Consider the following 55,133-nt stretch of genomic DNA (forward strand, 5'->3'; position numbering starts at 1 on the left):
CAGGGCCAGCATCTGGGCGTTTTCTTCCGCACTGAACTGTACGCACATGCTGTTGAGCTTCTCGATCCCCACGCCGTGCTCGCCGGTCACGGTGCCGCCCATGGCCACGCTGGTTTCCAGGATGTCGGCGCCGAAGAGTTCGCAGCGGTGCAGCTGGTCGGGGTCGTTGGCATCGAACAGGATCAGCGGGTGCAGGTTGCCGTCCCCGGCGTGGAACACGTTGGCGCAGCGCAGTTGGTATTTCCTTTCCATCTCCTGGATCGCCAGCAGGATGTCGGCCAGGCGCTTGCGCGGAATGGTCGAGTCCATACACATGTAGTCGGGGCTGATGCGCCCGCTGGCCGGGAAGGCATTCTTGCGCCCGCTCCAGAACCTGAGGCGCTCGGCTTCGTCACGGCTGACGGCAATGGCGGTGGCGCCAAAGCTGCGCAGCACCTCGCTCATGCGGCCTATCTCTTCCTCCACCTCTTCGGGGGTGCCGTCGCTTTCGCACAGCAGGATGGCCTCGGCATTCAGGTCGTAACCGGCATGCACGAAGTCCTCGACCGCCGCGGTCATGGGCTTGTCCATCATCTCCAGTCCCGCCGGAATGATGCCGGCCGCAATGATCCCGGCCACCGCGTCGCCCGCCTTGCGCATGTCGTCAAAGCTGGCCATGATGCAGCGCGCAAGCTTGGGCTTGGGCACCAGCTTCACGGTCACCTCGGTAATCACTGCCAGCATGCCTTCGCTGCCCACCACCACGCTGAGCAGGTCCAGCCCGGGAGCGTCGAGCGCATCGCCGCCGAAGGTCACCGGGTCACCTTCGGCCGTGAAGCCGCGTACCTTGGTGACGTTGTGCAGCGTGAGGCCATATTTGAGGCAGTGCACGCCGCCCGAGTTTTCCGCCACATTGCCGCCGATGGTGCAGGCGATCTGGCTGGAGGGGTCGGGGGCGTAGTACAGACCCAGCGGAGCCGCCGCCTCGCTGATGGCGAGGTTGCGCACGCCACACTGCACCACGGCGGTGCGGCTGCGGGCATCCATGGCAATGATGCGATTGAAACGGGCCAGCGATAGCGTTACGCCCATGGCGTGGGGCATGGCTCCCCCGGAAAGCCCTGTGCCGGCCCCGCGCGCCACCACCGGAACGCCCAGCGCGTGGCAGGTTTTCAGTACCGCTTGTACCTGGTCCTCGGTCTCCGGCAGTGCCACCAGCAGCGGGCGCTGGCGGTAGGCGGTCAGTCCGTCGCACTCGTAGGGGGTGACGTCTTCCTGGCTGTAGAGCAGCGAATGGGAGGCTATTTTCCCTTCCAGTCCGCACAGGATCTTTGCAAGTAGCACCTTTTTCGATAGCGTCTTGTCCATGGAGTGGGTCCGGTTTCGTGATTTGCCCTGTCGTGGTGAAAGGCGGCGACAGGAAGAATGGATTGACTCTACGGCATCTCGCGGAACGTCCGCATGAAACTTGTTGCACGACTGCGTGAAAAACCTTGGATGCCAGTGCTACAGTGGCGTTAGCCCTAAGAAAAATGGGGTTTTGGCAAGGCCGCACCTTGGTGCGGTGGATTCGAACTGAAAGGAAACGACATGACAAAGCTTTTGGCCACTCTGGTTGCTGGTTTGATTTCTGTGGGCGCCATGGCCCAGACCGCTGCGCCTGCAGCACCGGCTGCTCCCGCAGCGCCTGCCGCGGCACCCGCAGCAGCACCTGCACCTGCCAAGGCTGAGAAGAAGGCCGCCCACAAGGCCAAGAAGAAGGCCCACAAGGCCAAGAAGAAGGCTGCCCAGTAATCTCCCGGTCGCATCCCCTGCAGAAAGCCCGCCTTGGCGGGCTTTCTGCTTTTCAGGCCACAGCCTTCTTCAGCCACTCCGCGAACGCGGACACCTCCCAACGGTCCATGGCGCCAGTTCGCCAGCACAGGTAGTGGGCGTGGGGACTCGGTACGGCCTTGGCGAAGGGCGTGCTGGTGCCGAGTCGGACCAGGGCGCCGCTTTCCAGCCAAGGCGCACCGAGCTTGAGGCGCACCAGGCCGACGCCCATGCCGGCGGCAGCGGCGTCGCACATCAGCCCAATGTCGTTGAACTGGGAGCCTTCCACGGGCTCCGGCCAGTCCAAGCCTTGGGCAGCCAGCCAGGTGCGCCAAGGCTCCAGCGGACTGCGCAGCAGCGGCAAGCCCTCCAGGTCGGCAGCCACATCGAACGGGCCGTGCTCGCGCACGAACGCGGGGGAGGCCAGCGGGATGACCTCGTCCTTCACCAGGCACACATGCTCCATGTCGGCGTAGCGGCCCGGACCGAAGCGCACCATCAGGTCGGCATCCTCGGCCACCACATCGAGCAGGGGGATGGACACCTGTAAGGTCAGGTCGATCTCAGGGTAAGCCTCGGTGAACTGGCGCAGGCGCGGGATCAGGATCGAGCGCGAGAACGTGGGGGTGACAGCCAGGCGCAGTTTGCGCTTGCCCGGGGCGGCTGCAGAGGTCGGGAACTTCTGCAGACTCGTCAGCCCATCGCGAACGTGGGCGAGGTATTCGCTGCCTTCGGTGGTCAGGGAAAAATCGGCCCGGCCGAAGAGCTTGGTGCCGATGATCTGCTCCAGCTGGCGCACCCGGTGGCTCACGGCACTCGGGGTGACGCAGAGTTCTTCCGAGGCCAGGGTGACGCTGCGCAGGCGCGCCAGTGCCTCGAAGGTCAGCAGGCACTGGATCGGGGGAATGCGGGCAGAACTCATGCCCACAACTATAATTCGCCGCCCCGCGCACCGGTACCGGTGGCAGCGGACTCTTTCGAAGGACCCCTGCGCCATGTCTGACACTCTCGCGGTCCTGCCGCAATACCTCCTGCCCAAGAAAGCCCTGACCGCGATGGCGGGCAAACTGGCGTCCAAGCCTTTGGGCGGGGCTACCACCGCGTTCATCCGCTGGTTTGCCAAGCGCTATGGCATCAACATGGCCGAAGCGGCCAATCCGGACCTGGCCAGTTACGCCACATTCAACGAGTTCTTCACCCGAGAGTTGAAGTCTGGCGTGCGTCCGCTGGCTGACGCTCCTTACGTGTGCCCCGTGGACGGTGCGATCAGCCAGCTAGGGGCGATCGAGAAAGACCAGATCTTCCAGGCCAAGGGCCACAGCTACAGCACCACGGCCCTGGTGGGCGGTGATGCCGCACTCGCCGCGCAGTTCGAGAACGGTGCGTTCGCGACCATCTACCTGAGCCCGCGCGACTACCACCGCATCCACATGCCCTGCGATGGCTCGCTGCGTCGCATGATCTACGTTCCCGGCGACCTGTTCTCTGTCAATCCGGCCACTGCGCGTGGCGTGCCCGGACTCTTCGCACGCAACGAGCGTGTGGTCTGTGTGTTCGACACCGCACGCGGCCCCATGGTGCTGACCCTGGTGGGTGCCACCATTGTTGGCAGCATGGCGACCGTCTGGCATGGCACGGTCAATCCCCCTCGCAGCCCGCAGACTTGCGAGTGGCACTACGACGCCGGTGTGGTGAAGCTCCAGCAGGGTGCGGAAATGGGCCGGTTCATGCTGGGCTCGACCGTGGTGCTGCTCTTCCCTGCGCAAGGCATCGATTTCAATCCGCAATGGAAGGCGGAAAAACCGGTGAAACTCGGGGAATCCATGGGTAGCCACGTGGGCTGATCTGGTCTATCCTGCCGCATCTTGAATTGGTGCGTTGGACAGACCATGGAAATCGAACATTCATCTGCGGCACTGGCGGTCGCAGGCGGGCAGCCACAAGCAGCCTGGACTCCAGAAGAAGCGCAAGCCCCCAAGACTTCGGGGATGCAACAGCGCGAAGCACTGTCGGTGAAGGGCAGTTTGGCGCTGGCCTTTGCCTGCCTGCTGGTGGGCGTGCTGATCATGGGGGGGTTTTCCCTTGTGCAGATGGGGCGCCTGAACGCCTCCACCCAGGCCATCTACGAGAAAGAGTACGCGGCTGGTCAGGCAGCAGAGCAGCTGCGCAGCAACCTGCTGCGCATCAGCCGCGCCCAGAAGCAGTTGCTTACCGCCAGCACGGCCGATGAGCGGGTAGCCTTGGGGAAAGACGTGGACCAGAGCGTCGATGCCATCCACGCTTCGATGAAGACCATCGAGTCCCTGTCCCAGGCCGAGCAGGCCCAGGAGACCGCCAAGGCCCTGGCCACGCCACTGGACAAGTGGACCAAGCGCGTGCGTGCGTTTGTGGACATGGTCAAGGCCCAACCACTGGAGCTTCTGGAAATGAGCTGGGAGGTGCCGTTGGAGGATGCCGGGCTGCTCAATGACACCAAGAAGCTGGAGAAACTGGTGGATGCGCTGGTGGCCCAGCGTTCCGAATCGGCACAGGCCACCATCGCCCAGGCACAGGATATCTACACCGGGGCCTTGGTCTGGGTCGGCGGGCTCACCGTTGTGCTGATCGGTGTGTCCGTCGTCGTGGGAGGGTGGGTCACCCGGCGCCTGATCCGCCAGCTTGGCGGTGAGCCAGGATACGCCAAGGAAATTGCCAGCCGCATTGCGCACGGTGAGTTGAGCTTGCGCATCGACCTCGACCCCAAGGATACCGAAAGCCTGTTGCATTCCTTGCACGAGATGCAGCAGCAGCTGGCACAGACCATGCGGGACATCGCGAACAGCTCCAGTCAGGTGGCCAACGCATCGCGCGAAATTTCCATGGGCAACCTCGATCTTTCCCGGCGCACCGAGCAACAGGCCCAGTCCTTGGAAGACACCAACAAGAGTATCCAGTACATGGCCGGCATCACCACCCTGTATGCCGACAGCGCAGCCAAGGCTGCCAGCCTCTCGGGCGCCGCAGACAGGGCGGCCCAGCACGGTGGCGATGTGGTCTCAGGGGTGGTGCACACCATGGAGCAGATCAACGAAAGCACCCAGGCGATCCACGCGAACATCAGCGTCATCCAGAGCATTGCGTTCCAGACCAACATCCTGGCACTCAATGCCGCCGTGGAGGCAGCGCATGCCGGTGAACAGGGGCGCGGATTTGCAGTCGTGGCGGCCGAAGTGCGTGATCTGGCGCAGCGCAGTTCGACTGCGGCGCGGGAGATCAGTGCAGCCATCGAGCAGTCCGCAGACCGCGTCAGAGAAGGCAAGCGCTTGGTGGACGAAGCAGGACGCGCCATCTCCGAGCTGGCGCAGACCGTGCGCCAGGTCAGTACCGTGATGGAAGAGCTGTCCGGGGCATCGGCCGAGCAGGCGCAGGGCATTGCCAAGATCAACCAGGCGATTTCCCAGCTGGACGAAGTCACCCAGCAGAATGCCAGCCTGGTGCAGCACGCAGCGGCCTCGGCCCATTCACTGGACGAGCAGGCCCAGTCACTGGATCAACTGGTGGGGCGTTTCGAACTGGCCCGTCCCTGAGCGGACATCGCGTCCATGCAAAAGGGCTGCCCGGGCAGCCCTTTTTTCACTTGAAGATCACCGTCTTGTGGCCGTTGAGCAGCACCCGGTGCTCGCTGTGCCACTTCACCGCCCGCGCCAGTACCTGGCTTTCCGTGTCCTGCCCCAGCGCGGTGAGGTCGTCTACCGTCTTGCTGTGGTCCACGCGAGCCACATCCTGCTCGATGATCGGGCCTTCGTCGAGGTCGGAGGTCACGTAGTGGGCGGTGGCGCCGATCAGTTTGACGCCCCGGTCGTGCGCCTGGTAGTAGGGCTTGGCGCCCTTGAAGCTCGGCAGGAAGGAGTGATGGATATTGATGGCTTTGCCGGACAACGCCTGGCACATGTCATTGGATAGCACCTGCATGTAGCGTGCCAGCACCACCAGTTCGGCACTTTCGCCCTGGATGATTTCCAACTGCCGGGCTTCGGCCTGCGCCTTGGTGGCGGCACTGACCGGGATGTGGTGGAACGGAATGTTGTAACTGGCCGCCAACTGGTAGAAGTCGCGGTGGTTGGAGATGATGGCGCGGATATCCACGCGCAGCAGCCCGCTCTTCCAGCGGAACAGCAGGTCATTGAGGCAATGGCCCTGGCGGCTGACCATCAGCACTGTGCGCAGCGGCTGGGCCACTGCATGCAGGCTGCATTGCATCTGATAGGGAGCGGCAAAGGCCTGCAGCTGCTCGCGCAGCTCGGCGTGGCTCCAGCGTGCGCAGCTGAACTGCACCCGCATGAAAAACAGGCCGGTGTCGTGGTCGTTGTACTGGGCGGCTTCTTCGATGTTGCCATCGTGTTCCAGCAGGAAGCCGGACACGGCGTGAACCAGGCCGAGGCGGTCCGGGCAGGAAAGGGTCAGTATGTAGCTAGCATCCATGCCCGCCATTGTCCCTCATGTGCCACTGCGCCGTTTGCAGGCGGACAGGGGACGTTGTCAGTGCACCGAGGTCGGAATCTGGGCCAGGCCCGCATACTGGGCCAAGGTGTCCTCGACTTCGTCCTGGGTCGGCGACTGCCGCTGCCAGGCCTGCAGGTGTTCCTGGAACAGCTCGGCCCAGGGGCCGTCCAGGAACACTTCCTTGCCGCTGCGCTTGTCCAGCAGCTCGAAACCGTGGCGTTGCAAACGATGTTCGTCGGGCACCGATGGAGCCAGGCCCTTGTCCCAGGTGCCCAGCACATGGATCAGGCAGAAGGTGTCCGAGTCGTACAAGGTGTTCATGGCACTCCCCCGAATGGTGTTCCGTACTGGGGTAGACATGGGGGTAAGCCTGCGGGCTTCAAGGGGTGGCAGGGGGGCGCTCGGTGGCCCGCCACAGCTGATCCACCATGTCGCCGTTGGACTGGGTCAGCCGGATGCGCACGGGCAGGTAGTCCAGTTCAGGGGCCAGCCATACTTCAGCGCGGGAGTCGTAGTCGCCGAGCGGGTCCTTGGTCAGCCGCAGCGCGCGTACCTGCCCACCCGGCAGGGCAATGGTCTCGGCAGGCAAGACCTTGAAGGTCCAGGTCTCTGAGGAGCGCGGGCCGACCGCCTGAAAACTCAGGGTCGATCCTGGTGGGTAACGCTCCTGACCGGCGGCCAGCAGCCCGGCGAGCTGGAAGAAGATGCTCAGCTGGTCCTGTGCCCCAGCTTGCAGCGGTTCGTCGGGCGTGTTGGCGCTGTAGGTCACCTTGCCTTTTCCGCGCTCGAAATGGGCTGCCACCTCACTGCGCACCTTGTCGCCAAAGCGGACCGGTTCCAGCCCTTGCGCGCCAATCAGCCCCTTGCTGGTCTGCACGCGTGAGCCGAGCAGGAAAATCCGGATCTCCATCCGGGCATCGTAGGTCTTGCCGTCCTGGCGCCACAGCAACTCTCCCTGTGCCGACACCGGAATATGCTTGGTTTCGCCCTTGATGTCGTACAGCAGGCGCACGCTTGGGGGAAGGGTCGGCGTCCTGGGAGATGCCGACGTCGCCGGTTGCGCGGCAATGCCGGCTTTGGGTGATTCGGCAGTCTCTTCGGTACGGGCGGCCGCCAACAGTTGCGTTTCCTCCATCGGGGCCGTGCGCGGCGCGATGGCGGAGTCCGGCACCGTCGCGCTCGGGGTGGAAGGCTTGTGCGATGCACTCGCTGGTTGTGGTCGATTCTGCTTGGCGATGCGGTCACCGGCTGGCGCACGTGGCTCGACGGGTACCCATCGCGTCTCGAACACCATGCCGGTATTGGTCATCGCTGCCGGCATGCCGGATTGCAGTGTGGCGGCAGACAACACCGCCCAATGCCCAAGTATCACGATCGCCAGCACCGACCCGGCCTGACGCCAGCGTACGGGACGACGGTGGCGAATTGTGGCAGCGGCAGACATGGGGGCATTCACTTTCGGGGTCACAGGGCTTGGAGCTCAGTGTAAATCAGGGTGACAATTCGCCTATGAAACTTGCGAGCTATTCCGATGGATCACGCGATGGGCAACTGGTGGTGGTCTCGCGCGACCTGACCCAGGCCCACTATGCCACCCACGTCGCCACGCGCCTGCAGGCGGTGCTGGAAGACTGGAACTTCCTGGCCCCGCAATTGCAGGACCTGTACGACAGCCTCAACGCAGGCCGTTGCCGCCAGGCATTTGCCTTCGACCCCGAGCGCTGCATGGCCCCCTTGCCGCGCAGCTACCACCACGTCCAGGCTTGCGCCTACGCCGACGTGGCTGCTGCTGGTGCTCCGCAGCGCCTGGCATCTACAGTGCAGGCCGGGGATGGCTTATGGGGCCCGCATGCGGTGGTGGCGCCAGCCCATGCTGCCTTGGGGCTGGACTTCGAGGCACAGTGGGGTGTGATTACCTCGGATGTACCTGTCGCCGCCTCCCCTGAGCGCGCTCTGGACGCCGTGCGTCTGGTGGTGCTGTGCCAGAGCATGGTGTTGCGCTCCGGTGACGGAGGCGAACAGGAAGCGAGACTGGGGACAGCCTGTGCACCGGTGGCCATGACGCCCGATGAGCTGGGACCGCAGTGGGAGCGGGGGCGCTTGCAGGCGTCCTTGGTAACCCACTGGAACGGACGGAAGCTGGGCATGAGCGATACCGCGGTCGACATGGTGTGGCCGCTCGGAAAGGTGATTTCCCAACTGGTGGCCTGGCGACCGCTCTCGACGGGGAGCTTGGTCACCTTGGGGCCGGTGCGCAACCTGGGCGAAGGGGCACCGGGCGCACAGCGCCCCAAGGGTTTTCACGCGCTGGCTGACAAGCGGGCGCTGGAGCTGGCGCAGGACGGTCAGGCCACAACGACCTTCCTGCAAGCGGGTGACGACGTATCCAGTGAACTTCGTGGCCGCGATGGCGCCAGCCTGTGCGGGACGGTACGCTGTGAAGTGGCAGCTAGCCCTGACTGATGCGCTGGACGAAGACCTTGATGCCACTGAGCATCATCTCGATCGACACCGACACCAGCACCAGACCCATCAGTCGCTCCAGGGCGTGAACCACGCGTGAGCCCACCAGACGTTGCACGCGCTCAGCACCCACAAGCACCACTGCGCTCACTGCCATGGTGACACACAGTGCGGCAATCCACTCAAGCCGCTTTTCCGGTTGCTGGGATACCAGCAACAGCACAGTGGCCAGGGCCGAGGGGCCGGCGATCATGGGGATAGCCAGCGGAACGATCAGCGGCTCACCGAAAGTTTCCGGCTCCGGCGCGTCCGGCGGTGGGAATACCATGCGCAGGGCGATCAGGAACAGGATGACGCCGCCGCCGATCTGCAGTGACAGTTCGCTCAGGTTCATCAGCTCCAGAAAACGCTGGCCGACAAACATGAAGGTCAGCAGCAGCACGAAGGCGATCAGTATTTCACGCAGGATCACACGCGGGCGCCGCTCCGGCGCCACATGCTTGAGCGCGTTGGCAAAAACGGGGATATTGCCGATCGGGTCCGTGATCAGGATCAGCAAAACCGTGGCGGATGCAAAGGTGTATTCCATCATTCCCCCAGCATAGCAGGGGCGCCAAGGCTGCGTCGGCTTCAGGCTTTCTCTGCCGCTTCCTGGCAATGGATGCAGCGCGCCGCTTCGGGGGCTGCGTGCAGCCGTTGGGGTGTGATGGCGGCGCCACAATCGACGCACTCGCCGTAGGTGCCCGCAGCGATCCGGGCCAGTGCGGCATCAATGGCCGCGACCTCCTGGGTCTCGTGATCGTCGAGCGCCAATTCGAGGTCGCGCGCTGTCGCCATTTGGGCATCCGAGTCCTGGGAGCGTGCAAAGTGCTCGGCGGACGCTTCGGCGCGTCCGACGTTGCCGCCGCGCAGGGTCTGCAGTTGTTGCAGCAGGCGGCTACGCTGTTCTGTCAGTTGGGTGCGCAGGGCGGTGATGTCCAGTTGGGTCATGGTAAGTCTGCCAGTCAGTCAAGGGTTGATGGGAGCATCTTGCGACGCCTGCGTGCGGTCAACTTTGATGTGCATCAAGTATCGCGACTGTTGGCGCTGGTGTCCTGGGGGCGTCGTGCTGGATAATGCGGCCATGCTGTTACAGACCCTGCGCCAATCGCGCACACTGGCCCGCTGGGTGCTGGTGTGGTTTGTCATGGCCATGGGCGTGGCAGTCGCCGCGCCCACCTTGCAGCCCATCAGCCTCGACACGGTATGCAGCGCGGCCGCGGCGGCATCGACCGACGAGGGCTTGCCTGCAGCACCGGTACACCACACGCTCCAGTGCGTGATGTGCCTGGGGCTCATGGCGCCGCCTGCGGCAGACCCTGCCCCGATGCCCAAGGTTGGCGCTGCGCCAACGCGGGTGGCAGCTGGTGTCGCTGCCGTGCAGCTTGCGCCGCGAAATTCGCCACTGGTTGCGCGGGCGCCCCCGCGGGCCTGAGTTTCGTCGCCCCACTTGGGGCGCCCCCTCTCCATTTGCGTTCGACACGCCGCGTCATGCCCCGGGCATGCCTGCAGCGGCGCTATCGACTCCCCATGTGTGCCGGGCATTTCCTGGCAAATTTCTTCTCATCTTTCGTCATGCGTTTTACCGATGCTTCCAAAATCGTAGCTGCATTCGCTTTTTCCACCTGGGCTACCGCCGCTTGTTCCCATGTAACCCTGCAGGACCCGCTGGCCGGTTCCGGCGCCACCTACCGCGCTGTTCTGCGCGTCGGGCATGGTTGCGATGGATCATCCACCGTGGCCATGCGGGTCACGATCCCGGCCGGATTCAATGGTGCCCAGCCGATGGTGAAACCGGGTTGGAAGCTGTCCACCAAGGTCGGCGTGCTGGCGGAGCCCTATGTGGCCCATGGCACCACGTTCACCGAAGGTGTGCAGGAAATCACCTGGACCGCCAATACTGCTGCCGATGCCCTGCCCGATGCACTGTATGACGAGTTCGTGCTGCGCGGTACGCCCAAGAAGGCCGGGCCCCTGTGGTTCAAGGTCGAGCAGTTGTGCGAGAAGGGCAGCAACCCCTGGGTGGAGGTGCCGGCCAGCGGTACCTCGACCAAGGGACTGAAAATGCCCGCAGCCTTGCTGGAGGTGATTGACCTGCAGCCGAGCTCGGCGCACAGCCATTGATCCCGATTCACCCTATAGGAGAAAGACATGCGTCAATTTGCCAAACCCCGTGCCATGCTGACCACCGCAATCCTGCTGACTTGCCTGGGCTCGGCCTGGGCTCAGAACGTGGAAGTTCAAGGAGCCTGGGCCCGAGCCACCGTGCAGGGCCAGAAGGCGACCGGAGCGTTCATGACGCTCAGTGCCAAGGAGGCGACCCGATTGGTGGCGGTGTCGTCACCCGTCGCAGGGGTCGCAGAAGTGCATGAGATGGCCATGGAAGGTGACGTCATGAGGATGCGGCCGGTTGCGGGGCTGGATCTGCCCGCCGGCAAGGCCATCGAACTCAAGCCAGGCGGATACCACGTCATGCTCATGGATCTGAAGCTGCCGCTTCAGAAGGACACCGTCATCCCGCTGACCCTCACCGTCAGGAATGCCAAGGGCGTAGAGAGCAAGCAGGAACTCAAGGTGCCGGTGAAAACGGCAGCGCCCATGCCCATGGGAGAGCACATGGGCCACTGAGCGCCGGTAGCACGGATTCCCTTTTTGCCTGCGCACAGACCATGGACAGCCCCCGCCACGCCGTTGCCTTACCACTGATCGGTTCCGGGCGGGACCCATGGCTGCCATGGTCTGGCAGGCTTTTTTTGTCCCTGTACGCGGCGCGCGGTTCGGGCCTGTTTCGATTGCCGGGTGGGCCCGCCATGGAGTAAGCTGTGTCTCGCAGCCCTGCGAGGGCTTTTTGGAGGCACCATGAGCGATCCCACCGCACCCGGTTTCGGCAAGTTTGTTCCGGGCTACGATTTCCTGCAGAACCTGGCCAAAGGAGCCACCACCGGAATTCCCCAGATGCCGAACCTCGGGAATTGGGTGGCGCCCACCCTCAACGTCGAGGAACTCGACAAGCGCATCGAGGAGCTCAAGGGGGTGCACTTCTGGCTGGAGCAGAACTCACGCGCCCTGGGAGCCACCATCCAGGCGCTAGAGGTGCAGAAGATGACCCTGAACACCCTCAAGGGCATGAACTTCAACATCGGTGACGTCGCCAACGCACTCAAGCTCAAGGCGGCTGATTCGGTCTACTCGGGCGTGCAGCGGGTCAGTGAACGCGCGGCGAACACCGCCAAGACCATTGCGGACGCTGCCAACGGCAAGGACAAGGCCGCGCCCCGGGCCCGCAAGGCCAAGGGCCCGGCGGCTACGGTAGCTGGTCTGGTGGACCCTCTGCAGCTCTGGGGTTCACTCACGCAGCAATTCCAGCACATCGCCGCCAATGCGCTGAAGGACGCTTCGACCAAGACAGCGGTCGATGCGACCAGGAACGTGGCGACGGGTATTGCCAAGGAAGCCCTCAAGACTGCGGCCGGAAGTGCCGAGAAGAAGACCACAGCACGTCCAGGTGTGGCGAAGAAGGCTGCTCGCAAGAAGCCCGCGCCGCGTTGACGGGGTCGGCAGTCCCTGTGATTGCCGCCAAGCCTACTATCTTCACGGCGTCGGCGCGCTGCAACCATTTGAGGTGTTCATGAAGAATTTGAGTATCAAGGCACGCATCACGTTGGGGCTGGCCGCCATTCTGGCGTTTGCGCTGGCCAGCGCGGCGTTTTCGATCTACCGCAACGTCAGCGCCAAGTTCGAGTCCGCCCAGGTCGCCACATCGTGGATCCCGGCCATCGAAAACCTGGGCAATATGCGTGGCTACTTGGGCGACCATTACCTGCTGGTCAACGACCGCATCAGCGGGCGCGACGCCAGCCCCGGTGCCGTGTTTGACAAGAAGATGCAGGACCTGGAGGCCAAGCTCGTGGCGGCCACGGAAATCTATGCGAAGACCCTGGAAGACTACCTGCCCGATGACCCCAAGGGACCGATCGAGAAGGGTTTGTACGCGGACTACGTGAAGCACCGCGACGCTTACCTCAAGGCCAGTGCGACCGCCGTTGCCGGTGCCCGCGATGCCGCCGGGGCCGATGAAACGCTGGAGATCATCAAAGGCGAATTCACCAAAACCGGCCCGGAAACCTTCCGCCAGGCCTTCGCCGCGATGGAGACCATTCTGAAGTTCAATCTGCAGGGGACGACCGACGCGGCCAACAAGGTCTCGTCCTTGGTGAAGGAAACCGAAACGGTCACCATCGCGTCGCTGCTGTTGATGATTGCGCTGGGTGCCTATCTGCTGTGGGCCATTCCGCGAAGCGTGAGCGGCCCGGTGCAGGCAGCGGTGGACTTGGCCCAGAGCATTGCCAACGGCGACCTGACCCGTGCCGTTCCCAGCCAGGGCAAGGACGAGTTGGGGCAACTATTGGGGCATCTGGAAGCCATGCGTTCCAAGCTGGCAGTGCTGGTGGCCAATGTCCGCCAGGGTTCGGAAAGCGTGGCCACGGCCAGTTCCGAAATTGCCCACGGCAACCAGGATCTTTCCAATCGCACCGAGCAACAGGCTGCGGCGCTTGAGGAGACCAGCGCCTCCATGAGCGATCTGGGCAGCACCGTGAACCAGAACGCCGATTCTGCCCGCCAGGCCAACCAGTTGGCCATGACGGCGTCGACGGTGGCGGTGCAGGGGGGCGAGGTAGTGGGCCAGGTGGTCAACACCATGAAGGACATCAACGACTCCTCACGCCGTATCGCGGACATCATTTCCGTCATCGACGGCATCGCCTTCCAGACCAACATACTGGCGCTGAACGCGGCAGTAGAGGCCGCGCGCGCTGGTGAGCAGGGGCGTGGATTTGCCGTGGTGGCTTCCGAAGTGCGTGCCCTGGCGGGCCGCTCGGCCGAGGCGGCCAAGGAAATCAAGACCCTCATCAATGCCAGCGTGGAGAAGGTCGAGCATGGAACGGCCCTGGTCGACCAGGCTGGCTCGACGATGACCGAGGTGGTTGCCTCCATCCGCCGGGTGACCGACATCATGGGTGAGATCAGCGCTGCGTCCACCGAGCAGTCCAACAGCGTGAACCAGGTAGGCGAAGCGGTGCGGCACATGGACCAGGCGACGCAGCAGAACGCGGCACTGGTGGAAGAGATGGCGGCCGCTGCCTCGAGCCTGAAGTCCCAGGCCCAGGAGTTGGTGGGGCTGGTATCCACCTTCAAGGTCAGCAGCGATACCCACGCCACCTTGGCGCACCATGAAATCAAACACGTGCAGGCGCCGCCGCCTCCCAAGGCTGCGCCGCGCCCTCTGCCAAAACCCGCAGCGGCTTTGGCTCCAAAGCCGCTGGCAGCCGCACCGAAATCCACTCCCAAGCCAGCACCTGCTGCTTCGGAAGACGATTGGGAAACCTTTTGAGAAAAGCTTGCACTAGTTCAAGCGGTTTGGGCCGCGATGGTTCTACAGTGGACCCATCGACAACAACAAAGGGCGCCAGGAGCGCCCTTTGCATTGAAGGACTGCCATGGAAACCGCACTGCCCCAACTCAAGACCCCGTTCCCCTTTGACGCCCGCGGCGTCGCCAAGCGCTTCCGCCACGCTGCCATCTTCGGTGCGCTGGAATCGCTCGATGATGGCGACACCATGCGTTTCGTGAACGACCACGACCCCGTGCCGCTGATCAACCAGATGCGTCAGCGCTACGGCAACCAGGTGGCGGTGAACTACGTGGCCCGCGAGCCCGGCAACATCGTCATCGACTTCACCATCCAGGCCAACGCCGACGCGGAACCCCTGCCGCCCCTGGAGCAGGGCGGGGCCTGTGGCGGCAGTGGCTGTGGTTGCGCCGGCAAGCATTGAGTGCTGAGCAGCCACCCATGAAAACAAAACCCGGCCAAGGCCGGGTTTTTGCTTTGCGGCTTGGTGCGCAGCTCAGGCCCCGCGAGCGCGGTCCGCATTGAACTGCTGTACGAAGGCGCCGAAGCGGCCGGCGTCCAGTGCATCGCGCACTTCCTGCATCAGGTTCAGGTAGTAGTGCAGGTTGTGGATGCTGGTGAGCATGGGGCCCAGCATTTCGCCGCAGCGGTCCAAGTGGTGCAGGTAGGCGCGCGAAAAGCCTGCCCGGCCACCGCTGTCCCAGCTCACACCACTGTCGCCAGCACAGGCGTAGCAGGTGCAGGTGGTGTCCAGCGGCTGCGGGTCGCTCTTGTGGCGGGCGTTGCGGATCTTCAGGTCGCCAAAGCGCGTGAACAGGGTGCCGTTGCGTGCGTTGCGCGTGGGCATCACGCAGTCGAACATGTCGATGCCGTTCTGCACCCCGGCAATCAGGTCTTCGGGTGTGCCCACGCCCATCAGGTAGTGCGGCTTGTGCTTGGGCAGCTTGGGGCCGATGTGTTTCAGCACCCGCATCATCTCGTCCTTGGGCTCGCCCACCGACAGGCCGCCGACGGCAATGCCGGGGAAGTCCAGTGCCTCCAGCCCGGCCAGCGATTCGTCGCGCAGGTGGGTGTGCATGCCACCCTGGACGATGCCGAACAGGGCGTTGGGGTTGTTCAGCCGGGCGAACTCGTCCTGGCAGCGCTTGGCCCAGCGCAGCGAGAGTTCCATGGAACTGCGCGCCTCGCGCTCAGTGGTGAGCTGGCCCTTGGTCTTGGGCTCCACTGAGAGGTAGGGCGTGCACTCGTCGAACTGCATGACGATGTCGCTGTTGAGGATGGTCTGGATCTGCATGCTCACTTCGGGGGTGAGGAACAGCTTGTCGCCATTCACAGGAGAAGCGAACTTCACACCTTCTTCGGAAATCTTGCGCATCTGCCCCAGGCTCCAGACCTGAAAGCCCCCCGAATCGGTGAGGATGGGCTTGTCCCACTGCTCGAACTGGTGCAGCCCGCCGAACTTCTGCATCACGTCCAGCCCCGGGCGCATCCACAGGTGGAAGGTGTTGCCCAGGATGATCTGCGCGTTCATGTCCTTGAGGCTGCGCGGCATGACGCCCTTGACGGTGCCGTAGGTGCCCACGGGCATGAAGATGGGGGTCTGCACCACGCCATGGTTGAGCGTGAGCTTGCCGCGGCGGGCGTGCGAACCGAGGTAGCTGCCGTCAGCAGAGGCGGGGTCGTCTTTGAGCAGTTCGAATTTCAGCATGGTCTTCAATGTTCAAGGGGCGGTGGTATTCGGTGGAGTGCGGCGCTGCAGCAACATGGAGTCGCCATAGCTGAAGAAGCGGTAGCCCTGGGCGATGGCGTGCCGGTACAGGCCCATGATGTGCTCGTATCCGGCAAAGGCGCTAACCAGCATCATCAGCGTGGATTTGGGCAAATGGAAGTTGGTGATGAGCAGGTCCACAACGCGCCACTCGAAGCCGGGGGTGATGAAGATGGCGGTGTCGCCACTGGCCGAGCCGAACTTCGCCCAGCTCTCCAGCGTGCGCACGCTGGTGGTGCCCACGGCCACCACGCGGCCGCCGCGGGCGCGGCAGGCTGCAATGGCGTCTTGCGTGGCCTGCGGCACCTCATACCACTCGCTGTGCATCTGGTGCTCAGCAATGTTTTCGGTCTTCACCGGCTGGAAGGTGCCGGCGCCCACGTGCAGGGTGACAAAGGCACGCTCCACACCCAGGGCGTCGAGCTGGGCAAACAAGGCTTCGTCGAAGTGCAGGGCTGCGGTGGGCGCGGCCACGGCGCCGGGGTTCTTGGCGAACACGGTCTGGTAGCGAAGCAGGTCTTCTGCCGCTTCTTCCGGATTGCTGGCCCCGCCTTGTGGGCGCTCGATATAGGGCGGCAGCGGAATCTGGCCGTGGCGTTCCATCAGGGTGTAGGGGTTGTCACCGGCGCGGTTGAACAGGCGAAAGCGAAACAGCGGGCCGTCGGCATTCGGCCAGCGCCCCAAGAGCGTGGCGGAAAATCCGTCTTCACGCCCCGCGGCGCACACCAGCTTCAGGGTGGTGCCTACCGGTGGCTTCTTGCTCACGCGCACGTGGGCGGCGACCTCTTCGCCGCCAAGCACGCGCTCGATCAGCAGCTCGGCCTTGCCACCGGTGGGCTTCTCGCCCCACAGGCGCGCGTTGACCACCTTGGTGTCGTTGAACACCAGCAGGTCGCCTTTTCGCAAGAGGCCGGGCAGTTCTTTGAAGATGCGGTCTACCGGGGCGTCGGCGCGGCCATCGAGCAGGCGCGAGGCCGTGCGCTCGGGTGCGGGGTGCTGGGCGATGAGCTGCGGCGGTAGCTCGAAATCGAAGTCGGAAAGGGTAAAGGTGCGCGCGGCGGCGCCGGAATCAGGGTGCATGCTGCTTGAGGGGGGAACAACCCCCGTGCCAAGTGGAAAGGGGGCGTATTGTCCCACGGGCAGCGCCGGGCCGGCATATCCGGAGTGTTATAGGTGCCATTTTGGCCTCTGGCCCGCGTATGCATTGCGTGAATAGCTAGCAAAACCATAGCGACTGCCGGTTGTCCGCTTTACGCCACAATCGCCCCATGCCCCGCCGTGCAGCCGCCCCCGCCGACAAGACGCCGCCCGCCACCGCCCTATCCGTCACGGACAAGGCGCTGGCGCAGCTGGGCCTCACGCGCGACATCGACCTGGCGCTGCACCTGCCGCTGCGCTACGAGGACGAGACGCGCATCGTGCGTCTGGCCGACGCGCGCGAGGGTGATACGGTGCAGATCGAAGGGCAGGTCACGCGCTGCGACGTGCAGTACGGGGGCCGACGCCAGCTGGTGGTGACCATCAACGATGGCTCCGACACCTGCGTGCTGCGCTTCTTCCACTTCTACCCCTCGCAGCAGAAGGCGCTGGCGGTGGGCAAGCGCATCCGCGCACGTGGCGAGCTCAAGGGCGGCTTCATGGGCTGGACCATGCTGCACCCGCACACCCGGCCCGCCGAAGGCGACCTGCCCAAGGCACTGACGCCTGTGTACCCCACGGTGGCGGGCCTGTCGCAGACGGTGTTGCGCAAGGCGATCCTGGCGGGGCTGGCGCGGGCCGACCTGTCCGACACCTTCGAACCCGGTGACCTGCAAGCCTTCAGCGAGGCGCACCGTTTGTGGACCCTGCACGGCGCACTGCAGTTCCTGCACCACCCCACGCCCGATGTGTCGCTCGATACCCTGCACGACCACAGCCACCCGGCCTGGCAGCGGCTCAAGGCCGAGGAGCTGCTGGCGCAGCAGCTGAGCCAGTTGCAGAGCCGGCGTGAACGCGCCCGGCTGGTGGCACCGCAGCTCATCGTGCATGTGGAAAAGGAAGCCCTGCACGAGCGCCTGCTCAAGAACCTGCCCTTCGCGCTGACCGGCGCGCAGGCGCGGGTCACCGAGGAAATCGCCCAGGACATGGCACGCCATGTGCCCATGCACCGCCTGCTGCAGGGCGACGTGGGCGCGGGCAAGACCGTGGTGGCGGCCTTGTCGGCGGCGGTGTGCATCGACTCGGGCTGGCAGTGCGCACTCATGGCGCCGACCGAAATCCTGGCGCAGCAGCATTTCCGCAAGCTGCTGGGTTGGCTGGAGCCTTTGGGCATCCGCACGGTTTGGCTCATCGGCAACCAGAAGGCCAAGGAGCGCCGCGAAGCGCTGCAGAGCATTGCCAGTGGTGAGGCCCAGCTGGTGGTGGGCACCCACGCCATGATCCAGGACAAGGTGCAGTTCTGCAACCTGGGCCTGGCCATCATCGACGAGCAGCACCGCTTCGGCGTGGCCCAGCGCCTGGCCCTCAAGCGCAAGCTCGAACACGACGGCATGGAGCCCCACCTGTTGATGATGACGGCCACGCCCATTCCGCGCACCCTGGCCATGAGCTACTACGCCGACCTGGACGTGTCCACCATCGACGAACTGCCCCCGGGGCGCACGCCCGTCGTGACCCGCGTGCTGCACGAAGCCCGCCGTCTGGACGTGATGGAGCGCATCCGCGCCCAGGTGGCCCAAGGGCGGCAGGTGTACTGGGTGTGCCCGCTCATCGAGGAAAGCGAAGCGCTGGACCTGAGCAACGCCACCCACACCCACATCGAACTGGTGGACGCGATGGCCGGGGTGAACCTGCCCGACGGCAGCCCCGCGCTGGTGGGCCTTCTGCACTCGCGCATGCCGGCCGACGAGAAAAAGGCGGTGATGGATGGCTTTACCCAGGGCCATATCGGCGTGCTGGTCAGCACCACGGTCATCGAGGTGGGGGTGGACGTACCCAATGCCTCGCTCATGGTGATCGAGAACGCGCAGCGTTTTGGCCTGAGCCAACTGCACCAGCTGCGCGGCCGGGTGGGGCGCGGTGCGGCGGCTTCGGCCTGCGTGCTGCTGTACTCCACCGGCGACGCACCGCGCCTGAGCGAGACCGCCCGTGAGCGCCTCAAGGCCATGGCCGACACCAACGACGGTTTCGAGATCGCCCGGCGCGACCTGGAGATTCGCGGCCCGGGTGAGTTTCTGGGCGCGCGCCAGTCGGGCGACGCCATGCTGCGCTTTGCCGATCTCACGCAGGACCAGGCCCTGCTCGACTGGGCCCGTGCAGAAGCGCCGAAAATGCTGGACCGACACCCCCAACTGGCGCGCAAGCATGTCGAGCGCTGGCTGGGTGGTAAGGCCGAGTTCCTGAAGGCCTGATGGATGGTAGAAGTGGCATCTAGACCGCGTGAATATTGCGCCTGAAGCTATTGAAGTTGTAGCGAAAGGAGTCTCCCGTGAAACCCCTGAAATTGCATCCCAACCCGGAATTGAACCTGTTGCTGGAACGCACCGTGCCGCTGACCCTGCACGAGGTCTGGGCCGCCTGGACCGACCCCGAGCACCTAGTGCACTGGTTCTGCCCCAAGCCCTGGCAGACGATTGCCTGCGAAATCGACCTGCGCCCCGGCGGCGTGTTCCAGACCGTGATGCGTGGCCCCGAAGGCCAGGAACACGGTTCTGCAGGCTGCTTTCTGGAGGTGGTGCACCTGCACCGCCTGGTCTGGACCGATGCGCTGGGCCCGGGCTACCGCCCCAACGCCAAGCCATTCATGACGGGGACGCTCACCTTTGACCAGGTCGATGGGGGCGTGCGCTACCGTGCGGTGGCCCAGCACGCCGACGCGGCGACCAGGCAGCAGCACGAGGCCATGGGCTTTCACCAGGGCTGGGGCATTGCACTGGACCAGCTGGTGGCCTACATGCAGTCGCGGCGGTAGCACAATCCCCCCATGACCCTGACCGAACTCAAATACATCGTGGCCGTGGCACGTGAGCGCCATTTCGGCAAGGCGGCCGACGCCTGCTTCGTGTCTCAGCCCACGCTGTCGGTGGCGGTGAAGAAGCTCGAAGAAGAACTGGACGTGAAGCTGTTCGAGCGCAGCGCCGGTGACATTGCCGTCACACCCCTGGGCGAAGAGATCGTGCGCCAGGCGCAGAGCGTGCTGGAGCAGGCCGCCGCCATCAAGGACATTGCCAAGCGCGGCAAGGACCCGCTGGCTGGGCCGCTGAAGCTGGGCGTGATCTACACCATTGCCCCCTACCTGCTGCCCGAACTGGTGCGCAACGTGATCGCGCGCACGCCGCAGATGCCGCTGATGCTGCAGGAGAATTTCACCGTCAAGCTCATGGAGATGCTGCGCAACGGCGAGATCGACTGCGCCGTCCTGGCCGAACCCTTTCCCGACGCGGGCTTGGCCGTGGCGCCGCTGTATGACGAGCCCTTCTACGCTGCGGTGCCCAGCACCCACCCACTGGCGGCGCTGGACAGCGTGACCGCCGACATGCTCAAGAAGGAAACCATGCTGTTGCTGGGCAATGGCCACTGCTTCCGCGACCATGTGCTTGAAGTCTGCCCCGAGTTCGCAAGGTTTTCCAGCGATGCCGAAGGCATACGCCGCAGCTTCGAGGGCTCGTCGCTGGAGACCATCAAGCACATGGTGGCGGCTGGCATGGGTGTGACCCTGGTGCCACGCTTGAGTGTGCCGGCTGAGGCGCTGGGTGGCAAGAAGCGCAAGGGCACCGAGCCCTACGTGAAATACCTGCCGGTGCAGGACGCCGCTGGCAGCCCGCCACCCACGCGACGCATCGTGCTGGTGTGGCGCAAGAGCTTCACGCGCTTCGAGGCCATTGCCGCCTTGCGCAACGCCATCTACGCCTGCAAGCTCGACGGCGTACAGCGCCTGACCTGATGCCTATTGCTATGAAAAGAGAAGCTGCTTGCGCAGTATTTATGCGAGCTGAAGCACGATTTTTCTTGTAGTTTTCCCTATGAGTGCACGTTTTTCCCTGTATCTGAACCTGATCCGCTGGGACCGACCCGCCGGCTGGCTGCTGCTGCTGTGGCCCACGCTGGGCGCGCTGTGGCTGGCCGCTGGGGGCTTTCCCGGTTGGCACCTGCTGGCCGTCTTCACCCTGGGAACCATCCTCATGCGCAGCGCCGGCTGCTGCATCAATGACGTGGCCGATGTCGACTTCGACCGCCACGTCAAGCGCACGGCGCAGCGCCCGGTTACCAGCGGCGCGGTGTCGGTGCGCGAGGCGCTGGCCGTGGGTGCGGTGTTGGCGCTGGCGGCCTTTGTGCTGGTGCTCACCTGCAACGCACTCACCATCGCGCTGTCGTTCGCGGCCCTGGCCGTCACGCTGGTCTACCCCTACGCCAAACGCCATGTGTCCATGCCGCAGGCGGTGCTGGGCGTGGCCTTCAGCTTCGGCATTCCCATGGCCTTCGCCGCCGTGCGCGGCGGCAGCGAAGTCAGCCTGGCTGCGCTGAACGCCGCCGTGCCGTGGCAGGCGTGGGTGCTGATGCTCGGCAACCTGTTCTGGGTGCTGGCCTACGACACCGAGTACGCCATGGTGGACCGCGACGATGACCTCAAGATCGGCATGAAGACCTCGGCCATCACGCTGGGGCGATTCGATGTCGCCGCCATCATGGCGTTCTACGCGCTGTACCTGGCAATCACCACGGCGGTGCTTGCCTCCCTGGGGCTGACGGGCGGGGTCTGGTGGCTGGCGGTGGTGGCCGCGGCGGCACAGGTGGCATGGCATTACCGGCTGATCCGCGAGCGCTCGCGCGAGGGATGTTTCCGGGCATTCCGCGAGAACCACTGGTTGGGGTTCGGCATCTTCCTGGGAGTTGCGCTGGCGCTTGTTTAGCGTAGGATGGGGGCGTATCCACCTGCACGATGGACATGAGCGACCCCCTCGACCTGCACGCTGCCGAAACCCGCGCCTTGCGGGCACGCCGACTGGTGCAGATCGCCCTGCTGGTCATGGTCGCAATGGCGATCGCAATGGTTTTCTATGCGATCAAAGGTAGCTGGCAGGTCGTTACTCCCTTGGTTGTTGGTGTGTTCTGCATGGCAGGGTGCCTGTGGCTCAACGCGCGTGGGCATACGGATGCGGCCAATGATGTGCTGATCAGCGCGGTCACGTTGTCCATGTATTCGCTGGTGTGGGTCGCCGAAGGACTGCACGATGCGGCCTTGTTCACCTTCCCGGTGCTGCTGATCCTCGGGGGCTTGCTTCTGCGCCCCCTTGCTTTCGGTGTTCTGCTGGCATCGCAGATTGCCTTTCTGGTCATTCTGACCATGGCGACAGAGGTATGGGGTTGGCGGGTGGATGCCACGTCAAGCAGCAACTTCGAATTGCTGCGCGATGTGAGCATGATTCTGCTGGTGGGCGGGGTGGCCGTCGGTCTGGTGGTCGCGGACCTGCACCGCTTGCTGGCGCATCTGCGCCTGCAGGTCCAGCAGCAGGATGTCGCCCAGAAGGAGTTGACCTACCTGTCGCAGCACGACGGTCTTACCGGCTTGCCCAATCGCGCCATGGGGCGCCAGATGCTGGGACAGGCCATCGAGCACGCAGCGCGCCGCAATTTGGGCGTGGCCTTGCTGTTCGTCGATCTGGACCACTTCAAGCATGTCAACGACACGCTCGGGCACGATGCCGGCGATGAGTTCCTGCGCAAGATTGCACTGCGCTTGTCGGCCGCCGTCCGGGGTGCGGACATCGTCGCGCGCCACGGCGGCGACGAGTTCACCATGGCGCTGACGGATGTGGCGGATGCGCAGGACGCGTCCACCGTGGCGGCCAACGTGCTGCGCAGCCTGGCCGAACCGATCGTCATCAAGGGGCATGAACTGCAGGCAGGGTGCTCCATCGGCGTGGCGCTGTTTCCGCAGGATGGCAAGGACTATGCGTCACTGCTGCGCGCGGCAGACATCGCCATGTACCAGGCCAAGGAAAGCGGGCGCAACGCCTTTCGGTTCTACAGCGAGGAGATGAACGCCCAGCACCAGCATGCCATGACCATGGCCAGTGAGTTGCGGTCGGCTCTGGCGCGTGACGAGTTCGTGCTGCACTACCAACCGATTGTGTGTCTGGCCGATGGACACCTGCTGGGCGCCGAGGCGCTGGTACGTTGGCAGCATCCTACCCGGGGACTGTTGGCACCGGACCAGTTTATTGCGGCAGCGGAAAAGTCCGGGCTCATCGTCGACCTGGGGCAATGGGTGTTGCTGGCTGCGTGCAGGCAGATGCGGGCTTGGCAAGTTTCCGGTCTGACCGGGCTGGTAGTGGCCGTCAATCTGTCGCCCGTGCAGTTTCGCCGTGGCGAGGTCGATGCCGTCGTGGCGCAGGCGCTGCAGGAAACCGGCTTGCCGCCGGAAGCGCTCGAGCTGGAAATCGTCGAGTCCACGCTGATCGATGACACCGAGAGTTTCATCGTCGCGCTGGGACGCATCAAGGCGCTGGGTGTTCGCATCGCGATCGACGACTTCGGTACCGGCTATTCCAACCTGGCCTACCTGCAGCGCTTTGCTGTGGACAAGCTCAAGATCGACCGTAGTTTCGTGATGCATGTCTCCAGCGACCCGCAGCAGCGCGCCCTGGTCGAGGCCATCGTGCAGATGGCACGCAGCCTCTCGTTGACCACCACGGCCGAAGGCATCGAGGACGAAGCGGTGCGCCAGTTGCTGCTGGGGCTGGGCTGTGTCCAGGGGCAGGGCTACCACTTTGCCCGCCCCCTGTCGGTGGCCGATTTCGAGGCCTACGCCCGCCATCAGGTGCCCGCTCGCGGCTGACGCAGGCGTCGCGCCGATGTGCAGGAAAAGCCTCTGCGCAGTCGCTTCCCGCCCGGGGCCGGGCGGTGAGACCCTGCGCAGGCGGGGACAGGCGCAGCCGCATTACCATCCGCTCCTGCTTCCAACCATGCAAAGGATTGCGCTCACCATGAACCTCGACCACAAACACATTGTCATCTCCGGCGGCGGTGGCGCCCTCGGGCGTGCCGTGGCGCGCCGTGCCCAGACCTACGGAGCCCGGGTTACGCTGCTGGATCGCCAGCCGGTGCAGGATCTGCCTGCGGGCATGCAAGCCGTCGCCGTCAATCTCGCCGATGCCTCGGCAACGGCAGCGGTGTTCGCCAGCCTGGAGCCCGTGGATGCGGTGGTCGCAGTTGCGGGGGGCTTCGCCATGGGCGCGGCGGTGCACGATGCCGACGACACGCAGTGGGAGTCCATGATGGCGATGAACGTGGTGCCGCTGCGCAATGTGATCAAGGCCGCTGTGCCGGCCATGTTGGCGCGCAAGCGTGGACGCATCGTCACCGTGGGTGCCCTGTCGGCACTGCAGGGCAAGGCCGCCATGGGGGCCTACACGGCTTCGAAGGCGGTGGTGATGAACCTGACTGAAAGTCTGGCGGCCGAACTTGCGGGCACCAACATCCGCGCGAATGCAGTGCTTCCGTCCATCATCGACACGCCTGCGAACCGCGCGGCCATGCCGGATGCTGACTATTCCGCATGGACTGCGCCGGATGACATTGCCGAAGTCATGTGCTTCCTGTCCAGCGACCAGTCCCAGGCAATTCACGGCGCACTGATTCCGGTAGGTGGCGCACCCCTGCGCGCCTGATCTCCCGTACCGAGTGCAAAAGCAAAACGCCACCCGAGGGTGGCGTTTTGCGTGGGGCGCAGCGCTTACTTCTTCTTCAGGCATTCGCTCATGTGCTTCTTGCGTTCGTCGCCTTTCTTGTCGCCGGCGGTCTCGTTGCACATCTTCATCTTGTTCTGTTGTGGGGTACCTTCGGGGGCCGCAGCGGGCTTGGCGCTCAGGCACTCCTTCATGAAGGCCTTGCGCTCGTCACCCTTCTTGTCCTTGGCTTCGGCGTTGCAAGTCTTCATCTTGTTTTGCTGCTCGGTGGCGGCATGGGCCACACCCACCGACATTGCCAGACCCAGGGCGAGAAGAGAAAGCAGTTTTTTCATCGTTGATCCTTAGAGGTGAGAGGGCAGCAGTACTGCCGGCCAAGCGGTGAATCCGCACGTGGATTCCAGCATAGAACGCTGACTGGGGCAATGCGGATGACGGCCAAAAGGTGCCTAAACGTAAAATAGTGCCATGCTCACCGTCAAATCTGAACTGCTGGCCGCTCTGGGCCAAGCACTGGAGACCCTTTCGCCCGGCGCCGGCGCGAAAGCGGCATTCGAATCCCCCAAGGTTGCCGCCCATGGCGACTTCGCTGTCACGGCCGCCATGCAACTGGCCAAGCCGCTCAAGCTCAACCCGCGTGCGTTGGGCGAGCAGCTGCGCGACGCCCTGCTGCAGTCCCCGGCCTACCAGCAGTGGGTCGAGGCCATCGACATTGCCGGGCCCGGCTTCATCAACATCAAGCTCAAGGCCGCTGCCAAGCAGGAAATCGTGCGCGAGGTGTTTGGCCGCGGTGCGCGCTTCGGCTACCAGCCGGACAACGGCAAGCGCATGCTGGTCGAATTCGTGTCGGCCAACCCCACTGGCCCCTTGCATGTGGGGCACGGCCGCCAGGCGGCGCTGGGCGACGCCATCTGCAGCCTGTTCGAAACCCAGGGCTGGAACGTCTACCGCGAGTTCTACTACAACGACGCCGGTGTGCAGATCAACACCCTGGCCAACAGCACCCAGTTGCGCGCCAAGGGCTTCAAGCCCGGCGACGCCGAGTGGCCCGAAGCCGCCTACAACGGCGACTACATCGCCGACATCGCGGCCGACTTCCTGGCCAAGAAGACCGTGAAGGCGGACGACCGCGAATTCACCGGCAGTGGCGACATCAACGACCTCGACGGCATGCGCCAGTTCGCCGTGGCCTACCTGCGCCACGAGCAGGACCTGGACCTGCAGGCCTTCGCGGTGAAGTTCGACAACTACTACCTGGAAAGCAGTCTGTACACCTCGGGCAAGGTAGACGATGCCGTGGCGCGCCTGCAGGCCGCCGGCAAGACCTACGAGCAGGACGGCGCCCTGTGGCTCAAGAGCACCGACTATGGCGATGACAAGGACCGCGTCATGCGCAAGGGCGACGGCAGCTACACCTACTTCGTGCCCGACGTGGCCTACCACATCACCAAGTGGGAGCGCGGCTTCGAGAAGGTCATCAACATCCAGGGTACCGACCACCACGGCACCATCGCCCGCGTGCGCGCCGGCCTGCAGGCCGCCAATGTGGGCATTCCGCAGGGCTACCCCGACTACGTGCTGCACACCATGGTGCGTGTGGTGCGTGGCGGTGAAGAGGTCAAGATCAGCAAGCGTGCCGGCTCCTACGTGACGCTGCGCGACCTGATCGAGTGGACCTCGAAGGACGCCGTGCGCTTCTTCCTGCTCAGCCGCAAGCCCGACACCGAATACACCTTCGACGTGGATCTGGCGATCCAGAAGAACAACGACAACCCGGTCTACTACGTGCAATACGCCCACGCGCGCATCTGCTCGGTGCTGGCGAGCTGGGGTGGCGATGTGGCATCGCTGGCCAAGGTGGACCTGTCGGCGCTGGAAAGCCCGCAGGCGCTCTCGCTCATGCTGCTGCTGGCCAAGTACCCCGACATGCTCAGTGCTGCAGCGGCGGGTTTTGCACCCCATGATGTGACTTTTTACCTGCGTGAGCTCGCGGCCTGCTACCACAGCTATTACGATGCCGAGCGCATCCTGGTCGACGACGAGGCCGTCAAGCTGGCGCGACTGGCGCTGGTGGCGGCCACCGCCCAGGTGCTGCACAATGGCTTGGCGGTGCTGGGTGTGAGCGCACCGACCAAGATGTAACGATACGAACCGGGTGGCGTTCCCGCCACCCCATCCACGGACCATGGAAAGCATGAACAGAGAACGCGGCGGTACCCTTTTGGGCTTCATCATCGGGGTGGTGGTGGGGTTGGCCAGTGCGCTGGTGGTGGCGATCTACGTAACCAAGGTGCCTGTGCCTTTCCTGCAGAAGGCCCAGAGTCGCACGGCCGACCAGAACGCCGACGAGGCCAAGAAGAACAAGGACTGGGATCCCAACGCCGGTCTGTACGGCAAGAATCCCGCCAGGACGGCTGCCCCTGCAACGGCGGCCTCGGCGCCGCAAGACCCCAAGGTTGCCGGCAAGCCCGAAACCAAGGGCGATGTGAAGGCCGATGCCAAGGGCGAGGTCAAGCCTGCCGTGTCGGCCGATCCCCTGGGTGACCTGGCCAAGACCAAGGCCGCGGCCAGCGACGCTGCCGACGGAGCGTTCACCTACTTCATCCAGCTCGGTGCTTTCCGCACCGCCGAGGACGCCGAAGCCCAGCGCGCCAAGCTCTCGCTGGCGGGCATCGAGACCAAGGTGTCGGCCAAGGAGCAGTCGGGCAAGATGGTGCACCGCGTGCGCGTGGGGCCGTTCGAGAAGCGTGACGAGGCCGAGCGCGCCAAGGACAAGCTCGACAAATCCGGTTACGAGACCGCTCTGGTGCGGGTGCAGAAATAATCGCCGAAAGGGGTGCCATGAAACGCCGTGAATTCACTTCGACAGCCGTGCTGGGTGCCGCCTTGGGGGCGCCGGTGTGGGCCTTGGCCCAGGCGGGTGGCGGCCTGGTTGCCGGGCGCGACTTTCAGCTGGTGGATCCACGTGCGCCAGTGGATGCGCCGGTCGGCAAGGTCGAGGTGGTGGAGTTCTTCTGGTATAGCTGTCCGCACTGCAACGCGTTCGAGCCGCAGCTTGCGGCTTGGCTGAAGAAGCTGCCCAAGGACGTCGCTTTCAAGCGGGTGCCCGTAGCGTTCAGGGATGACTTCGTGCCACAGCAACGCCTGTACTATGCGCTGGAGGCGATGGGGCTGGTCGACAAGTTGCATGCCAAGGTGTTTGAGGCCATCCATGTGCAGCGGCAGCGCTTGGCGCGTGCGGAAGACATTGGCCCCTGGATTGCTTCCCAAGGCGTGAACGAAGGCCAGTTCATGGAGCAGTACAACTCCTTCATGGTCAATGCCAAGGCCCGCCGCGCCACCCAATTGCAGGACGCGTACCGCATCGATGGGGTGCCGGCGCTGGGTATTGCCGGGCGTTTCTACACCGATGGTGTGCTGGCCAAGTCCATGGAGCGGGCGCTGCAGGTCACCGAAGTGCTGGTGGCCGAAGTGCGCGCCGGGCGCTAAGCGCCCCCTCTAAAGCGCACGCCGCACCGCGATCCGGTCGCCGTGCGGCATACAATGGCACGCAACCATTTAGCAAGTTTCGTGCCTCTATGACTCATCACCGTCTCCCCTGTGTTTTGGCCGTCGTGCTGGCACTGTCCGGCACGCTGGCGCAGGCCGAAAACGCCGACAAGTCCAAGCCCATGAACATCGAGGCCGACAGCCTGCGCTACGACGACGCACGCCAGGTCAGTGTCTTTACCGGCAAGGTGGTGATTACCAAGGGTTCCATCGTGATCCGCGGCCAGCAGGTCGAGGTGCGGCAGGACGCGCAGGGTAACCAGTTCGGCATCGTTACGGCGTCCAGCACCGAGCCCGCGTTCTTCCGCCAGAAGCGCGAAGGGGTGGACGAGTACATCGAGGGCGAAGCCCAGACCATTGAATACGACAGCAAGGCCGATACCGTGCGCTTTGTGCAGAAGGCGCAGTTGCGCCGCTTCCGGGGGGCCACCCTGGCCGACCAGATCAGTGGCGCCACCATCGTCTACGACAACACCAAGGACCTGTTTACCGTCGATGGCGGCGTGCGCCAGGGCAGCGTCGGTTCGGGGCGCGTACGCGCCATGCTGACCCCCAAACCCGACGGCACTGCGCCCTCGACCCCCGGGGCCAACCTGCGTCCGACAACCAGCCTGCCGGGAGCCTCCCAGTGAACGCGGCCCTGCCGGTTGATTTGGGCAGTGCTGCCAGCATGCCCCAGCATGCGCCGGGCTACCTCGAGGCGCGCCATCTGCAGAAGTACTACGGCAAGCGCCAGGTCGTCAAGGACGTCTCGCTCAAGGTGCGTACCGGCGAGGTTGTGGGGCTGCTGGGTCCCAATGGCGCCGGCAAGACCACCTCGTTCTACATGATTGTCGGGCTGCTGCGCGCCAGCAGCGGTGACATCAGCATCGATGGCCAGAGCATCGAACACATGCCCATCCACCGCCGCAGCCGCCTGGGGCTGGGCTACCTGCCGCAGGAAGCCTCGATCTTCCGCAAGCTCAACGTGGAAGAGAACCTGCGCGCCGTGCTGGAGTTGCAGGTGGACGAATACGGCGAGCCGCTCAAGGAGGGCGAGATCGAGTCGCGCCTGACTGCGCTGCTGCACGATCTGCGCGTGGAGCATCTGCGCGAATCGCCCTCGCTGGCCTTGTCGGGCGGAGAGCGCCGCCGGGTGGAGATTGCCCGTGCCCTGGCCACGCGCCCGCGCTTCATCCTGCTCGACGAACCCTTTGCCGGTATCGACCCGATTGCGGTCATCGAGATCCAGCGCATCATCAACTTCCTCAAGGGCCGGGGCATCGGTGTGCTGATCACCGACCACAACGTGCGCGAGACCCTGGGCATCTGCGACCACGCCTTCATCATCAGCGATGGCCGCGTGCTGGCCGAAGGCACCCCCTCCGACATCGTGAACAACGCCGAAGTGCGCCGGGTGTACCTGGGCGAACACTTCCGCATGTAAGTATGTGGCCCCCACGTTCGTGCACTGCGTGTCACTCTCTGCCCCCCAAGGGGACGCTCGCGCCTTGGGGCGGCCCGTCGGCGCTCAGGGCTTAGGGGCTCGATGAAGCAAGGTTTGTCGCTGCGCGTATCGCAGCATCTGGCACTGACGCCGCAGCTGCAGCAGTCGATCCGGCTGTTGCAGCTCTCCACGCTCGAACTGAGCCAGGAAGTCGACCAGATGCTCGACGACAACCCCTTCCTGGAGCGCAACGACGAGAGCGCCGATCGCGAGGATTTCGGCATCGGTTCCGCCGACACAGTGGTCAGCCTGGGTGACCGGATCACGGAAGTTGCTACCAGTTCGGTAGCTGCTGACGCAGTGGATATGCGGGCTACAGCAGATTTTGATGAAGAAACGTCGGCCGTTTCGGATAGCGAGCCCGATTGGGAGGGCGACGGCAGCTCCGGCCTGTCCGCCGACGACAGCGAGTGGGGCGTCGAGGCCCGGGCGCGCAATGGTGCCCAGGACGAAGAGCTGACCGACCCGACCGAACGCCAGAGCGAACACGAGACGCTGCAAGCCCACCTGCACCGCCAGGCCCTGCGGCTGCGCCTGAGCCCGGAGGACAGCGCCGCGCTGCGCTACCTGATCGAATGCCTGGATGACGATGGCTACCTGACCGACAGCCTTGAAGACCTGGCCCGTGGGCTGGGTGCGGCTGAAGGGGAGGCGTTGGACGAACTGGTGCACCGCTTCACCATGGCGCGCGGGCTGCTGCAGAACCTCGATCCGACCGGTGTGGGCGCCGGCAGCCTGCAGGAATGCCTGCAACTGCAGTTGCACAGCCAGATCGAGGAAGCGCTGGACGAAGGAACGACCGCGGAGCACCTGGAACTGCTGCGCCTGTGCCAACGCATCTGCGCGCTGCCGCTGGACCTGATGGCGCGGCGCGACATCAAGAGGCTGGTGCAGTTGTGCGAGGCAAAGGAAGCCCTGGTGCGCGAGGCCATGGTCCACATTGCGCGCCTGGAGCCCAAGCCGGGGCGACGGTTTGTCGATGTCGAACGCAACACCGTCGTGCCCGATGTGCTGGTCCAGCCCCTGGGCAAGGTGGCGGGCAGCATGCGCTTCCGCATCCAGATCAACCCCGAGGTCTTGCCCAAGATCCGCGTGCATGACGTCTATGCCAGCGCCCTGCGCGGCCACCGCAACGCGGGCGATGCCGCAGGCCACGCCGCCATGCAGCAGCGCCTGCAGGAAGCGCGCTGGTTCATCAAGAACATCCAGCAGCGCTTCGACACCATCCTGCGCGTGAGCACCGCCATCGTCGAGCGCCAGAAGAACTTCTTCACCCACGGCGAGCTGGCCATGCGCCCGCTGGTGCTGCGCGAGATTGCCGACGAGTTGGGCCTGCACGAGTCCACCATCAGCCGGGTGACCACTGCCAAGTACATGGCCACGCCCCTGGGCACCTTCGAGCTCAAGTATTTCTTCGGCTCCGGCCTGGGCACGGACTCGGGGGGCAATGCGTCGAGCACCGCGGTGCGTGCGCTCATCAAGCAGTTCATTGCTTCTGAGAGCCCCAAGAAGCCCCTGTCGGACAACCAGCTCTCCGACATGCTCAAGGAACAGGGCATCGAATGCGCCCGCCGCACGGTTGCCAAATACCGCGAAGGCCTGAAAATACCCGTGGCCAGCCTGCGCAAGGCCCTGTGATGCCGCCCGGTTGCCCGATGGGCGGCTGAATCTTTACCGAGACGACCATGAACCAACTCCACCTCTTCTTGCCTTGCGCCGCCGGTGTCGAGGAATTGCTCGCGGCCGAAGTGCATGCCATCACCGGTTACCAGGGGGACGACCTGCGCACGCGCCGCGGCGGGGTGCTGGTGCGAGGTGCCTGGCGCGACGCGCTGCTGCTCAACCTGCACAGCCGCCTGGCGCAGCGCGTGCTGGTGCAACTCTCGTACACAGACTACCGCACCGAGCAGGACCTGTACCGCGCTGCCAAGGAGGTGGCCTGGGAAATCTGGTTTTCGCCGAAGGAGACCATCAAGGTCGAGGTGACGGCGCAGCACAGCCCGCTCAACTCGCTGAACTTCGCCGCCCTCAAGATCAAGGACGCGGTGTGCGACCGCTTCCGCAACAAGGCCAACGACCAGCGCCCCAGCGTGGACACCCACTGGCCCGACGTGCGCATCTTCGCCCACCTGACCACCGACACCTGTTCGCTCTACATCGACACCTCGGGTGAGCCACTGTTCAAGCGTGGCTGGCGCGAGGACAAGGGCGATGCCCCGCTGAAGGAGACGCTGGCTGCCGCCATGCTTGCCGCCAGCGGCTGGGCCGATGGCGACGCGGAGGGCAACCTGCTGCCGCTGTACGACCCCTGCTGCGGCAGCGGTACGGTCGCCATCGAGGCCGCGCAGATCGCCTGCCACATCGCCCCGGGCAGCCTGCGCCGTTTTGCCTTCGAAAAATTCGTACCCTTTCAGCCGCACGTGTGGGCCGCCATGAAGCAGGACGCGGCGGATGCGGTGGTCAAGCCCGAACCGGGCCAGGACAAGCTCATCTACGGCTCCGACGTGTCCCACCGCATGGTCGACTTTGCCCAGCGCAATGCCGAGCGCGCAGGCGTCGGTGATGTGATCGAGTTCCGCGGCGGTGACGCGCTGCAGCGCATGCCGCCGGTGGACGTGGCCGAGACCGGCGGCGGCGTCATGGTGCTCAACCCCCCGTATGGCGAACGCATCGGCATCGGTGGCGTGGCGGGTGAGGGCGTGCAGGCCCGCTTCGGCCAGCGCGAAATCGCCCACACTGACGACGGCGGCGAGTTCTTCACCCAACTCGCTGCGCACTGGAAGAAGCACTACAGCGGCTGGACCGCCTGGATGCTCACGCCCGATCTGAAACTGCCAGGGAAGATGCGTCTGAAGGAGTCGCGCCGGGTGCCGATGTGGAATGGCCCGCTGGAGTGCCGCCTGTTCCGCTTCGACATGGTCAAGGGCAAGCTTGCGCAGCAGAAACCTGCGGCGGGCGACGCGGCATGACAGTGGCCGAGGAGGGCACCGCGGCGCCCGCTCCCATCGTCATCGACAACAACGTGGTGCTGGATCTGCTGGTGTTCTCGGACCCAGCCACCAGCGTGCTGAAGGACCAGCTGGCGGCGGGGCGCTGGCGCTGGATCGCCACGCGCTCCATGCGCGATGAACTGGCCGCCGTGCTGCAGTACCCGCACATGCAGCGCGTCATGGCCGCTCGGGGCATCGCACCCGATCAGGTGCTCGCCGCTGTGGATGCCGGGGTGCAGTGGCAAGAGCCCGCGCCCAAGGCCGTGGTGACCTGCAAGGACAAGGACGACCAGAAATTCATCGACCTGGCCGTAGCCCATGGGGCCATGCTGCTGAGCAAGGACAAGGCCGTGCTGTGCATGCGAAAACGGCTGCTAACCCTTGGCGTGATTGTGCAGGCAGCTCTCAAATAGATAGCGACTGACGGCCGGTTCAGGCCGCCCGTATCTCGTGCTCCAGCACGCGTGCGTCGGGGCCGGGCAGGCCAAAGCTCTCCGGACTGGCCTTGGGCCAGCTGTGGCGGTAGATCGGCGGCAGCGCCTGCAAGTCGCTCTCCAGCAGCGCCCGGTCAGGCAGCTGGGTCAGGATCATCTGCGCCAGCGATTTCACGCGGTGGTCGGTGGAGCGGCGCACGATGTGGTGCGCGGTGATTTCGCTTGGGTGCTGCAGTCCGGCTGCCTGCACCAGTTCCTGCAGGGCATGCAGGGTCTGCTGGTGGAAGTTCATGACCCGCTGCGCCTTGTCACCCACCACCAGCGCCTTCTGGCGTATCGGGTCTTGCGTGGCCACCCCGGTGGGGCAGTGGCCGGTGTGGCAGGTCTGGGCCTGCAGGCAGCCCAGCGCGAACATGAAGCCGCGGGCGCTGTTGCACCAGTCGGCGCCCAGCGCCATCAGGCGGGCAATGTCGAAGGCGCTCACCACCTTGCCGGCGCAGCCGATGCGCACCTGGTCGCGCAGGCCCACACCGCGCAGCGTGTTGTGCACCAGCAGCAGGCCTTCCTGCAGCGGAGAGCCCATGTGGTTGATGAATTCCAGCGGTGCCGCGCCAGTGCCGCCTTCGGCACCGTCCACCACCACGAAGTCGGGCGTGATGCCGGTGGCCAGCATGGCCTTGACCATGGCAAACCATTCCCAGGGGTGACCGATGCACAGCTTGAATCCCACCGGTTTGCCACCCGACAGTTCGCGCAGGCGCTCGATGAAGTGCATCATTTCGATCGGTGTGGAAAACGCGCTGTGCGAAGCGGGCGACACGCAGTCCACCCCCACCGGCACGCCGCGGGCTTCGGCAATCTCGGGCGTCACCTTGGCGCCGGGCAACACACCGCCATGCCCTGGCTTGGCACCCTGGCTGAGCTTGATCTCGATCATCTTCACCTGGGGTTCACGCGCGTTGGCAGCGAACTTTTCGGCGTTGAAGGTGCCGTCGTCGTTGCGGCAGCCGAAGTAGCCCGAGCCGATCTCCCAGATCAGGTCGCCACCATGGGTGCGGTGGTGCTTGGAGATGGAGCCTTCGCCGGTGTCGTGCGCAAACCCCCCCATCTTGGCGCCCTTGTTGAGCGAGAGGATGGCGTTCGCGCTCAGGGCGCCGAAGCTCATGGCCGAAATGTTGAAGACGCTCAGGGAGTATGGCTGGGCCCGACCGGCACCGACCAGTACACGGAAGTCGTGCGATTCCAGGTGCGTGGGCGAGACCGAATGGTTCATCCACTCGTAGCCCTCCTGGTGCACGTCGAGCTGGGTGCCGAAGGGGCGCTTGTCCGAGTCGCCCTTGGCGCGCTGGTACACCAGGCTGCGCTGGGCACGTGAGAACGGGTGGGCCTCGGTGTCGCTCTCGATGAAATACTGCCGGATCTCCGGGCGGATGAATTCGAGCGCGAAGCGCAGGTGCCCGATGATGGGGTAGTTGCGCAAAATGGAGCGCTTGGGCTGGCGCACGTCGTAAATGCCTACCGCCACGAGCACGCCACAGGTCAGCAGCACCGGCCAACCCACCCCGAACGCAAGCACCGAGAACAGGCTCAGCAACAGGCCGAAGGCGCTGAGGGCGAACACCGTGTAGCGGACCGGGAAGAGAGAGTCGAGGTAGTGCAGCATGCATGCAACATAGCAGTCCCGCGCCTTTTTGCACAGCGGGGTTTGCCATGAGGACGGCTTGCGGGCGCACAATAGCGGCCTTCCGATTCAAGGCCTGCCATGACCGACACCTCCGCCCCCCTCGCGCCCGAAGTCACCCCCGAAGAGTTTGACGAAATCGATGCCATCCTCGACGACCTGCGCACCCGTTTTGACGAGACCCCGCAATGGGAGTTCTGTGACGGATTCCTGGCAGCCGTGCTGTGCTGCCGCGAACACCTGGACGAAGACGAAGTGCTGGAGGTACTGCTGGGCATCGGTGAAGGTGAGGGCAGTGAAGGCAGCTTTGCTGACGCAGCCCAGCGCGCACGCTTCCTGGAGATCTGGGCCAAGCGCCGTGACCAGGTGGCCCAGGCGCTCGATGCCGCGGTGGATCGGCTCGACGACGAGCGCGCCTACCAGCCCGATGTGGTGGACGTGCGCGGCGCCGTAGCCCGCATGACGGACGAGGAGCGCGCTGCATTGCCCCAGGGCGAGCCGCTGCCGTCCTATGCCCAGGTGTGGGCGCTGGGTTTCATGTTCGCGGTGGAAGCCTGGCCCGAGGCCTGGGAGCTGCCGCGCGACAAGGAAGTGGCCTCGGTCATGGACGCCGCCCTGGAGTCCATCGTCGCGCTTACCGAGGAAGACACCGGCAAGATGGAAGTGGCCCCCTACAGCGACGAAGATCCCCCCAGCATGAGCCAGCAGCGTGTGGACGACTTTGCCAGTGCCATCTGGGGGGTCTACGACCTGCGGCAGATTGGCCGCTCACTCGGCCCCCGCGTGGCACCGCTACGCAAGGAGGCCGGCCCCGGCCGCAACGACCCCTGTTCCTGCGGCAGCGGCAAGAAGTACAAGAAGTGCTGCGGACAGAACTGATGGGTAACGGGGTTTGGGGATAACCCCGATACCCAGCGCCTGAAATCGGGCACCCAATAGGCGCTTCATCGTTCCCTGCCGGCCCCTTGGGCCGGCATTCCTGCGGAGAAGCGCCATGCCGTTCACTCTTTTCACGAGTCTGCGCAACAAGGTCATTGCCCTGGTTGGTGTGGTGGTGTTGCTGGGTCTGCTGCTGCAGACAGGAACCAACGTGTGGATCGGCAAGCGGCATGCCCTCGATGCCTTGGCCTCGCAGACCGGGGCGCTGGCACGCTCCCATGCGGAAAGCATAGGGGCCTGGATTGCGGCACGGCAGTCGGTGGTGCGCAGTTTCAGCAGTGCGGCGACGGCCAGTGACCCGGTCCCCATGCTCGCGCAGGCCAAGATCGCCGGGGGTGTCGATACGGCCTATATCGGATTCCCCGACAAGCGCATCTTCTTCTCGGAGAAGCAGGACCTGCCCGCCGATTACGACCCCACAGCGCGGCCCTGGTACCAGCAGGCCGCAGCTGCGGGTGGCATGGTGCTGACCCCGCCCTACGTGGACGCCTCCAGCAAGAAGCTCGTCATCACCTTTGCCAATGCCGTCAAGGACGGCAACACGCTGCAGGCGGTGGCGGCGCTGGACGTCTTCATGGACGGCATTTCGACCAACATCGCCTCGATCCGCCCCACGCCCAGCACCTTCGGCTTCCTGGTCAACAAGGCCGGGCAGATCATGGTGCACGAGGATGTGGCCTTGGTACTCAAGCCCGCCACGGCAGTTGCCGATGGCCTGGGTGACGTATCCGCCTTGGCAGGCAAGGGCCTGGTCGAGATGCCTGTGGCCGGTAGCGCACGCCTGCTGCTGGTGGAGCCGGTGAAGGGCACGGACTGGTTCCTGGTGATTGCCTTGCACCGCGACGAGGCTTTGGCTGGAATTTCGGCCTTGGCCACCAATTCGCTGGTCAGCAGCGTGGGCATTGCGGTCGTGGCGGTGATCCTGGTCGGCATGCTGCTCACCCGCTTGCTGGCGCGCATGATGGCCCTGCGCGATGCCATGCAGGACATCGGCTCGGGCCATGGCGATCTGTCCAAGCGTTTGTCCACCCAGGGCAATGACGAATTGGCGGCCATCGCCGTGGGCTACAACCAGTTTGTGGAGAAGATGCACGAGGTACTGGTGCAGGTGCGGCGCAGTGCGGAATCCGTCGCCATGGCCTCCGCCGAAATCGCCCAAGGCAACAACGACCTCTCCGCCCGCACCGAGCAACAGGCTGCGGCCATTGAAGAGACCAACGCCTCCATGAGCGAACTCGGCGGCACCGTGAACCAGAACGCCGACGCCGCCCGCCAGGCCAACCAGCTCGCCACCAACGCATCGAGCGTGGCCGTGCAAGGGGGCGAAGTCGTCGGCCGGGTCGTCGACACCATGAAGGACATCAACGACTCCAGTCGCAAGATCGCCGACATCATCTCGGTGATTGACGGCATCGCCTTCCAGACCAACATCCTGGCGCTGAACGCTGCGGTCGAAGCCGCGCGTGCCGGTGAGCAGGGCCGTGGCTTTGCGGTGGTGGCCTCCGAAGTGCGCGCCCTGGCCGGACGCTCGGCCGAAGCCGCCAAGGAAATCAAGGCCCTGATCACCGCCAGTGTGGAGAAAGTCGAACACGGCACCACCCTGGTGGACCAGGCCGGTAGCACCATGACCGAAGTCGTGGCCTCGATCCAGCGCGTCACCGACATCATGGGCGAGATCAGCGCTGCTTCCAACGAACAGAGCTTGGGCGTGAGCCAGATCAGCGAGGCCATTGGCTCCATGGACCAGACCACGCAGCAGAACGCGGCGCTGGTGGAAGAAATGGCGGCTGCGGCATCGAGCCTGAAGTCCCAAGCGCAGGAGCTGGTGCAGACCGTGGCGGTGTTCAAGCTCGCAGAAGGCCACCAGGCCCCAAGCAAGATGCAGGTGCGTGCACCGCACTCCAGTGCCAAGCCCTTCGCAGGCACCGACCGCCGCGGTGGCGGCATACCGCAAGGTGCTGCGGCCCGTGCACCTGCTCCAGCGCCCAAACCAGCGCCGAAGCCCGCGCAGATTGCTGCGGCCAAGCCGGCACCCGCACCCAAGGCCGCTGCCAGGGGCGACGACGATTGGGAGACTTTCTGAGCTGTTTTGGCCTCTTGCTATAGGTCAAAACGCCTTGTATCCCGCGTAGGAAATGCGCAATCAGCTATGGATTAAGTAGCAACTGCGCAGCTTGAGAAAAATCGGTGCAGCGCCTCGGCCGTTGCCTCGGGCAATTCCTCGGGAATGAAGTGACCCGCAGGCATCGCTGAGCCTTCCACCCGACCGCTGCACTGGGCCTGCCACAAGGCCATGGGGTCGAACAGGCGCGCGATGACCCCACGCGCACCCCACAGAGCCAGCAGGTCGCAGGCAATCTTCTGTCCTTGGGTGCGGCTGGCAGCGTCATGCTCCAGGTCGATGCTGGCGCCCGCGCGGTAGTCTTCGCAGATAGCGTGGATGGTGCCGGGTAGCTGGAAGCAGCGCTCGTATTCGCGCAGGGCCTCGGGTTCCACATGGCCCATGCCACCACTGCCCCAGCCGCCCAGTTTGTGGTGCAGGTAGGGCAGGGGCGCACCGCCGATCATGGTTTCTGGCAGCGGTGCGGGTTGGGTCAGATGGAACCAGTGGTAGTAGGCCTGGGCCAACTCGAAGCTGGTGGCGGCGTAGATGTCGAAGGTGGGCACGATATCGATGACGCACAGGGCCCGCACCCGCTGTGGTGCGTCGAGTGCCCAGCGGTGGGCCACGCGCCCACCCCGGTCGTGTCCGCATACGAAGCATTGGTCAATGCCGAGCGCATCCATCACCGCTTCCATGTCCGCCGCCATGGTGCGCTTGGCGTAGGCGAGATGTCGGTCGTCGCCTGGTGGTTTGCCGGAGTCGCCGTAGCCGCGCAAATCGGGGATCACCAGAAAAAAGTGCTGCCGCAATTGCTGGGCCACCCGGCGCCACATTACGTGGGTCTGGGGAAAACCGTGGAGCAACACCAACGCAGGGCGAGTGCCCCGCGGACCCACATCCACACGAAGGTGGATCGGCACGCCGGCCGCGTGGAAGGTCTTTTCGACGAAATGCTCAAAACCGTGCATGACTGTCCCCGCTCGTGGATCTGGCTTGTGCCATCCGTGGGTGGCGCTCAAAGTGCGCTGCCATTATCGGCCGTACTCTTGTCAGGCACCTGTCACGCGATGGGAGCACAGTCGGCGCTGCTGTCGCCCATGCATACTTGCCCCGGTACCTTGCTGTGAATTGGGGGCATTTCTGGCAAGCGGACATAAGCGGTGGTAGGGTTGACCTACCATTGAGCGTGAGGTGGCACGGTGCCCTCCACTATTTTGAGGTTTTGCATGAATTTGTCTGACACACGTATTTCGACCCGCCTGGCATTCGGCTTCGGTCTCATGGCGTTGCTGATCCTCATCCTGGGGCTGAGTTCACTGCTCAAGGCGGTTTCGGTGAATGATGCTTTTTTGTTGACTGTCGAGGACCGGGTCCCCAAGATAGATGCCGCGCGCGACATCAAGGACAACCTCAACATCGTTGCGCGGGCCTCGCGCAACATGTTGCTGATGCAAGACCCCGCCGAAAGCGCCAAGGAAGGGGAGCTCATCCTCAAGGTGCGCGGCGACACCACTCAGATCTACCAGAAACTGGAGGCTTCGATCCAGTCCGACGATGGCAAGGCCATGCTGGCAAAGACGGTTGAGGTGCGCAAAGCGTACAACGCTGCGTTGGATAACGTGCTGGAAGCGGTCAAGAGTGGCAACCAGGAAGAAGGAGTCAAGGTATTGCTGGGCCCGGTACGGGAGGCGCAGCAAGGCTACATGGCCGCTCTGGATGAGCTGATCCGATTCGAGGAGCACCTGACAGAACAGTCGATGAAGGACGTCAAGTCCGATATCAGCACGCTCAAGCTGACCATCGTGGTGTGCCTGCTCGTCTCCTTGGCCTGCGCTGTGCTCATGGGTACCTGGATCACCCGTTCCATCTCGGGGCCGATCAATGAGGCGGTGTCCGTGGCGCGTGCGGTGGCGGGCGGGGACCTGACGACGGTGGTGACAAGCCAAGGCAAGAATGAGACCGGGCAGCTGCTCCAGGCTCTGCACGACATGCAGGTCAGCCTCATCGGCATCGTACAAAGCGTGCGACAGGGCTCGGAGAGCGTGTCCACGGCCAGTGCCGAGATTGCCCAAGGCAACAACGACCTGTCGGCCCGCACCGAAAGCCAGGCCAGCTCGCTGGAAGAAACGGCGGCTTCGATGGAAGAGCTGAGCTCGACCGTGAAGCAGAACGCCGACAGCGCGCGTCAGGCCAACCAGCTTTCCGCCAATGCTTCCATGGTGGCGCAGAACGGGGGCGAGGTGGTGGGGCAGGTGGTGCACACCATGCGCGACATCAACGACTCCAGCCGCAAGATCGCCGACATCATCTCGGTGATTGACGGTATCGCCTTCCAGACCAACATCCTGGCGCTGAACGCTGCGGTGGAAGCCGCCCGCGCCGGGGAACAGGGCCGTGGCTTTGCGGTGGTGGCCTCCGAAGTGCGCGCCCTGGCTGGACGCAGCGCCGAAGCGGCCAAGGAAATCAAGACCCTGATCAACGCCAGTGTGGAAAAGGTAGAACACGGCACCGCCCTGGTGGACCAGGCGGGTGCCACCATGACCGAGGTGGTGGAGGCCATCGGCCGTGTGACGCAGCTGATGGGCGAAATCGACTCGGCCAGCAACGAGCAGGCTGCCGGTGTGGCCCAGGTCGGCGAAGCCGTATCGCAGATGGACCAGGTGACGCAGCAGAATGCCGCGCTGGTGGAGGAAATGGCCGCGGCGGCGTCCAGTCTCAAGACCCAGTCGCAGGAGCTCGTCAAGACCGTGGCCTTCTTCAAGCTTGCGGACGGCCATGTGGCGCCCAGCAAGTTGCAGGTGCGCGCACCCACCGCAGCCGGCAGGCCCTTTGCCGGCCCGGAACGTCGCGCCGGTGGCATTCCCAAAGGGGCCGCTGCGCGTGCATCCAGCACCCCGCCCAAGGCACCGGTGGTGCTGGCGACTGCCAAGCCAGCGCCCAAGGCAACCTCCAGCGCTACGGCGGATGACGACTGGGAGACGTTCTGATTCCCTCGGTTCCAAGGCAGTAGTTCGCCCGAAGATCGCACAGATAGGGCGTTTGGCGCTACCGCTGCGGTAGCGCCCTGTTCCCGGATTCAGAGCCGCGGTGGTAGTGCTTCAGCCAGGAAGTCGTACACCGCGCGGATGCGCGCATTGGTGCGGATTTCGCGGTGCACCGCCAGCCACATGGGCAGGGCCGGAATGCGCAGCTGCTGGGGCAGCAGCTTCACCATGGCGGGGTCGTCGCGCACGGTGTAGTCGGCCAGAAAACCTACACCGTAGCCGGCCTGGGCGGCACGCACCTGGACCACGAAATCGTCGCTGCGCAGGGCAAAGTGCTGAGGGGTCGCGGCGAAACCCATGGCCGCAAAACCGCGCAGGATGCTGGTGTCGGTGTCACTGCCGATGAGGTCCAGTGCCAGCAGGTCCTGCGGGCTGCGCAGCGGCGGGTGGCGCGCCAGGTAGTCGCGGTGGGCCCAGGCGCCCAACTGCACTTCGCCGATCTTGCGCGCCACCAGGCTGCCCTGCTCCGGGCGCACCATGCGCACGGCAATGTCGGCTTCGCGGCGCAACAGGTTGCTGACCTGGTTGCTGGCAACCAGCTCCACGGCAATGCCAGGCAAGGCCAGTCGCATGGCGGCCAGCACCTGCGGCAAAAGATGGACGGCGACAGGTACGCTGGCGGTGATGCGCACTGTGCCGGTGGTTTCGGTGTGGGCGCCGCCCACCCGGTGGGCCAGCGCCTGTGCCCCTTGCTCCATGGCGCGGGCGCTGTCGGCCAGACCCAGTGCGGTGGCGGTGGGTACCAGCGCGCGCCCGGTACGTTCGAACAACACCACGCCCAGCTGGCTTTCCAGCTCGGCGATGTGTCGGCCCAAGGTGGGTTGGCTGGTGTTCAGCGCCCGCGCCGCGGCCAGCAAGCTGCCGTGGTCCAGCACCGCGAGAAACGAGCGCACCAGGCTCCAGTCAAACCGTGGGTTCATGGCATGTATTCAAAAATGCATTGCTGATATGAACAATTATGCAATTGTGCAAATCAATGCGCATCCCCAGAATTCCATGCATTCCACTTCCGTTCCGACATTCCTTGGAGATGCACATGAGCAAGCGCGTATTGATTCTGGGTGCCCGCGGCCGTTTCGGCCTGAGCGTGGCGAGGGCTTTTGCAGCCGCCGGGTGGCAGGTTTTTGGCCAGGTGCGGCCAGGCGCGAAGGTGCCTTCCACGGCCGGCATCGAGTGGCTGGCCACCGATATCCACGACACCGAGGCGCTGTGCCGTGAGGCCGGCGGTGCACAGGTGGTGGTGCACGCCCTCAATCCGGCCTACACCTTGGCCGCCTGGCAGGCCGAAGTGCTGCCGCTGACCGAGGCGGCCCTGGCCATCGCCCACGGGCTGGGCGCCACGCTCATGGTGCCGGGAAACGTCTACAACTATGGCTCTGACGCTCCCACGCTGCTCAAGCCCGACACGCCACAGCAGGCCGATACGGTCTTGGGGCGCCTGCGCGTGGTCATGGAGGAGCGTCTGGCCGCAAGCACCGTCCAGACGGTGGTGGTGCGGGCAGGCAACTTCTTCGGACAGGGTACGGGCAGCTGGTTCGACACCGTCATGGCCAAGGAATTGCCCAAGGGCATCCTGCGCTACCCCGGTGCGCCCGGCGTGCACACGGCCTGGGCTTACCTTCCGGACTTGGCGCAGGCCTTTGTGCGTGTTGCCGAAAAACGCTCTGAGCTGGGTACGCATGCGGTGCTGCATTTTGCCGGCCACAACCTGTGTGCATCCGATTGGCAGGCCGTGCTCGCGGCACCGATGGTCGCGCGGGGCTGGCTGGCCGAGGGGCGCACGCCGGCGGTGAAAGCCTTGCCGGCCTGGATGCTGCGTCTGGCCGGTTGGTTCAGCCCGGTAATGGCGGCGCTGCACAGCATGCGCCACCTGTGGCAGCGCCCCTACGGCCTGGACAACTACGCGCTGGTCCGGCTGATCGGGCCCGAGCCACGCACGCCCCTGGTGCAGGCGGCCAGTGCCGCTGTGGCGGAATTGCATGGTGCCGTGCCGTCCACGGAGAACAAAGCGGTTACAGTGGCGGCCTGACTGAGCGGGAGGCGGGTCCATACATGCAGCGTCGCAAATTCATTCGTCTGGCCGGTGGCGGCACCATCGCCGCCGCGGTCGGTTCCACCGCCGCGCTCAGCGGCTGCAGTGCCCAGGTGCCGGACGAAGCCATTGAAGCCTGGCAGGACCCCTACAACACCGTCACCAGCGGCGATGTGCGCCACTGGATCGTGAGCTACGCCATCCTGGCACCGCACTCGCACAACCTGCAGTCCTGGGTGGTGGACCTGCGTCGTCCGTTCGAAATCTGGCTCTATTGCGACCCAAAACGCCTGCTGCCCGAGACCGACCCGCATGCGCGCCAGATCATGATGAGCCACGGCACCTTTCTGGAGCTGCTGGTCATGGCTGCCAAGGAGCGCGCCTACCGGGCCGACATCACCCTGTTTCCCCAGGGTGAGTTTGCGGGTGACACGCCCGATGGCCGGCCCATTGCCCGGGTGCATCTGAGCACCGACACCTCGGTGGCCAAGGACCCCCTGTTTGCGCAGATCCTGCAGCGCCACACCAATCGGGAGCTCTACGACCCGAAGCGGCCCGTGCCTTCGAGTGCCTGGCTGGCCATGGGTGCGAGCCTGGACACCTCGGTGCGCTTCGGCTTCGTCACCCAGGAAGATGAAGAGGCGATTGCCAAGCACCGCCAGATCGCCAAGGAGGCCTACCGCATCGAGATGACGACGCCGCGCACGGTGCTGGAGTCCTACCGCTGGCTGCGCATGGGAGCGGGTGAGGTCAATGCCCACCGTGACGGCATCTCCATCATGGCGCCCCTGCCGGTGCTGCTGTCCAAGGTCGGGCTGTTCGATCGCAACAAGGCCCCGGCGCCGGACTCCTACGCCACCACCGGCGAGCTGGAAGATTTCGGCAAGAAGATCGCCTCGACCCCGGCCTTTGTCTGGCTCATGACGCGTGACAACAGCCGCGCCACGCAGATCGCCGCCGGCCGGGCCTGGGTGCGCCTGCAGCTGGAGGCCACGGCCCAGGGGCTGGCGATGCAACCGCTGTCGCAAGCTTTGCAGGAATATCCCGAGCAGCAACGCCCCTACAACGACATCCACCGCCTGTGCGGCGCTGCCGCCACCGGCCAGACCTTGCAGATGTGGGCCCGCGTGGGCTTTGCCCCGCCCGTGCGCCCGGCGCCACGGCGCCCCTTTGCCGACTTCCTGCGCAAGGCCTGATCACCCAGGCAGGCCCCTCTGGGGCAGGGACCGGCCATCACTGGCGGGCGTCTGCAGCGAACCCCTGTGCGGCAAGCCAGGAAAATGCCTCGGTCCGGTTGTCACTGCGCCGGTAGTTCACCAAGGCTGACGCCCGCTGTGCCACGCTTTCCACCAGCAAACCGTGGAACTGGGAAGAGAAGATGTCGGTCACGGTGGTCAGGCCCTGGGCCACGCAGTCGTCAAAGAACACCCACCAGCGTTCCAGGGTTTCCGGCGTAGCGCCGTCCCAATGGCTCAGATCGCTGAGCATGGCCCACTGCGGGAACGTGCGCGCGGTCCATGCCGACTGCGCGGCCTGGTGCAGGGCCAAGACCGCTTCCATGTTCCAGGTATCCAGATAGCGCACCACCAGAATCGGGCCGTTCCACGCCATCGAAAAAAGACCGTGTTGACGCATCATGCCTCTCCCATGCTAAGGGGCATCGTAGCCCTGCACGGTGCATCCGGCAGTGGGACTAACCCCAGATCAGGCGGAAGTGGGCGTCAGTTGCCAAACCAGGCCGCGCAGGGCGTGTTCCATGGCGGCCTGGCGGACCGCCGCGCGGTCGCCGGCGAAATGCTGGCATGCGCTGACCACGCCCTGTGGGGTGGCCCAGGCGAACCACACCGTGCCCACGGGTTTGTCGGCACTGCCGCCGCTGGGGCCAGCGATGCCGGTCACGGCCACGGATACCTGGGCGGCCGCATGGGCGAGCGCCCCTGCGGCCATGGCGCGCGCCACCGGCTCGCTGACGGCCCCATGCCGGGCGATCAGCCCGCAATCCACCCCGAGCATGTCGGTCTTGGCCGCGTTCGAGTAGGTGACAAAGCCGCGCTCGAACCACTGGCTGGAGCCAGCCAGGTCGGTGCAGTGCGCGGCGATCAGGCCGCCGGTGCAACTCTCCGCCGTTGCCAGCATCCAGCCGCGCTGAAGCAGCAAATCGGCCAGAACCCCGCACAGTTCCTGCGCAGGAAGCTCCTGAATGAATAGCGGAAGAGGCGTCATGGCGTCAGATGAAGCGCCACAGCGCAATCACGAACAGCGTGCAGGCCGCGGCCACCAGGTCGTCGAGCATGATGCCCCAGCCGGCCTTGGCCCAGGCATGGCGGTCCACGCCGGGCTGCAGGTGGTGGAACAGGCGGTCGGCCCAGCCCACCGGGCCGGGTTTGACGGCATCGAAGAAGCGGAACAGGCCGAAGGCCATGACTTGGCCGACCAGCGAGGTGGGTGTCACCAACCACAGCACCAGCCAGAAGGCCACCACTTCGTCCCAGACAACGGCGCCGGGGTCAAGAATTCCCATGTTGCGGGCGGCCACCGTGCAGGCCCACCAGCCCACCGGAATGGACAGTGCAATCAGCACGCCCCAGCGCAGGTCGTCCATCCACGGTGACAGCAGCACGAATGACAGCCAGGCCCACGCGGTGCCGGCCGTGCCAGGGGCAATGCGCGACAGACCGGAGCCAAAGCCCAGCGCCAGCATGTGGGCCGGGTGGGCAAACAGAAAGCCCCAGCCAGGGCGGGCCTTCGGGGCGGTGCTGTCGTTGTCTTGCGGGAATACGGTCAAAGGCTCGGTCATGGCGGTTGATTATCCCTGCCCGGACTCCCCCGCCGTGGCGTGCAGCCTACTGACACGACGTTGTCAGCAGGGCAGGCGCATCCTTGGGGCTTCGTTGAACCCCCTCGGAATACACCATGAGAAACGCCAACAGCGGGCTCGCGGCGCCCCTGGCACACGCTGGAAGGCCAGCGCGTCAGACAGCAGGTCCAGCAGCCCACGCCATGCAGCAACTCGACATGCCCTTCGCCGCAGCATCGGGCGCGCCACGGCGCAACTGGATCGCGGTGGCCAGCGCGGAGCATGCCCTGCGCGGCTGCGCCGAACCCGCCCGGGGCTTCATGCAGGTGTGCCACGGCAAGTGTGCGCCGCTCAAGCGCCTGCGTGGCGGAGACCGGGTGGTGTATTACGCTCCCACCCGCACCATGGGCGGCAAGGACAAGGTGCAGGCCTTCGTCTCGGCCGGGTTGGTTCAGGAGGGCGAACCCTATCGGTTCGATATGGGCGGGGGCTTTGTGCCCTACCGGCGCGACGTGGCCTATGTGCCGGTGCAGCCGGCGCCCATCGTGCCGCTACTGGACCAGCTCGACTTCGTGGAGGACCGCCAGCGCTGGGGCTACAAGTTCCGCTTCGGCCTGTTCGAGGTGGGTGATGCCGACATGCGCCGCATCGTGCAGGCGATGCAGGCGCCCTTGGAATTGCTTCACTTTTCATAGCTGCTTGCGCAGGTATCATGCGGGTCAACGCCTCCAAACACCTGCACATTCCTTGCCATGCGCCGCGCCGACCGCCTGTTCCAGATTGTCCAGCTCATCCGTGGGCGGCGCCTGAGCACGGCGGCCTGGCTGGCGCAGCGGCTCGAAGTGAGCGAGCGCACCATCTACCGCGATGTGGCCGACCTGCAGGCGCAGGGCGTGCCCATCGAGGGCGAGGCTGGCGTGGGCTACCGGCTGGGCCGGGGCTTTGAATTGCCGCCGCTGATGTTCTCGGTGCAGGAAGCGCAGGCGCTGGTGGCCAGCGTGCGCATGTCCCAGGGGTGGCAAGACCCGGCGCTGGCCCAGGCTTCGCAGGTGGCGTTGGGCAAGATCCTTTCGGTGCTGCCGCCCGCCGCCCGCACGGCAGCACAAGGCATGGCCGTGTATGCGCCGCCCATCGGCCTGGAGCCTGCGGTGCAGACGGCGCTGGCGGGCCTGCGCGAGGCGGCGCATCGACGCCAGCGCGTACGGCTGTCCTACGCCGACGCCGAGGCGCAGGTGTCCGAGCGCACCGTGCGCCCGCTGGGCTGCTTCTTCTGGGGCCGGGTCTGGACGCTGGCGGCCTGGTGCGAATCGCGGAGGGACTTCCGCAGCTTCCGGCTCGACCGCATCCGGCAATGGCGCGTGGAGGAAGGGGCCGGGGCGCGGTTCGCGGATGAAGCGGGCAAGACCCTGGGTGACTTCCTGCGTCGCGCGGCACCACCGGGCACGCAGGAACGGCTGACCGAAGGGTCTTAGCGCGCGAAGTGGTCAAAGGACCGCACGGCCAGCGTGACCGGGGTGCCTTGGGCATCCACCACACGCAAGCCGGCTTCGGCTTCGATTCGCCCGATGCGGTGCACCGGCACGCCACACGCCTGAGCGGCCTGCTGCACGTCCTCGCGGCGGGTCGGTGGGGCGCAAAAGACCAGTTCATAGTCGTCCCCACCGGCCAGCACGCATTGCTGTGCCAGGGCCAAGGCTTGCGGATCGTTTTGGCCTGCAGCCCGCAAAAACTGTGCGCAGACAGCTCCTGAAAGCATAGCGGCTGTCAGATCGATGCGGGCCCCGACGCCGGAGCGTTCCAGGATGTGGCCAAGATCTCCCAGCAGGCCATCGCTCACATCGGCACAGGCGCTGGCCATGCCGCGCAATGCGGTGCCCAGCGCCACGCGCGGGGTAGGGCATTCGAGCCGTTGACGGGTCTGCTGCAGCAGCGTGTCGTCCAGCTGCACGCGGCCTAGCAGGGCTTGCAGCCCCAGCGCGGCATCGCCCAGCGAGCCGCTGACCCAAAGGTCGTCGCCCACCCGGGCGCCACTGCGCAGCAGCGCCTGTCCTTGGGGTACTTCGCCAAAGACCGTGATGCAGAGGTTCAATGGCCCCTGGGTGGTGTCGCCGCCGACGAGGGCGCAACCATGGGCATCGGCCAAGGCAAACAGGCCCTGGGCAAAGCCTTCGAGCCAAGCGGGCTGGGCCTCGGGCAAGGCCAGCGCCAGGGTAAAGGCCAGTGGTCGCGCGCCGCAGGCGGCCAGGTCCGACAGGTTCACGGCCAGCGCCTTGTGGCCCAGGGTGCGCGGGTCCACATCGGCAAAGAAATGCCGGCCACTGACCAGCATGTCGCTGGAGACGGCCAGCTGCATGCCGGGCCCCGGCGTGATCAGTGCACAGTCGTCGCCAATGCCGAGGTCTACCCCCTGGCGTGCACGTGGTGGAATCGGGCGATCGAAGTAGCGGCGGATGAGTTCGAATTCACCCATGGGATGTCCGTGGGCGCGTCAGTGCAGCGTGCGCGGGGGCGCTTCGTCCTGGCCGGACACGGCGTCCAGCACGAACATGGGGATGTCGATGTCGAAGCGCTCTCCGTCTTCGGCGACGAAGAAGAAGCTGCCGTGCATGGTGCCGGTGGGCGTGCGCAGGCGGGTGCCGCTGGTGTATTCGAACGACTGGCCGGGCTTGAGCAGGGGCTGCTGCCCCACCACGCCCAGACCCTTGACCTTTTCGGTGAAGCCGTTGGCGTCGTTCACGTTCCAGCTGCGGGCGATGAGCTGGGCGGTGACATCACCGGTGTTGGTGATGGTGATGGTGTAGGCAAAGACGTAGGCGTCGTCCTCGGGAGAGGACTGCTCTGGGAGGTACTGGGGTTGTACTTCGATGGTGAAGTGGTACTTGGCCATGGGGCGATGGTAGCCCAAAGGGTGTTGTGCAGCACGGCCCATGTCTGCACAACAGGATTTCCCTTGGGGCTACCCAGCCGCTGCGGAGCGTCCCACCAAAGCCAAAAAGGCACCGGGTTTACCGGTGCCTCGGGCTGGCGACTGGTCGCAGCTTATTTGGTGGCGGCTTCAGCCTTCTTGGCCTTCTTGGCCTTCTTTTCCTTCTTCACTGCGGGCTTGGCTGCAGCTTCAGCGGCCGGAGCAGCAGCGGGCTTGGCTGCGGGTGCCGCAGCGGCGGCTGGGGCAGGAGCTGCGGGGGCAGCGGCTGCAGCGGGAGCAGCGGGAGCAGCAGGCTTGGCCGGGGCGGCAGCGGGTGCCTGGGCGAAGGAGACGGCAGCAACGCCAGTCAACACGGTAGCAGCGATCAGGGATTTGATGTTCAACATGGTCAGGTACTCACTATGAAAAGACTGTCGCATGGGCTCCGACTGTCTAGAGCGAGCTCCGATGTTTTTCAGAGCTTGTGTCCTTAACGCCCGGTGTACCGGGCTGTTGACCGCCTTTACACGGCTTTACAGGCGTGTTCCTGGCACACGGATCGTGACTGGCCGTTTGGGGCCGCCGATAGAATGCCGCCATGACCTACCGTATTGCCCCTTCCATCCTCTCCGCTGACTTTGCCCGCCTGGGGCAGGAAGTGTCGGACGTGATCGCCGCTGGCGCCGACTGGATCCATTTCGACGTGATGGACAACCACTATGTGCCCAACCTGACCTTCGGTCCCATGGTGTGCCAGGCGCTCAAGCCGCATGCCAAGACACCGGCCGGTGTGGCCGTGCCCATCGACGTGCATCTAATGATTTCTCCGGTCGATGCCTTGGCTGCTGGCTTTGCCGAAGCCGGTGCTGATCTCATCAGCTTCCACCCCGATGCCTCCAGCCATGTGCACCGCTCCATTCAGGCCATCAAGTCCAAGGGGGTGAAAGCCGGGCTGGTGTTCAACCCGGCCGAGCCGCTCGACGTGCTGGACTGGGTCATCGACGACATCGACCTCGTGCTCATCATGAGCGTGAACCCGGGCTTTGGTGGCCAGAGCTTCATCGACTCGGCCCTGCGCAAGATCGAAGACGTGCGCCGCCGTATCGATGCCTGTGGCAAGGACATTCGCCTCGAAGTGGACGGCGGCATCAAGACCGACAACATCCGCCGCGTGGCCGACGCGGGTGCCGATACCTTTGTGGCGGGCAGCGCCATCTTCGGCAAGCCCGACTACAAGGGCGTGATCGACGCCATGCGGGCCCAGCTGGCGGCCTGATTCGGGTACGGGGGAGCGGTCCGGGTCCCGCGCTTCAGCGGGCCGAGTCCCCTCGCTCGCGCCCCGCGTGTTCCAAGGCTTGCAGCAGCGACTCCCGGCTCGCGAGCAGCCATTGCCCATGGTGCGTGGCCTGCACGGTATTGCCTGCGCGGGCGGCGCATTCCAGGGCTTTGCATTGGTCCCCAAATACCCGTGCGCCCAGGTGCCGGGCCGTGGATTTGGCGCGGTGCCCGCAGGTTTGCAGGGAGGACAAATCCAGGGTTTGCAAGGCAGCGTCCAGTGGCGCCAGCGTTTGTCTCAGGCTTTGTTCGCCCAAGCGAATGAAGCGCTGCAGTTCTGCCGGGTCGTTGCCCACGTACTCGGCCAGCACGGCCAGGTCCAGTGCGGTGGTGTGGTCCAAGGGAACCTCAAAAGGTTTCCCAGTCTCCGTCATCTGCGCTGGTGGCCTTTGCGTGGTTCTTGGTGGGCGCTGGCGCGGCTGGCTTGGGCGCTACCGCCTTGGTGGGCACGGGTGGGGCAGGGCGCTTCGGAACCTGAGGCACCGAACCCGTTCTTGCAGGCGTGTGCTGCGCGATGGCTGCGGTGCTGGGGCGGTGCAGGTTGGCGCGGATGTCATTGCTGATCTTGAACGAGGCCACCACGCCCACCAGCTCCTGGGCCTGGGCTTTGAGGCTCGACGCCGCAGCCGCCATCTCTTCGACCAGCGCTGCGTTCTGCTGCGTGGTCTGGTCCATGGAGCCAATGGCCTCGCTGATCTGGCTCACGCCCAAGCTCTGTTCGTTGGAAGCGGCACTGATCTCGCCCATGATGTCGGTGACGCGCTGGATCGAGGCCACGACTTCGGTCATGGTGGAGCCCGCCTGGTCCACCAGGGTGGTGCCATGTTCGACCTTTTCCACACTGGCGGTGATCAATGCCTTGATTTCCTTGGCGGCTTCGGCACTTCGCCCGGCCAGGGCGCGCACTTCGGAGGCCACCACCGCAAAGCCTCGTCCCTGTTCGCCGGCACGCGCGGCTTCGACCGCAGCGTTCAGGGCCAGGATGTTGGTCTGGAAGGCGATGCCGTCAATCACCGAGATGATGTCGGCGATCTTGCGGCTGGAGTCGTTGATGTCCTTCATGGTGTCGACGACCCGGCCGACGACTTCGCCGCCCTGGACGGCGACGGAAGACGCATTGGTGGCGAGCTGGTTGGCCTGGCGGGCGGCGTCGGCGTTCTGGTTGACGGTGCCGCCGAGTTCGCTCATGGAGGCGTTGGTCTCCTCAATAGCGGCAGCCTGCTGTTCGGTGCGGGCCGAGAGGTCGTTGTTGCCTTGGGCGATTTCGGCGGAGGCGGAGGCCACGGACTCTGAGCCCTGGCGGACATTGGCCACCAGCAAGGAAAGCTTGTCCTGCATGGACTTCAGCGATTGCAGCAAATGTCCGATTTCATCGTTGCCATGGGACTCGATGGGGTGGCTCAGATCGCCCTGGGCTACTGTCTCGGCCACTGCAATGGCGTCTTCGAGCGGCGCGACGATACGGCGGCTCAGCCAGAAGCCCCCCGCGATGCCCAGGGCGGATATAACGACCATCAGCGTCAGCGCCAATAGCCTGGCGCCGGCCGCCTTCTCCAAGGCCACCTCGGTGATTTCGGTTTCCTTCTTCGAAAGAATGTCGCGCAATTCCTTCAAGGTAGTCGCGGCTTCCCGGTCCTTGCCCTTGGCGGCCTTGTCCCCCGCCTGGTAGTCCGCCCCAGACGACTTGAAGGCTTCGAACGCCTCGGTGTAGCCCGATTGGGCGGCAGTCAGTCCGGCGAGAAGCTTCTGCACCATCGCCTTTTCCGGGCCATCTCCAATGATGCTGGCGAGCTGCTGGGCCTTTTCCTGGGCATCCTTCATTTCCTTGGCATGGGCTTGCCAGTACTTGTCCATGTCCTTGGGGTCCTTGCCACGCAGCAGCACGTTCTTCCACTCCTGGATCGCGGTGGCGAAGCTGGAACCGACTTCCGCGACTTTCTTGTGGGCGCTGACGGAATGCAGCACCTCCTGCTCGAAGATGCTGACCGAGGAAGACAGACGCAATATGCCGACCAGACCGGCAATGAACAGCAGGCCCATCGCCAGCGCGAATGCCAGCGGCAACTTGACTTTCAGTTTCACAGGTGTCTCCCCTGGATTGGTTTTGTCAGGAACCGTTAATTTATGCCTTGTCGGCTTGCTTGTCACCTTTGATTGGTCTGGGTAAACCCTTGCATTTCATTCGCGAGGCCGTGTTTTTTACCCTGTGCAGTATCCCTGTGGGCGAAAAAAAACCTGCCACGTACGGGCAGGTTTGAGGATGGGGTTTTGAAGCGGGCGTTACTTGACGTCGAGCATCGCGTCCTTGAGCTTCCAGTCGGCCGGGCTGGTGCCGAACCAGATCGACATCAAGGCCTTGAAGAACGCGGGGTCCTGGAACGGCTCGGCCTGGAGCTTGCCCTTGGCATAGATGCTCAGCCCCTTGGCCGGATCCCACTCCAGGGCGCAGACGTCGCCTGCATTGAACGCCTTGTTGGCGGCAAAGATGTCGCCCATCTTGATCATGCCGGGCACGATCTTGGACATTTCGGCCTTGCTGGTGTTGTCTTCGATACCGCGGGTCAGCAGCTTGCCGAAAGACGCAGAATCGATTTCGCGCAGGAAGGTCATGGTCAGGCGCTTGGGGCCCGGCGCGGCGATCAGTTCGTCGAGGCTGTGGACCTTCTTGGTGGTGTACAGGTCACCGACATAGACCTTGAACGGGCCCTTGTAGCGGATGCCAGCGCCGTTGAGCTGGAGCTTGGTGCCGGCCACCGTGATGGTGTCTTCGAGCTTCACGTTGGCGATTTCCGTGACCGCGTGGGCGGCCAGGGTGGCGCCCATCAGGCCGGCGAGCAAGGCAGTGCGAATGGCAGTTTTCAACGACATGGATCTTCCTGGTAGTGAGTGGGGGTAGGGGAGGACTTGCTCTACTTGATGCCCAGCATGGCGTCCTTGAGCTTCCAGTCGGCCGGGCTTTGGCCGAACCAGATCGACATGATGGCCTTGAAGAATTCCGGCTCCTTGAACGGTTCACCCTGGACCTTGCCCTTGGCGGTGACCACCATGCCGGTACCGGGAATCCAGTCGATGGTGATGACATCGCCGGGATTGAGCACCTTGTTGACGGTGAAGATGTCGCCCATGCGGATCATTCCGGGCACGAGCTTGGACATTTCATTCTTCGGCACGTTGTCTTCCACACCCCGGGTCAGCAGCTTGCCGAAAGGACCGGCTTCGATTTCGCGCAGGAAGGTCATGGTCAGGCGCTTGGGGCCAGGGGCAGCGATCAACTCCTCAAGTGACTTGACCTTCTGGGTGGTGTAGAGGTCACCGACGTAGACCTTGAACGGACCTTTGTAGCGGATGCCTGCGCCGTTGAGTTGCAGCTTGACGCCGGCTATTGTGGCCGTGTCTTCAATCTTCACACCCGCAATGTCGGTAGCGGCATACGCCTGTGCCGCGACACCCAAACCAGCCACCAAACCAAGTACACGCACCCACTTCAACATGTTCAACCCCTCAAAAAGAACGATCGTTCACATTCTGATACAGGGGTTCCGTTTACGGCATCAGGGTTTACGCGCAGAACGGGTGCCAGTTGACCGCGCACAGGGGCGTCCAGCGTGGTGGCCCTGGCATTTGCTACACTGTGCGTCTTATGTTCATCCACCACATCAGCAGACTAGGTAGCAGCGACCGGGGAGCCTGGCCCTGGCGACGCTCGTCTGCAGTGCCTGGACGCTGATGCCGCCCTCACCTCGCAGCAGGTGAGCCCCGCGCGGCAGGATGCGACCCCGCGCGGTCAAGTGGCACGGAGGCTTCTCCGGTTTATTGCGCGCAAAACCCCCGCCAGCCATTCGCCTGGCCCCGTTTTGAAAACCGCTGACAAGGCGCATCCATGAATGAACAGCAATTCCTTGCCCTGCAATCCCAGGGCTACAACCGCATCCCGCTGACGGCCCAGGCCTTTGCCGACCTGGAAACTCCGCTTTCCCTGTACCTCAAGCTCGCCCGCGCCCCGGGCGCGACCGAACCCGCTGCCAACAGCTTCCTGCTGGAGTCGGTGGTGGGCGGTGAGCGCTTCGGCCGCTACAGCTTCATCGGCCTGCCCGCACGCACCTGGGTGCGTGCCAGCGGCTTTGGCGCCCAGGCCAACACCGAGGTCGTGACCGACGGACAAGTGGTGGAGACCGCGCAGGGCAACCCGCTGGACTTCATTGCCGCCTACCAGCAGCGCTTCAAGGTCGCCATTGAGCCCGGCATGCCGCGCTTTTGCGGTGGGCTGGCCGGTTATTTCGGCTACGACGCGGTGCGCTACATCGAGAAAAAGCTCGAAGCCACTTGCCCGCCCGACGAGATCGGTACCCCCGACATCCTGCTGCTGCAGTGCGAGGAACTGGCGGTGATCGACAACCTGTCGGGCAAGCTGCACCTGATCGTGTACGTGGACCCCGCCCAGCCCGACGCCTTTGCAAAGGGGCAGGCACGCCTGGCCCAGCTGAAGGCGCAACTGGCCCAGGCGGTGGTGGCCCCTTCCATCGACCCGCAGCCTGCCACAACGTGCCAGCGCGACTACGCCAAGCAGGACTACATGGCCGCGGTGGACCGCGCCAAGGAGCTGATCCGCAACGGTGACTTCATGCAGATCGTGTTCGGCCAGCGCATCAAGAAGCCGTTCACGGCTTCGCCCCTGAGCCTCTACCGTGCCCTGCGTTCGCTCAACCCCAGCCCCTACATGTATTACTACCACTTCGGTGCTGCCCAGGGGCAGGGCGATGCCTTCCATGTGGTGGGTGCGTCGCCAGAAATCCTGGTGCGCCAGGAGCTGGTGACCGCGGATGACAAGACCTCTACGAAGGTCACCATCCGCCCGCTTGCCGGTACCCGCCCACGCGGCGCCACGCCCGAGCTGGACAAGGCGGCCGAGGCCGAACTGGTGGCCGACCCCAAGGAGCGCGCCGAGCACGTGATGCTGATTGACCTGGCGCGCAACGACATTGGCCGCATCGCCGACATCGGTTCCGTGAAGGTGACGGACGCCTTCTGCGTGGAGCGCTACAGCCACGTCATGCACATCGTGAGCAACGTGGAAGGCACGCTCAAGGCGGGGCTGTCCAACATGGACGTGCTCAAGGCCACCTTCCCGGCCGGGACGCTCAGCGGTGCGCCCAAGGTGCATGCCATGGAACTGATCGACCAGTTGGAGCCCGTCAAGCGCGGCATCTACGGTGGCGCG

The 55,133-nt window shown here is 64.8% G+C and carries 55 protein-coding genes and 1 pseudogene (2 of these 56 running past the window's edge); 33 read left to right on the forward strand and 23 right to left on the reverse strand.

Translation table 11 applies throughout. From position 1 onward, the window contains the following. Positions 1-1,347 carry the 5' portion of an FAD-linked oxidase C-terminal domain-containing protein gene (locus RQP54_RS08000; RefSeq protein ID WP_315677664.1) on the reverse strand. It extends 132 nt beyond the left edge of the window, so 1,347 of the gene's 1,479 nt are visible here — the first part of the coding sequence; it begins with the start codon at positions 1,345-1,347; its stop codon lies beyond the left edge, outside the window. 222 nt (positions 1,348-1,569) lie between these two features. On the opposite strand from RQP54_RS08000, the gene RQP54_RS08005 reads away from it, so the two are divergent. Further along, entirely contained in the window at positions 1,570-1,773 is a 204-nt protein-coding gene (locus tag RQP54_RS08005; RefSeq protein ID WP_315677665.1) for a hypothetical protein, read from the forward strand. 52 nt (positions 1,774-1,825) lie between these two features. Here RQP54_RS08005 and RQP54_RS08010 read toward each other — a convergent pair whose 3' ends face one another. Then, on the reverse strand, positions 1,826-2,713 hold the full coding sequence (locus RQP54_RS08010) for a LysR substrate-binding domain-containing protein (protein WP_315677666.1): 888 nt from the start codon (positions 2,711-2,713) through the stop codon (positions 1,826-1,828). 73 nt (positions 2,714-2,786) lie between these two features. On the opposite strand from RQP54_RS08010, the gene asd reads away from it, so the two are divergent. Further along, positions 2,787-3,635, forward strand: a complete 849-nt coding sequence (gene asd, locus RQP54_RS08015) for an archaetidylserine decarboxylase (RefSeq protein WP_315677667.1) — start codon at positions 2,787-2,789, stop codon at positions 3,633-3,635. A gap of 45 nt (positions 3,636-3,680) precedes the next feature. Beyond that, positions 3,681-5,357: a methyl-accepting chemotaxis protein gene (locus RQP54_RS08020; RefSeq protein ID WP_315677668.1), complete on the forward strand. Its 1,677-nt coding sequence runs from the start codon at positions 3,681-3,683 to the stop codon at positions 5,355-5,357. Positions 5,358-5,403: 46 nt separating this feature from the next. Here the strand turns inward: RQP54_RS08020 and purU are convergent, their stop codons facing one another. The 3 genes from purU to RQP54_RS08035 are packed head-to-tail and all read right to left on the reverse strand — an operon-like array spanning position 5,404 to position 7,717. After that, the gene (gene purU / locus RQP54_RS08025; RefSeq protein WP_315677669.1) at positions 5,404-6,252 is read right to left on the reverse strand and encodes a formyltetrahydrofolate deformylase; all 849 of its coding nucleotides are present in this window, start codon (positions 6,250-6,252) and stop codon (positions 5,404-5,406) included. A 57-nt stretch (positions 6,253-6,309) separates the two neighbouring features. Next, the gene (locus tag RQP54_RS08030; RefSeq protein WP_315677670.1) at positions 6,310-6,594 is read right to left on the reverse strand and encodes a DUF3567 domain-containing protein; all 285 of its coding nucleotides are present in this window, start codon (positions 6,592-6,594) and stop codon (positions 6,310-6,312) included. A gap of 58 nt (positions 6,595-6,652) precedes the next feature. Further along, complete coding sequence (locus RQP54_RS08035; RefSeq protein WP_315677671.1) at positions 6,653-7,717, reverse strand: DUF3108 domain-containing protein; 1,065 nt, start codon at positions 7,715-7,717, stop codon at positions 6,653-6,655. 65 nt (positions 7,718-7,782) lie between these two features. Between RQP54_RS08035 and RQP54_RS08040 the strand changes: the two genes are divergently transcribed. Then, positions 7,783-8,736, forward strand: coding sequence for a fumarylacetoacetate hydrolase family protein (locus RQP54_RS08040; RefSeq protein WP_315677672.1), 954 nt, complete (start codon positions 7,783-7,785; stop codon positions 8,734-8,736). Here the strand turns inward: RQP54_RS08040 and RQP54_RS08045 are convergent. Next, the gene (locus RQP54_RS08045) at positions 8,723-9,325 is read right to left on the reverse strand and encodes a MarC family protein (protein WP_315677673.1); all 603 of its coding nucleotides are present in this window, start codon (positions 9,323-9,325) and stop codon (positions 8,723-8,725) included. The two genes, RQP54_RS08040 and RQP54_RS08045, sit on opposite strands and share 14 nt — an antisense overlap. 41 nt (positions 9,326-9,366) lie before the next feature. Next, positions 9,367-9,726, reverse strand: a complete 360-nt coding sequence (locus tag RQP54_RS08050; protein WP_315677674.1) for a TraR/DksA family transcriptional regulator — start codon at positions 9,724-9,726, stop codon at positions 9,367-9,369. A gap of 133 nt (positions 9,727-9,859) precedes the next feature. Here RQP54_RS08050 and RQP54_RS08055 point away from each other — a divergent pair, with 133 nt between their 5' ends. From RQP54_RS08055 to RQP54_RS08080, 6 genes and pseudogenes are all read left to right on the forward strand, one after another. Beyond that, entirely contained in the window at positions 9,860-10,210 is a 351-nt protein-coding gene (locus tag RQP54_RS08055; RefSeq protein WP_315677675.1) for a DUF2946 domain-containing protein, read from the forward strand. A 140-nt stretch (positions 10,211-10,350) separates the two neighbouring features. After that, positions 10,351-10,899 (forward strand): YcnI family protein, encoded by a 549-nt coding sequence (locus tag RQP54_RS08060; RefSeq protein WP_315677676.1) that lies wholly within the window; start codon positions 10,351-10,353, stop codon positions 10,897-10,899. Positions 10,900-10,953: 54 nt separating this feature from the next. Beyond that, positions 10,954-11,403: a copper chaperone PCu(A)C gene (locus RQP54_RS08065; RefSeq protein ID WP_315677773.1), complete on the forward strand. Its 450-nt coding sequence runs from the start codon at positions 10,954-10,956 to the stop codon at positions 11,401-11,403. Between the two features lie 231 nt (positions 11,404-11,634). Then, positions 11,635-12,324 (forward strand): PhaM family polyhydroxyalkanoate granule multifunctional regulatory protein, encoded by a 690-nt coding sequence (locus RQP54_RS08070; RefSeq protein ID WP_315677677.1) that lies wholly within the window; start codon positions 11,635-11,637, stop codon positions 12,322-12,324. Between the two features lie 79 nt (positions 12,325-12,403). Then, positions 12,404-14,167, forward strand: a complete 1,764-nt coding sequence (locus tag RQP54_RS08075; RefSeq protein WP_315677678.1) for a methyl-accepting chemotaxis protein — start codon at positions 12,404-12,406, stop codon at positions 14,165-14,167. Positions 14,168-14,273: 106 nt separating this feature from the next. Further along, positions 14,274-14,522 (forward strand): annotated as a pseudogene (locus tag RQP54_RS08080) (DUF2249 domain-containing protein); the annotation flags it as partial. Positions 14,523-14,681: 159 nt separating this feature from the next. Here the strand turns inward: RQP54_RS08080 and tgt are convergent. Together tgt and queA are read right to left on the reverse strand one after the other, a co-directional pair. Next, the gene (gene tgt, locus RQP54_RS08085) at positions 14,682-15,893 is read right to left on the reverse strand and encodes a tRNA guanosine(34) transglycosylase Tgt (protein WP_315677679.1); all 1,212 of its coding nucleotides are present in this window, start codon (positions 15,891-15,893) and stop codon (positions 14,682-14,684) included. A gap of 12 nt (positions 15,894-15,905) precedes the next feature. Then, entirely contained in the window at positions 15,906-17,033 is a 1,128-nt protein-coding gene (gene queA, locus RQP54_RS08090; RefSeq protein ID WP_315677680.1) for a tRNA preQ1(34) S-adenosylmethionine ribosyltransferase-isomerase QueA, read from the reverse strand. 188 nt (positions 17,034-17,221) lie between these two features. Here queA and recG point away from each other — a divergent pair, with 188 nt between their 5' ends. The 6 genes from recG to RQP54_RS08120 all read left to right on the forward strand — a co-directional run bounded on the left by recG (position 17,222) and on the right by RQP54_RS08120 (position 24,601). Further along, positions 17,222-19,342: an ATP-dependent DNA helicase RecG gene (recG, locus tag RQP54_RS08095; RefSeq protein ID WP_315677681.1), complete on the forward strand. Its 2,121-nt coding sequence runs from the start codon at positions 17,222-17,224 to the stop codon at positions 19,340-19,342. A gap of 77 nt (positions 19,343-19,419) precedes the next feature. Beyond that, the gene (locus RQP54_RS08100; RefSeq protein WP_315677682.1) at positions 19,420-19,902 is read left to right on the forward strand and encodes an SRPBCC family protein; all 483 of its coding nucleotides are present in this window, start codon (positions 19,420-19,422) and stop codon (positions 19,900-19,902) included. 12 nt (positions 19,903-19,914) lie between these two features. Continuing rightward, positions 19,915-20,874 carry a LysR substrate-binding domain-containing protein gene (locus RQP54_RS08105; protein ID WP_315677683.1) on the forward strand — a complete coding sequence of 320 codons (960 nt, stop codon included), beginning with the start codon at positions 19,915-19,917 and terminating at the stop codon, positions 20,872-20,874. Between the two features lie 79 nt (positions 20,875-20,953). Further along, complete coding sequence (gene ubiA, locus RQP54_RS08110; RefSeq protein ID WP_315677684.1) at positions 20,954-21,841, forward strand: 4-hydroxybenzoate octaprenyltransferase; 888 nt, start codon at positions 20,954-20,956, stop codon at positions 21,839-21,841. 35 nt (positions 21,842-21,876) lie between these two features. After that, the gene (locus RQP54_RS08115) at positions 21,877-23,769 is read left to right on the forward strand and encodes a putative bifunctional diguanylate cyclase/phosphodiesterase (RefSeq protein WP_315677685.1); all 1,893 of its coding nucleotides are present in this window, start codon (positions 21,877-21,879) and stop codon (positions 23,767-23,769) included. Positions 23,770-23,917: 148 nt separating this feature from the next. Beyond that, the gene (locus RQP54_RS08120) at positions 23,918-24,601 is read left to right on the forward strand and encodes an SDR family NAD(P)-dependent oxidoreductase (RefSeq protein WP_315677686.1); all 684 of its coding nucleotides are present in this window, start codon (positions 23,918-23,920) and stop codon (positions 24,599-24,601) included. 65 nt (positions 24,602-24,666) lie between these two features. On the opposite strand, the gene RQP54_RS08125 is transcribed toward RQP54_RS08120, so the two are convergent. Then, positions 24,667-24,954: a PsiF family protein gene (locus RQP54_RS08125; protein ID WP_315677687.1), complete on the reverse strand. Its 288-nt coding sequence runs from the start codon at positions 24,952-24,954 to the stop codon at positions 24,667-24,669. Between the two features lie 133 nt (positions 24,955-25,087). Here RQP54_RS08125 and argS point away from each other — a divergent pair, with 133 nt between their 5' ends. The 8 genes from argS to RQP54_RS08165 all read left to right on the forward strand — a co-directional run bounded on the left by argS (position 25,088) and on the right by RQP54_RS08165 (position 33,057). Beyond that, positions 25,088-26,761: an arginine--tRNA ligase gene (argS, locus tag RQP54_RS08130; RefSeq protein ID WP_315677688.1), complete on the forward strand. Its 1,674-nt coding sequence runs from the start codon at positions 25,088-25,090 to the stop codon at positions 26,759-26,761. A 52-nt stretch (positions 26,762-26,813) separates the two neighbouring features. Further along, on the forward strand, positions 26,814-27,443 hold the full coding sequence (locus RQP54_RS08135) for an SPOR domain-containing protein (RefSeq protein ID WP_315677689.1): 630 nt from the start codon (positions 26,814-26,816) through the stop codon (positions 27,441-27,443). A gap of 17 nt (positions 27,444-27,460) precedes the next feature. After that, entirely contained in the window at positions 27,461-28,108 is a 648-nt protein-coding gene (locus tag RQP54_RS08140; protein ID WP_315677690.1) for a thiol:disulfide interchange protein DsbA/DsbL, read from the forward strand. 89 nt (positions 28,109-28,197) lie between these two features. Next, a complete protein-coding gene (gene lptA / locus RQP54_RS08145; RefSeq protein WP_315677691.1) occupies positions 28,198-28,800 on the forward strand; it encodes a lipopolysaccharide transport periplasmic protein LptA in 603 nt (200 codons plus the stop codon). 38 nt (positions 28,801-28,838) lie between these two features. Continuing rightward, on the forward strand, positions 28,839-29,594 hold the full coding sequence (gene lptB, locus RQP54_RS08150; RefSeq protein WP_315677774.1) for an LPS export ABC transporter ATP-binding protein: 756 nt from the start codon (positions 28,839-28,841) through the stop codon (positions 29,592-29,594). A 102-nt stretch (positions 29,595-29,696) separates the two neighbouring features. Further along, the gene (rpoN, locus tag RQP54_RS08155) at positions 29,697-31,292 is read left to right on the forward strand and encodes an RNA polymerase factor sigma-54 (RefSeq protein ID WP_315677692.1); all 1,596 of its coding nucleotides are present in this window, start codon (positions 29,697-29,699) and stop codon (positions 31,290-31,292) included. A 47-nt stretch (positions 31,293-31,339) separates the two neighbouring features. Continuing rightward, entirely contained in the window at positions 31,340-32,623 is a 1,284-nt protein-coding gene (locus RQP54_RS08160) for a class I SAM-dependent RNA methyltransferase (RefSeq protein WP_315677693.1), read from the forward strand. Beyond that, entirely contained in the window at positions 32,620-33,057 is a 438-nt protein-coding gene (locus RQP54_RS08165) for a putative toxin-antitoxin system toxin component, PIN family (protein WP_315677694.1), read from the forward strand. Before RQP54_RS08160 ends, RQP54_RS08165 begins: the two co-directional genes overlap by 4 nt. A 19-nt stretch (positions 33,058-33,076) precedes the next feature. On the opposite strand, the gene RQP54_RS08170 is transcribed toward RQP54_RS08165, so the two are convergent. Further along, on the reverse strand, positions 33,077-34,741 hold the full coding sequence (locus RQP54_RS08170) for an FMN-binding glutamate synthase family protein (protein WP_315677695.1): 1,665 nt from the start codon (positions 34,739-34,741) through the stop codon (positions 33,077-33,079). Positions 34,742-34,840: 99 nt separating this feature from the next. Here RQP54_RS08170 and RQP54_RS08175 point away from each other — a divergent pair, with 99 nt between their 5' ends. Together RQP54_RS08175 and RQP54_RS08180 are read left to right on the forward strand one after the other, a co-directional pair. Next, on the forward strand, positions 34,841-35,638 hold the full coding sequence (locus RQP54_RS08175) for a UPF0149 family protein (protein ID WP_315677696.1): 798 nt from the start codon (positions 34,841-34,843) through the stop codon (positions 35,636-35,638). A gap of 115 nt (positions 35,639-35,753) precedes the next feature. Then, on the forward strand, positions 35,754-37,781 hold the full coding sequence (locus RQP54_RS08180) for a methyl-accepting chemotaxis protein (RefSeq protein ID WP_315677697.1): 2,028 nt from the start codon (positions 35,754-35,756) through the stop codon (positions 37,779-37,781). A gap of 71 nt (positions 37,782-37,852) precedes the next feature. On the opposite strand, the gene RQP54_RS08185 is transcribed toward RQP54_RS08180, so the two are convergent. Further along, positions 37,853-38,770 carry an alpha/beta hydrolase gene (locus RQP54_RS08185; protein WP_315677698.1) on the reverse strand — a complete coding sequence of 306 codons (918 nt, stop codon included), beginning with the start codon at positions 38,768-38,770 and terminating at the stop codon, positions 37,853-37,855. Positions 38,771-39,028: 258 nt separating this feature from the next. On the opposite strand from RQP54_RS08185, the gene RQP54_RS08190 reads away from it, so the two are divergent. Beyond that, positions 39,029-40,789, forward strand: a complete 1,761-nt coding sequence (locus RQP54_RS08190) for a methyl-accepting chemotaxis protein (RefSeq protein WP_315677699.1) — start codon at positions 39,029-39,031, stop codon at positions 40,787-40,789. Between the two features lie 89 nt (positions 40,790-40,878). On the opposite strand, the gene RQP54_RS08195 is transcribed toward RQP54_RS08190, so the two are convergent. Next, positions 40,879-41,766 (reverse strand): LysR family transcriptional regulator, encoded by an 888-nt coding sequence (locus RQP54_RS08195; RefSeq protein WP_315677700.1) that lies wholly within the window; start codon positions 41,764-41,766, stop codon positions 40,879-40,881. A gap of 116 nt (positions 41,767-41,882) precedes the next feature. Here RQP54_RS08195 and RQP54_RS08200 point away from each other — a divergent pair, with 116 nt between their 5' ends. Together RQP54_RS08200 and RQP54_RS08205 are read left to right on the forward strand one after the other, a co-directional pair. Continuing rightward, on the forward strand, positions 41,883-42,875 hold the full coding sequence (locus tag RQP54_RS08200) for an NAD-dependent epimerase/dehydratase family protein (RefSeq protein WP_315677701.1): 993 nt from the start codon (positions 41,883-41,885) through the stop codon (positions 42,873-42,875). Positions 42,876-42,898: 23 nt separating this feature from the next. Next, positions 42,899-44,074, forward strand: coding sequence for an Acg family FMN-binding oxidoreductase (locus tag RQP54_RS08205; RefSeq protein ID WP_315677702.1), 1,176 nt, complete (start codon positions 42,899-42,901; stop codon positions 44,072-44,074). A gap of 37 nt (positions 44,075-44,111) precedes the next feature. On the opposite strand, the gene RQP54_RS08210 is transcribed toward RQP54_RS08205, so the two are convergent. The 3 genes from RQP54_RS08210 to RQP54_RS08220 all read right to left on the reverse strand — a co-directional run bounded on the left by RQP54_RS08210 (position 44,112) and on the right by RQP54_RS08220 (position 45,675). Next, positions 44,112-44,516, reverse strand: coding sequence for a hypothetical protein (locus RQP54_RS08210; protein WP_315677703.1), 405 nt, complete (start codon positions 44,514-44,516; stop codon positions 44,112-44,114). 66 nt (positions 44,517-44,582) lie between these two features. Further along, the gene (locus tag RQP54_RS08215) at positions 44,583-45,101 is read right to left on the reverse strand and encodes a CinA family protein (RefSeq protein ID WP_315677704.1); all 519 of its coding nucleotides are present in this window, start codon (positions 45,099-45,101) and stop codon (positions 44,583-44,585) included. 4 nt (positions 45,102-45,105) lie between these two features. Further along, positions 45,106-45,675, reverse strand: a complete 570-nt coding sequence (locus RQP54_RS08220; RefSeq protein ID WP_409997535.1) for a phosphatidylglycerophosphatase A — start codon at positions 45,673-45,675, stop codon at positions 45,106-45,108. A gap of 203 nt (positions 45,676-45,878) precedes the next feature. On the opposite strand from RQP54_RS08220, the gene RQP54_RS08225 reads away from it, so the two are divergent. Then, a complete protein-coding gene (locus tag RQP54_RS08225; protein WP_315677705.1) occupies positions 45,879-46,370 on the forward strand; it encodes an EVE domain-containing protein in 492 nt (163 codons plus the stop codon). 57 nt (positions 46,371-46,427) lie between these two features. After that, the gene (locus tag RQP54_RS08230; protein ID WP_315677706.1) at positions 46,428-47,147 is read left to right on the forward strand and encodes a YafY family protein; all 720 of its coding nucleotides are present in this window, start codon (positions 46,428-46,430) and stop codon (positions 47,145-47,147) included. On the opposite strand, the gene thiL is transcribed toward RQP54_RS08230, so the two are convergent. From thiL to RQP54_RS08245, 3 genes are all read right to left on the reverse strand, one after another. Continuing rightward, on the reverse strand, positions 47,144-48,145 hold the full coding sequence (gene thiL / locus RQP54_RS08235; protein WP_315677707.1) for a thiamine-phosphate kinase: 1,002 nt from the start codon (positions 48,143-48,145) through the stop codon (positions 47,144-47,146). The two genes, RQP54_RS08230 and thiL, sit on opposite strands and share 4 nt — an antisense overlap. An 18-nt stretch (positions 48,146-48,163) precedes the next feature. Then, positions 48,164-48,562 (reverse strand): Co2+/Mg2+ efflux protein ApaG, encoded by a 399-nt coding sequence (apaG, locus tag RQP54_RS08240; RefSeq protein ID WP_315677708.1) that lies wholly within the window; start codon positions 48,560-48,562, stop codon positions 48,164-48,166. 152 nt (positions 48,563-48,714) lie between these two features. Further along, positions 48,715-48,987 carry a hypothetical protein gene (locus tag RQP54_RS08245; RefSeq protein WP_315677709.1) on the reverse strand — a complete coding sequence of 91 codons (273 nt, stop codon included), beginning with the start codon at positions 48,985-48,987 and terminating at the stop codon, positions 48,715-48,717. A 191-nt stretch (positions 48,988-49,178) separates the two neighbouring features. Between RQP54_RS08245 and rpe the strand changes: the two genes are divergently transcribed. Continuing rightward, a complete protein-coding gene (gene rpe / locus RQP54_RS08250) occupies positions 49,179-49,856 on the forward strand; it encodes a ribulose-phosphate 3-epimerase (RefSeq protein WP_315677710.1) in 678 nt (225 codons plus the stop codon). Between the two features lie 34 nt (positions 49,857-49,890). On the opposite strand, the gene RQP54_RS08255 is transcribed toward rpe, so the two are convergent. The 4 genes from RQP54_RS08255 to RQP54_RS08270 form a co-directional block, all read right to left on the reverse strand. Then, complete coding sequence (locus tag RQP54_RS08255; protein WP_315677711.1) at positions 49,891-50,256, reverse strand: hypothetical protein; 366 nt, start codon at positions 50,254-50,256, stop codon at positions 49,891-49,893. Positions 50,257-50,263: 7 nt separating this feature from the next. Further along, the gene (locus RQP54_RS08260; protein ID WP_315677712.1) at positions 50,264-51,997 is read right to left on the reverse strand and encodes a methyl-accepting chemotaxis protein; all 1,734 of its coding nucleotides are present in this window, start codon (positions 51,995-51,997) and stop codon (positions 50,264-50,266) included. Positions 51,998-52,195: 198 nt separating this feature from the next. Further along, positions 52,196-52,783 carry a chalcone isomerase family protein gene (locus RQP54_RS08265; RefSeq protein ID WP_315677713.1) on the reverse strand — a complete coding sequence of 196 codons (588 nt, stop codon included), beginning with the start codon at positions 52,781-52,783 and terminating at the stop codon, positions 52,196-52,198. Between the two features lie 41 nt (positions 52,784-52,824). Then, positions 52,825-53,406 (reverse strand): chalcone isomerase family protein, encoded by a 582-nt coding sequence (locus tag RQP54_RS08270; protein ID WP_315677714.1) that lies wholly within the window; start codon positions 53,404-53,406, stop codon positions 52,825-52,827. 389 nt (positions 53,407-53,795) lie between these two features. Here RQP54_RS08270 and trpE point away from each other — a divergent pair, with 389 nt between their 5' ends. Next, positions 53,796-55,133: the 5' portion of an anthranilate synthase component I gene (gene trpE / locus RQP54_RS08275; protein WP_315677715.1), read on the forward strand. 201 nt of this gene lie beyond the right edge of the window; the window shows 1,338 of its 1,539 coding nt (coding positions 1-1,338); it begins with the start codon at positions 53,796-53,798; its stop codon lies beyond the right edge, outside the window.

The sequence above is a fragment of the Curvibacter sp. APW13 genome, assembly GCF_032337135.1.
Taxonomy (GTDB): Bacteria; Pseudomonadota; Gammaproteobacteria; order Burkholderiales; family Burkholderiaceae_C; genus Allorhodoferax.

Excerpts from the sequence above, each read along its gene's own strand:
- RQP54_RS08200 (WP_315677701.1), top strand. The coding sequence starts at position 41,883 with ATGAGCAAGCGCGTATTGATTCTGGGTGCCCGCGGCCGTTTCGGCCTG.
- purU (WP_315677669.1), bottom strand. The coding sequence starts at position 6,252 with ATGGATGCTAGCTACATACTGACCCTTTCCTGCCCGGACCGCCTCGGC.
- ubiA (WP_315677684.1), top strand. The coding sequence starts at position 20,954 with ATGAGTGCACGTTTTTCCCTGTATCTGAACCTGATCCGCTGGGACCGA.
- RQP54_RS08040 (WP_315677672.1), top strand. The coding sequence starts at position 7,783 with ATGAAACTTGCGAGCTATTCCGATGGATCACGCGATGGGCAACTGGTG.
- asd (WP_315677667.1), top strand. The coding sequence starts at position 2,787 with ATGTCTGACACTCTCGCGGTCCTGCCGCAATACCTCCTGCCCAAGAAA.
- RQP54_RS08075 (WP_315677678.1), top strand. The coding sequence starts at position 12,404 with ATGAAGAATTTGAGTATCAAGGCACGCATCACGTTGGGGCTGGCCGCC.
- RQP54_RS08160 (WP_315677693.1), top strand. The coding sequence starts at position 31,340 with ATGAACCAACTCCACCTCTTCTTGCCTTGCGCCGCCGGTGTCGAGGAA.
- queA (WP_315677680.1), bottom strand. The coding sequence starts at position 17,033 with ATGCACCCTGATTCCGGCGCCGCCGCGCGCACCTTTACCCTTTCCGAC.
- RQP54_RS08125 (WP_315677687.1), bottom strand. The coding sequence starts at position 24,954 with ATGAAAAAACTGCTTTCTCTTCTCGCCCTGGGTCTGGCAATGTCGGTG.
- RQP54_RS08070 (WP_315677677.1), top strand. The coding sequence starts at position 11,635 with ATGAGCGATCCCACCGCACCCGGTTTCGGCAAGTTTGTTCCGGGCTAC.
- RQP54_RS08120 (WP_315677686.1), top strand. The coding sequence starts at position 23,918 with ATGAACCTCGACCACAAACACATTGTCATCTCCGGCGGCGGTGGCGCC.
- RQP54_RS08140 (WP_315677690.1), top strand. The coding sequence starts at position 27,461 with ATGAAACGCCGTGAATTCACTTCGACAGCCGTGCTGGGTGCCGCCTTG.
- RQP54_RS08180 (WP_315677697.1), top strand. The coding sequence starts at position 35,754 with ATGCCGTTCACTCTTTTCACGAGTCTGCGCAACAAGGTCATTGCCCTG.
- apaG (WP_315677708.1), bottom strand. The coding sequence starts at position 48,562 with ATGGCCAAGTACCACTTCACCATCGAAGTACAACCCCAGTACCTCCCA.
- RQP54_RS08105 (WP_315677683.1), top strand. The coding sequence starts at position 19,915 with ATGACCCTGACCGAACTCAAATACATCGTGGCCGTGGCACGTGAGCGC.
- RQP54_RS08065 (WP_315677773.1), top strand. The coding sequence starts at position 10,954 with ATGCTGACCACCGCAATCCTGCTGACTTGCCTGGGCTCGGCCTGGGCT.
- RQP54_RS08030 (WP_315677670.1), bottom strand. The coding sequence starts at position 6,594 with ATGAACACCTTGTACGACTCGGACACCTTCTGCCTGATCCATGTGCTG.
- argS (WP_315677688.1), top strand. The coding sequence starts at position 25,088 with ATGCTCACCGTCAAATCTGAACTGCTGGCCGCTCTGGGCCAAGCACTG.
- lptB (WP_315677774.1), top strand. The coding sequence starts at position 28,839 with ATGCCCCAGCATGCGCCGGGCTACCTCGAGGCGCGCCATCTGCAGAAG.
- RQP54_RS08050 (WP_315677674.1), bottom strand. The coding sequence starts at position 9,726 with ATGACCCAACTGGACATCACCGCCCTGCGCACCCAACTGACAGAACAG.
- RQP54_RS08170 (WP_315677695.1), bottom strand. The coding sequence starts at position 34,741 with ATGCTGCACTACCTCGACTCTCTCTTCCCGGTCCGCTACACGGTGTTC.
- lptA (WP_315677691.1), top strand. The coding sequence starts at position 28,198 with ATGACTCATCACCGTCTCCCCTGTGTTTTGGCCGTCGTGCTGGCACTG.
- RQP54_RS08220 (WP_409997535.1), bottom strand. The coding sequence starts at position 45,675 with ATGACCGAGCCTTTGACCGTATTCCCGCAAGACAACGACAGCACCGCC.
- RQP54_RS08270 (WP_315677714.1), bottom strand. The coding sequence starts at position 53,406 with ATGTTGAAGTGGGTGCGTGTACTTGGTTTGGTGGCTGGTTTGGGTGTC.
- RQP54_RS08175 (WP_315677696.1), top strand. The coding sequence starts at position 34,841 with ATGACCGACACCTCCGCCCCCCTCGCGCCCGAAGTCACCCCCGAAGAG.
- RQP54_RS08190 (WP_315677699.1), top strand. The coding sequence starts at position 39,029 with ATGAATTTGTCTGACACACGTATTTCGACCCGCCTGGCATTCGGCTTC.
- rpe (WP_315677710.1), top strand. The coding sequence starts at position 49,179 with ATGACCTACCGTATTGCCCCTTCCATCCTCTCCGCTGACTTTGCCCGC.
- RQP54_RS08165 (WP_315677694.1), top strand. The coding sequence starts at position 32,620 with ATGACAGTGGCCGAGGAGGGCACCGCGGCGCCCGCTCCCATCGTCATC.
- RQP54_RS08185 (WP_315677698.1), bottom strand. The coding sequence starts at position 38,770 with ATGCACGGTTTTGAGCATTTCGTCGAAAAGACCTTCCACGCGGCCGGC.
- RQP54_RS08215 (WP_315677704.1), bottom strand. The coding sequence starts at position 45,101 with ATGACGCCTCTTCCGCTATTCATTCAGGAGCTTCCTGCGCAGGAACTG.
- tgt (WP_315677679.1), bottom strand. The coding sequence starts at position 15,893 with ATGCTGAAATTCGAACTGCTCAAAGACGACCCCGCCTCTGCTGACGGC.
- RQP54_RS08205 (WP_315677702.1), top strand. The coding sequence starts at position 42,899 with ATGCAGCGTCGCAAATTCATTCGTCTGGCCGGTGGCGGCACCATCGCC.
- RQP54_RS08245 (WP_315677709.1), bottom strand. The coding sequence starts at position 48,987 with ATGTTGAACATCAAATCCCTGATCGCTGCTACCGTGTTGACTGGCGTT.
- RQP54_RS08265 (WP_315677713.1), bottom strand. The coding sequence starts at position 52,783 with ATGTCGTTGAAAACTGCCATTCGCACTGCCTTGCTCGCCGGCCTGATG.
- RQP54_RS08115 (WP_315677685.1), top strand. The coding sequence starts at position 21,877 with ATGAGCGACCCCCTCGACCTGCACGCTGCCGAAACCCGCGCCTTGCGG.
- thiL (WP_315677707.1), bottom strand. The coding sequence starts at position 48,145 with ATGGGTGAATTCGAACTCATCCGCCGCTACTTCGATCGCCCGATTCCA.
- RQP54_RS08060 (WP_315677676.1), top strand. The coding sequence starts at position 10,351 with ATGCGTTTTACCGATGCTTCCAAAATCGTAGCTGCATTCGCTTTTTCC.
- RQP54_RS08230 (WP_315677706.1), top strand. The coding sequence starts at position 46,428 with ATGCGCCGCGCCGACCGCCTGTTCCAGATTGTCCAGCTCATCCGTGGG.
- rpoN (WP_315677692.1), top strand. The coding sequence starts at position 29,697 with ATGAAGCAAGGTTTGTCGCTGCGCGTATCGCAGCATCTGGCACTGACG.
- RQP54_RS08020 (WP_315677668.1), top strand. The coding sequence starts at position 3,681 with ATGGAAATCGAACATTCATCTGCGGCACTGGCGGTCGCAGGCGGGCAG.
- recG (WP_315677681.1), top strand. The coding sequence starts at position 17,222 with ATGCCCCGCCGTGCAGCCGCCCCCGCCGACAAGACGCCGCCCGCCACC.
- RQP54_RS08010 (WP_315677666.1), bottom strand. The coding sequence starts at position 2,713 with ATGAGTTCTGCCCGCATTCCCCCGATCCAGTGCCTGCTGACCTTCGAG.
- RQP54_RS08195 (WP_315677700.1), bottom strand. The coding sequence starts at position 41,766 with ATGAACCCACGGTTTGACTGGAGCCTGGTGCGCTCGTTTCTCGCGGTG.
- RQP54_RS08225 (WP_315677705.1), top strand. The coding sequence starts at position 45,879 with ATGCAGCAACTCGACATGCCCTTCGCCGCAGCATCGGGCGCGCCACGG.
- RQP54_RS08005 (WP_315677665.1), top strand. The coding sequence starts at position 1,570 with ATGACAAAGCTTTTGGCCACTCTGGTTGCTGGTTTGATTTCTGTGGGC.
- RQP54_RS08135 (WP_315677689.1), top strand. The coding sequence starts at position 26,814 with ATGAACAGAGAACGCGGCGGTACCCTTTTGGGCTTCATCATCGGGGTG.
- RQP54_RS08055 (WP_315677675.1), top strand. The coding sequence starts at position 9,860 with ATGCTGTTACAGACCCTGCGCCAATCGCGCACACTGGCCCGCTGGGTG.
- RQP54_RS08045 (WP_315677673.1), bottom strand. The coding sequence starts at position 9,325 with ATGGAATACACCTTTGCATCCGCCACGGTTTTGCTGATCCTGATCACG.
- RQP54_RS08035 (WP_315677671.1), bottom strand. The coding sequence starts at position 7,717 with ATGTCTGCCGCTGCCACAATTCGCCACCGTCGTCCCGTACGCTGGCGT.
- RQP54_RS08210 (WP_315677703.1), bottom strand. The coding sequence starts at position 44,516 with ATGATGCGTCAACACGGTCTTTTTTCGATGGCGTGGAACGGCCCGATT.